The 57,671-nt window shown below is 54.0% G+C and carries 54 protein-coding genes (1 of these 54 only partly in view); 23 read left to right on the top strand and 31 right to left on the bottom strand.

Annotated elements, in window-relative coordinates:
* From uvrB to RUM_RS04865, 3 genes are all read left to right on the top strand, one after another.
* Positions 1 to 1,178: the 3' portion of an excinuclease ABC subunit UvrB gene (gene uvrB / locus RUM_RS04875; protein ID WP_015558086.1), read on the top strand. Its footprint begins 793 nt before the window's first position; 1,178 of the gene's 1,971 nt are visible here — the last part of the coding sequence; its start codon lies beyond the left edge, outside the window; the stop codon is at positions 1,176 to 1,178.
* A 73-nt stretch (positions 1,179 to 1,251) separates the two neighbouring features.
* On the top strand, positions 1,252 to 4,074 hold the full coding sequence (uvrA, locus tag RUM_RS04870) for an excinuclease ABC subunit UvrA (RefSeq protein WP_015558085.1): 2,823 nt from the start codon (positions 1,252 to 1,254) through the stop codon (positions 4,072 to 4,074).
* Between the two features lie 92 nt (positions 4,075 to 4,166).
* The gene (locus RUM_RS04865) at positions 4,167 to 5,501 is read left to right on the top strand and encodes a GH1 family beta-glucosidase (protein ID WP_015558084.1); all 1,335 of its coding nucleotides are present in this window, start codon (positions 4,167 to 4,169) and stop codon (positions 5,499 to 5,501) included.
* A 60-nt stretch (positions 5,502 to 5,561) separates the two neighbouring features.
* Here RUM_RS04865 and RUM_RS04860 read toward each other — a convergent pair whose 3' ends face one another.
* The 6 genes from RUM_RS04860 to RUM_RS04835 all read right to left on the bottom strand — a co-directional run bounded on the left by RUM_RS04860 (position 5,562) and on the right by RUM_RS04835 (position 9,898).
* Positions 5,562 to 5,807 carry an RNA-binding S4 domain-containing protein gene (locus tag RUM_RS04860; protein WP_015558083.1) on the bottom strand — a complete coding sequence of 82 codons (246 nt, stop codon included), beginning with the start codon at positions 5,805 to 5,807 and terminating at the stop codon, positions 5,562 to 5,564.
* 64 nt (positions 5,808 to 5,871) lie between these two features.
* On the bottom strand, positions 5,872 to 6,147 hold the full coding sequence (locus RUM_RS04855; protein ID WP_015558082.1) for an HU family DNA-binding protein: 276 nt from the start codon (positions 6,145 to 6,147) through the stop codon (positions 5,872 to 5,874).
* Positions 6,148 to 6,182: 35 nt separating this feature from the next.
* Positions 6,183 to 6,980 carry a nucleoside triphosphate pyrophosphohydrolase gene (mazG, locus tag RUM_RS04850; protein WP_015558081.1) on the bottom strand — a complete coding sequence of 266 codons (798 nt, stop codon included), beginning with the start codon at positions 6,978 to 6,980 and terminating at the stop codon, positions 6,183 to 6,185.
* Between the two features lie 159 nt (positions 6,981 to 7,139).
* The gene (trpS, locus tag RUM_RS04845; protein ID WP_022358116.1) at positions 7,140 to 8,141 is read right to left on the bottom strand and encodes a tryptophan--tRNA ligase; all 1,002 of its coding nucleotides are present in this window, start codon (positions 8,139 to 8,141) and stop codon (positions 7,140 to 7,142) included.
* Between the two features lie 16 nt (positions 8,142 to 8,157).
* A complete protein-coding gene (locus tag RUM_RS04840) occupies positions 8,158 to 8,682 on the bottom strand; it encodes a hypothetical protein (RefSeq protein ID WP_015558080.1) in 525 nt (174 codons plus the stop codon).
* A 19-nt stretch (positions 8,683 to 8,701) separates the two neighbouring features.
* Entirely contained in the window at positions 8,702 to 9,898 is a 1,197-nt protein-coding gene (locus RUM_RS04835) for an aminotransferase-like domain-containing protein (RefSeq protein WP_015558079.1), read from the bottom strand.
* Between the two features lie 171 nt (positions 9,899 to 10,069).
* On the opposite strand from RUM_RS04835, the gene RUM_RS04830 reads away from it, so the two are divergent.
* Positions 10,070 to 11,737 (top strand): oligosaccharide flippase family protein, encoded by a 1,668-nt coding sequence (locus RUM_RS04830; protein WP_081459985.1) that lies wholly within the window; start codon positions 10,070 to 10,072, stop codon positions 11,735 to 11,737.
* A 39-nt stretch (positions 11,738 to 11,776) separates the two neighbouring features.
* Here the strand turns inward: RUM_RS04830 and RUM_RS04825 are convergent, their stop codons facing one another.
* Both RUM_RS04825 and RUM_RS04820 read right to left on the bottom strand, forming a co-directional pair.
* Entirely contained in the window at positions 11,777 to 12,202 is a 426-nt protein-coding gene (locus RUM_RS04825) for a hypothetical protein (RefSeq protein WP_015558078.1), read from the bottom strand.
* 11 nt (positions 12,203 to 12,213) lie between these two features.
* Complete coding sequence (locus tag RUM_RS04820; RefSeq protein ID WP_041326274.1) at positions 12,214 to 12,858, bottom strand: potassium channel family protein; 645 nt, start codon at positions 12,856 to 12,858, stop codon at positions 12,214 to 12,216.
* A 117-nt stretch (positions 12,859 to 12,975) separates the two neighbouring features.
* Between RUM_RS04820 and RUM_RS04815 the strand changes: the two genes are divergently transcribed.
* A complete protein-coding gene (locus RUM_RS04815; protein WP_015558076.1) occupies positions 12,976 to 13,365 on the top strand; it encodes a putative ABC transporter permease in 390 nt (129 codons plus the stop codon).
* Here the strand turns inward: RUM_RS04815 and RUM_RS04810 are convergent.
* Positions 13,350 to 14,408 (bottom strand): SGNH/GDSL hydrolase family protein, encoded by a 1,059-nt coding sequence (locus RUM_RS04810; RefSeq protein WP_015558075.1) that lies wholly within the window; start codon positions 14,406 to 14,408, stop codon positions 13,350 to 13,352. The genes RUM_RS04815 and RUM_RS04810 overlap by 16 nt on opposite strands.
* A gap of 241 nt (positions 14,409 to 14,649) precedes the next feature.
* Between RUM_RS04810 and RUM_RS04805 the strand changes: the two genes are divergently transcribed.
* The 6 genes from RUM_RS04805 (at position 14,650) to mnmL (ending at position 21,501) form a co-directional block, all read left to right on the top strand.
* Positions 14,650 to 15,021, top strand: a complete 372-nt coding sequence (locus tag RUM_RS04805; protein WP_015558074.1) for a GntR family transcriptional regulator — start codon at positions 14,650 to 14,652, stop codon at positions 15,019 to 15,021.
* 20 nt (positions 15,022 to 15,041) lie between these two features.
* Positions 15,042 to 15,953 carry an ABC transporter ATP-binding protein gene (locus RUM_RS04800; protein WP_015558073.1) on the top strand — a complete coding sequence of 304 codons (912 nt, stop codon included), beginning with the start codon at positions 15,042 to 15,044 and terminating at the stop codon, positions 15,951 to 15,953.
* Positions 15,928 to 17,991 carry a hypothetical protein gene (locus RUM_RS04795; protein ID WP_015558072.1) on the top strand — a complete coding sequence of 688 codons (2,064 nt, stop codon included), beginning with the start codon at positions 15,928 to 15,930 and terminating at the stop codon, positions 17,989 to 17,991. Before RUM_RS04800 ends, RUM_RS04795 begins: the two co-directional genes overlap by 26 nt.
* Before the next feature lie 260 nt (positions 17,992 to 18,251).
* Positions 18,252 to 19,205 (top strand): TPM domain-containing protein, encoded by a 954-nt coding sequence (locus RUM_RS04790; protein ID WP_015558071.1) that lies wholly within the window; start codon positions 18,252 to 18,254, stop codon positions 19,203 to 19,205.
* Between the two features lie 112 nt (positions 19,206 to 19,317).
* Positions 19,318 to 20,181, top strand: a complete 864-nt coding sequence (gene fba, locus RUM_RS04785; protein ID WP_015558070.1) for a class II fructose-1,6-bisphosphate aldolase — start codon at positions 19,318 to 19,320, stop codon at positions 20,179 to 20,181.
* Between the two features lie 333 nt (positions 20,182 to 20,514).
* On the top strand, positions 20,515 to 21,501 hold the full coding sequence (mnmL, locus tag RUM_RS04780) for a tRNA modification radical SAM protein MnmL/YtqA (protein WP_049775565.1): 987 nt from the start codon (positions 20,515 to 20,517) through the stop codon (positions 21,499 to 21,501).
* 43 nt (positions 21,502 to 21,544) lie between these two features.
* Here mnmL and RUM_RS04775 read toward each other — a convergent pair whose 3' ends face one another.
* The 3 genes from RUM_RS04775 to murC form a co-directional block, all read right to left on the bottom strand.
* Positions 21,545 to 23,857, bottom strand: a complete 2,313-nt coding sequence (locus RUM_RS04775; RefSeq protein WP_015558067.1) for an AMP-binding protein — start codon at positions 23,855 to 23,857, stop codon at positions 21,545 to 21,547.
* Between the two features lie 317 nt (positions 23,858 to 24,174).
* Positions 24,175 to 24,726 carry a LexA family protein gene (locus RUM_RS12015; protein ID WP_015558066.1) on the bottom strand — a complete coding sequence of 184 codons (552 nt, stop codon included), beginning with the start codon at positions 24,724 to 24,726 and terminating at the stop codon, positions 24,175 to 24,177.
* A gap of 53 nt (positions 24,727 to 24,779) precedes the next feature.
* The gene (murC, locus tag RUM_RS04765; protein WP_015558065.1) at positions 24,780 to 26,195 is read right to left on the bottom strand and encodes a UDP-N-acetylmuramate--L-alanine ligase; all 1,416 of its coding nucleotides are present in this window, start codon (positions 26,193 to 26,195) and stop codon (positions 24,780 to 24,782) included.
* Between the two features lie 155 nt (positions 26,196 to 26,350).
* Here murC and spoVG point away from each other — a divergent pair, with 155 nt between their 5' ends.
* Positions 26,351 to 26,647 (top strand): septation regulator SpoVG, encoded by a 297-nt coding sequence (gene spoVG / locus RUM_RS04760; RefSeq protein ID WP_015558064.1) that lies wholly within the window; start codon positions 26,351 to 26,353, stop codon positions 26,645 to 26,647.
* A gap of 27 nt (positions 26,648 to 26,674) precedes the next feature.
* On the opposite strand, the gene RUM_RS04755 is transcribed toward spoVG, so the two are convergent.
* From RUM_RS04755 to RUM_RS04745, 3 genes are all read right to left on the bottom strand, one after another.
* Positions 26,675 to 27,229: an NUDIX domain-containing protein gene (locus RUM_RS04755; protein WP_015558063.1), complete on the bottom strand. Its 555-nt coding sequence runs from the start codon at positions 27,227 to 27,229 to the stop codon at positions 26,675 to 26,677.
* A complete protein-coding gene (locus RUM_RS04750; RefSeq protein ID WP_015558062.1) occupies positions 27,198 to 29,708 on the bottom strand; it encodes a YfhO family protein in 2,511 nt (836 codons plus the stop codon). Before RUM_RS04750 ends, RUM_RS04755 begins: the two co-directional genes overlap by 32 nt.
* Positions 29,709 to 29,839: 131 nt before the next feature.
* A complete protein-coding gene (locus tag RUM_RS04745) occupies positions 29,840 to 30,337 on the bottom strand; it encodes a metallophosphoesterase family protein (protein WP_015558061.1) in 498 nt (165 codons plus the stop codon).
* A 103-nt stretch (positions 30,338 to 30,440) separates the two neighbouring features.
* Here RUM_RS04745 and RUM_RS04740 point away from each other — a divergent pair, with 103 nt between their 5' ends.
* The 4 genes from RUM_RS04740 (at position 30,441) to RUM_RS04725 (ending at position 31,751) form a co-directional block, all read left to right on the top strand.
* Complete coding sequence (locus RUM_RS04740) at positions 30,441 to 30,695, top strand: hypothetical protein (protein ID WP_015558060.1); 255 nt, start codon at positions 30,441 to 30,443, stop codon at positions 30,693 to 30,695.
* Between the two features lie 75 nt (positions 30,696 to 30,770).
* Positions 30,771 to 31,136 carry a hypothetical protein gene (locus tag RUM_RS04735; RefSeq protein ID WP_015558059.1) on the top strand — a complete coding sequence of 122 codons (366 nt, stop codon included), beginning with the start codon at positions 30,771 to 30,773 and terminating at the stop codon, positions 31,134 to 31,136.
* A gap of 47 nt (positions 31,137 to 31,183) precedes the next feature.
* On the top strand, positions 31,184 to 31,483 hold the full coding sequence (locus RUM_RS04730) for a hypothetical protein (RefSeq protein ID WP_022358136.1): 300 nt from the start codon (positions 31,184 to 31,186) through the stop codon (positions 31,481 to 31,483).
* A 10-nt stretch (positions 31,484 to 31,493) separates the two neighbouring features.
* Positions 31,494 to 31,751 (top strand): pro-sigmaK processing inhibitor BofA family protein, encoded by a 258-nt coding sequence (locus RUM_RS04725; protein ID WP_015558058.1) that lies wholly within the window; start codon positions 31,494 to 31,496, stop codon positions 31,749 to 31,751.
* 60 nt (positions 31,752 to 31,811) lie between these two features.
* Here the strand turns inward: RUM_RS04725 and RUM_RS04720 are convergent, their stop codons facing one another.
* From RUM_RS04720 to RUM_RS04680, 9 genes are all read right to left on the bottom strand, one after another.
* Positions 31,812 to 33,002: a S41 family peptidase gene (locus RUM_RS04720; protein WP_015558057.1), complete on the bottom strand. Its 1,191-nt coding sequence runs from the start codon at positions 33,000 to 33,002 to the stop codon at positions 31,812 to 31,814.
* Between the two features lie 91 nt (positions 33,003 to 33,093).
* Positions 33,094 to 34,419, bottom strand: coding sequence for a murein hydrolase activator EnvC family protein (locus RUM_RS12010; protein WP_049775505.1), 1,326 nt, complete (start codon positions 34,417 to 34,419; stop codon positions 33,094 to 33,096).
* A 28-nt stretch (positions 34,420 to 34,447) separates the two neighbouring features.
* Entirely contained in the window at positions 34,448 to 35,353 is a 906-nt protein-coding gene (gene ftsX, locus RUM_RS04710) for a permease-like cell division protein FtsX (protein WP_015558055.1), read from the bottom strand.
* Positions 35,343 to 36,029: a cell division ATP-binding protein FtsE gene (gene ftsE, locus RUM_RS04705; RefSeq protein ID WP_041326598.1), complete on the bottom strand. Its 687-nt coding sequence runs from the start codon at positions 36,027 to 36,029 to the stop codon at positions 35,343 to 35,345. Before ftsE ends, ftsX begins: the two co-directional genes overlap by 11 nt.
* 150 nt (positions 36,030 to 36,179) lie before the next feature.
* Positions 36,180 to 37,265 carry a PucR family transcriptional regulator gene (locus tag RUM_RS04700; RefSeq protein ID WP_022358142.1) on the bottom strand — a complete coding sequence of 362 codons (1,086 nt, stop codon included), beginning with the start codon at positions 37,263 to 37,265 and terminating at the stop codon, positions 36,180 to 36,182.
* A gap of 224 nt (positions 37,266 to 37,489) precedes the next feature.
* Positions 37,490 to 39,178: an arginine--tRNA ligase gene (gene argS, locus RUM_RS04695; RefSeq protein ID WP_015558053.1), complete on the bottom strand. Its 1,689-nt coding sequence runs from the start codon at positions 39,176 to 39,178 to the stop codon at positions 37,490 to 37,492.
* A 44-nt stretch (positions 39,179 to 39,222) separates the two neighbouring features.
* On the bottom strand, positions 39,223 to 39,639 hold the full coding sequence (locus tag RUM_RS04690; RefSeq protein ID WP_015558052.1) for a YwiB family protein: 417 nt from the start codon (positions 39,637 to 39,639) through the stop codon (positions 39,223 to 39,225).
* A gap of 24 nt (positions 39,640 to 39,663) precedes the next feature.
* Complete coding sequence (gene murI, locus RUM_RS04685) at positions 39,664 to 40,482, bottom strand: glutamate racemase (protein ID WP_041326597.1); 819 nt, start codon at positions 40,480 to 40,482, stop codon at positions 39,664 to 39,666.
* Positions 40,483 to 40,546: 64 nt separating this feature from the next.
* Positions 40,547 to 41,620, bottom strand: coding sequence for a D-alanine--D-alanine ligase family protein (locus RUM_RS04680; RefSeq protein WP_015558051.1), 1,074 nt, complete (start codon positions 41,618 to 41,620; stop codon positions 40,547 to 40,549).
* 396 nt (positions 41,621 to 42,016) lie between these two features.
* Between RUM_RS04680 and rpmG the strand changes: the two genes are divergently transcribed.
* From rpmG to RUM_RS04650, 6 genes are all read left to right on the top strand, one after another.
* Positions 42,017 to 42,166, top strand: coding sequence for a 50S ribosomal protein L33 (gene rpmG, locus RUM_RS04675; RefSeq protein WP_015558050.1), 150 nt, complete (start codon positions 42,017 to 42,019; stop codon positions 42,164 to 42,166).
* Between the two features lie 13 nt (positions 42,167 to 42,179).
* Positions 42,180 to 42,422 carry a preprotein translocase subunit SecE gene (secE, locus tag RUM_RS04670; RefSeq protein ID WP_015558049.1) on the top strand — a complete coding sequence of 81 codons (243 nt, stop codon included), beginning with the start codon at positions 42,180 to 42,182 and terminating at the stop codon, positions 42,420 to 42,422.
* Between the two features lie 39 nt (positions 42,423 to 42,461).
* Positions 42,462 to 42,989, top strand: coding sequence for a transcription termination/antitermination protein NusG (gene nusG / locus RUM_RS04665; protein ID WP_015558048.1), 528 nt, complete (start codon positions 42,462 to 42,464; stop codon positions 42,987 to 42,989).
* Positions 42,990 to 43,090: 101 nt separating this feature from the next.
* Positions 43,091 to 43,516: a 50S ribosomal protein L11 gene (rplK, locus tag RUM_RS04660; protein ID WP_015558047.1), complete on the top strand. Its 426-nt coding sequence runs from the start codon at positions 43,091 to 43,093 to the stop codon at positions 43,514 to 43,516.
* A gap of 127 nt (positions 43,517 to 43,643) precedes the next feature.
* The gene (gene rplA, locus RUM_RS04655; protein ID WP_015558046.1) at positions 43,644 to 44,336 is read left to right on the top strand and encodes a 50S ribosomal protein L1; all 693 of its coding nucleotides are present in this window, start codon (positions 43,644 to 43,646) and stop codon (positions 44,334 to 44,336) included.
* Positions 44,337 to 44,462: 126 nt separating this feature from the next.
* The gene (locus tag RUM_RS04650; RefSeq protein WP_015558045.1) at positions 44,463 to 45,161 is read left to right on the top strand and encodes a metal ABC transporter ATP-binding protein; all 699 of its coding nucleotides are present in this window, start codon (positions 44,463 to 44,465) and stop codon (positions 45,159 to 45,161) included.
* Between the two features lie 28 nt (positions 45,162 to 45,189).
* On the opposite strand, the gene tadA is transcribed toward RUM_RS04650, so the two are convergent.
* Together tadA and RUM_RS04640 are read right to left on the bottom strand one after the other, a co-directional pair.
* A complete protein-coding gene (gene tadA, locus RUM_RS04645) occupies positions 45,190 to 45,645 on the bottom strand; it encodes a tRNA adenosine(34) deaminase TadA (RefSeq protein ID WP_015558044.1) in 456 nt (151 codons plus the stop codon).
* A gap of 10 nt (positions 45,646 to 45,655) precedes the next feature.
* Positions 45,656 to 46,801: a CPBP family glutamic-type intramembrane protease gene (locus RUM_RS04640; RefSeq protein WP_015558043.1), complete on the bottom strand. Its 1,146-nt coding sequence runs from the start codon at positions 46,799 to 46,801 to the stop codon at positions 45,656 to 45,658.
* Between the two features lie 199 nt (positions 46,802 to 47,000).
* Between RUM_RS04640 and RUM_RS04635 the strand changes: the two genes are divergently transcribed.
* Positions 47,001 to 47,336 (top strand): zinc-ribbon domain-containing protein, encoded by a 336-nt coding sequence (locus RUM_RS04635; protein WP_015558042.1) that lies wholly within the window; start codon positions 47,001 to 47,003, stop codon positions 47,334 to 47,336.
* A gap of 66 nt (positions 47,337 to 47,402) precedes the next feature.
* On the opposite strand, the gene RUM_RS04630 is transcribed toward RUM_RS04635, so the two are convergent.
* The 5 genes from RUM_RS04630 to RUM_RS04610 form a co-directional block, all read right to left on the bottom strand.
* Positions 47,403 to 51,857 carry a M26 family metallopeptidase gene (locus RUM_RS04630; RefSeq protein ID WP_015558041.1) on the bottom strand — a complete coding sequence of 1,485 codons (4,455 nt, stop codon included), beginning with the start codon at positions 51,855 to 51,857 and terminating at the stop codon, positions 47,403 to 47,405.
* Between the two features lie 325 nt (positions 51,858 to 52,182).
* Entirely contained in the window at positions 52,183 to 53,382 is a 1,200-nt protein-coding gene (locus RUM_RS04625; RefSeq protein ID WP_015558040.1) for a polysaccharide biosynthesis C-terminal domain-containing protein, read from the bottom strand.
* 100 nt (positions 53,383 to 53,482) lie between these two features.
* Positions 53,483 to 54,667 carry a nucleotide sugar dehydrogenase gene (locus RUM_RS04620; protein WP_015558039.1) on the bottom strand — a complete coding sequence of 395 codons (1,185 nt, stop codon included), beginning with the start codon at positions 54,665 to 54,667 and terminating at the stop codon, positions 53,483 to 53,485.
* 174 nt (positions 54,668 to 54,841) lie between these two features.
* The gene (locus tag RUM_RS04615; RefSeq protein WP_015558038.1) at positions 54,842 to 55,915 is read right to left on the bottom strand and encodes an NAD-dependent epimerase/dehydratase family protein; all 1,074 of its coding nucleotides are present in this window, start codon (positions 55,913 to 55,915) and stop codon (positions 54,842 to 54,844) included.
* Between the two features lie 50 nt (positions 55,916 to 55,965).
* Positions 55,966 to 57,474, bottom strand: coding sequence for a polysaccharide biosynthesis protein (locus tag RUM_RS04610; RefSeq protein WP_015558037.1), 1,509 nt, complete (start codon positions 57,472 to 57,474; stop codon positions 55,966 to 55,968).
* Positions 57,475 to 57,671 lie beyond the last annotated feature (197 nt).

The following is a 57,671-nucleotide window of genomic DNA, read 5'->3' as shown; positions in this document are numbered from 1 at the left end:
AAGCGGAAATGCAGGAACGGGTGGCATTCTTTGAAGCCAACCACCAGTTGATTGAAGCCCAGCGCATTGCCCAGCGCACCCGGTATGATATCGAAATGCTCCGGGAGATCGGCTTTTGCAGCGGCATCGAAAACTACTCACGGGTACTTTCCCGGCGTCCCCCGGGCAGCGTGCCCTATACCCTGCTGGATCACTTCCCCAAGGATTTTCTGCTGATCGTGGACGAGAGCCATGTGACCCTGCCCCAGGTGCGTGCCATGCAGGCGGGGGATCACGCCCGGAAGAAGACTCTGATCGACTATGGCTTCCGGCTGCCCAGTGCCTATGACAACCGGCCACTGAACTTTGCCGAGTTCAACGAGCACATCGGGCAGGCCATCTACGTCAGCGCTACGCCTGGCCCCCTGGAAAAGGAACGCTCCGGCAGGATCGTGGAACAGGTGATCCGTCCCACCGGTCTGCTGGATCCTCTGGTCACGGTCAAGCCCATCCAGGGGCAAATGGAGGATCTGCTGTCGGAGATCCACAAGCGCACCGACCGGCAGGAGCGTGTACTGGTCACCACGCTGACCAAGCGGATGGCGGAGGATCTGACGGATTACCTGGAGGGCATGGGTGTCCGGGTCCGGTATCTGCACCACGACATCGACACCATCAAGCGTATGGAGATCATCCGGGATCTGCGGATGGGAGAATTCGACGTGTTGGTGGGCATCAACCTGCTTCGGGAGGGTCTGGACATTCCGGAGGTTTCCCTGGTTGCCATTCTGGATGCGGACAAGGAGGGCTTCCTCCGGTCGGAAACCTCTCTGATCCAGACCATCGGCAGAGCCGCCCGGAATGCTCAGGGTGAGGTCATCATGTACGCCGACTGCGTCACCGGCTCCATGGAGCGTGCCATTACGGAAACAGAGCGGCGCCGGAGCATCCAGATGGCGTACAACGAAGCCCACGGCATCATTCCGAAAACCATTCACAAGGACGTGCGGGAGGTTCTGGAGATTTCCTCCAAGGAAACCGTAGAGCAGGAGACCCATGCCCCCAAGATGTCCAAGAAGGAGCGGCAGAAGCTGATCGCCACTCTGACGGATCAGATGAAGCAGTCTGCAAAAATGCTGGAATTCGAGCACGCCGCATACCTCCGGGACAAAATTGCCCAATTGCAGGCAGAGGACTGAACCAAGGCAGCACCCCGCAAAGCCGCCAGGCGGATTTTGTCCGGTGATGCTTTCAGAAAGGATACTATAGATTATGCAGGATAAAATCATCATCCGTGGTGCCAGAGAGCACAACCTGAAAAATGTGGATCTGGAGATCCCCCGGGATCAGCTGATCGTCATGACAGGGCTGTCCGGCTCCGGCAAGTCCTCCCTGGCGTTTGATACGATCTATGCGGACGGACAGCGCCGGTATATGGAGAGCCTGTCCTCCTACGCCCGACAGTTTTTAGGGCAGATGGAAAAACCGGACGTGGACAGCATCGATGGTCTGTCCCCTGCCATTTCCATCGACCAGAAAACCACCTCCAAGAACCCCCGCTCCACGGTGGGCACCGTTACGGAGATTTACGATTATCTGCGTTTGCTGTATGCCCGGATTGGTATCCCGCACTGTCCCGTCTGCGGCAGAGAAATCCAGCAGCAGACGGTGGATCAGATCGTGGATCAGGTGCTGAAGCTGCCGGAGGGTACCCGGTTCCAGCTGCTGGCACCCATCGTCCGGGGTAGAAAGGGCGAGTACGCCAAGGAACTGGAGGGAGCACGGCGCTCCGGCTATGTACGGGTCCGGGTGGACGGCAGCATGTATGAGCTGAGCGAAAAAATTCCCATGGACAAGAATAAAAAACACAACATCGAGATCGTGGTGGATCGTCTGGTGGTGAAGGAGGGGATCCGTTCCCGGCTGACGGACAGTCTGGAAACCGTGGTATCCCTGACGGAGGGGTTGATCCTCATTGACGTGATCGGCGGCGAGGAAAAGCTGTATTCCCTCAATTACGCCTGCCCGGAGCATGATATCAGCATCGGGGAGCTGACCCCCCGGATGTTCTCCTTCAACAATCCCTTCGGTGCCTGCGACACCTGCGGCGGTCTGGGTGCATATCGCCGGATCGATCCGGCGCTGGTCGTGCCCAACCGGGATCTGAGCATCCGGCAGGGGGCGATCAAGGCCATGGGCTGGAACTCCCTGGACAGCGGCTCCATCAGTATGATGTACTACAGTGCCATTTCCAAGGAATACGGCATCTCCCTGGACGTACCGGTAAAGGAGCTGACGGACAAGCAGCTAAACCTGTTCCTGTATGGCACCGGCAGGCATGTGCTGCATCTGGAGCGCACCACCGCCTACGGCAGCGGCAGCTATGACGCACCCTTTGAAGGGGTCATCCACAACCTGGAACGCCGGTACCGGGAATCCGGCAGCGAGGCGTCCCGGGAAAGCACGGAGGAACTCATGTCCGAGGTCAGCTGTCCGGATTGCCACGGCAGACGGCTCAAGCCGGAATCCCTTGCAGTCACCGTCGGGGGCATCAACATCAGCCAGCTATGCGATTACTCCGTGACCCAGGCCATTGACTTTTTCAAGCACTTGCAGCTTACGGATCGGGAGCAGATGATCGCCCGGCTGGTCATCAAAGAGATCAATTCCCGGCTGGGATTCCTCAGCAGCGTGGGACTGTCCTATCTGACCCTGTCCCGGGCAGCAGGCACATTGTCCGGCGGCGAAAGCCAGCGGATCCGGCTTGCCACCCAGATCGGCTCCTCCCTGATGGGGGTGCTGTATATTCTGGACGAGCCCAGCATCGGTCTGCACCAGCGGGACAATGACAAGCTGATTGCCACCCTGAAACGGCTGCGGGATCTGGGAAATACGGTGATCGTGGTGGAGCATGACGAGGACACCATGCGGGCGGCGGATTACATTGTGGACATCGGTCCCGGTGCCGGGGTCAACGGTGGACAGATCGTCTGTGCCGGTACCTACCAGGACATTGTGGCATGCAAGAACTCCGTCACCGGGCAGTACCTCAGCGGCGCAAAGCGGATCCCCCTGCCGGAAAGCCGACGGCCGGGCAACGGGAAATCCCTGTGTTTTTACGGGGCGGCAGAGCATAACCTGCGAGACATTGACGTGGAGATCCCCCTGGGCAAGTTTGTATGCGTCACCGGCGTATCCGGCTCCGGGAAATCCTCTCTGGTCAATTCCATCATCTACCGGCATCTGGCAGCCAAGCTGAACCGGGCAAAGCTGAAGCCGGGCGCTTTCCGGACATGCACCGGACTGGAGCATCTGGACAAGGTCATCAACATTGACCAGTCCCCCATCGGCAGAACTCCCCGTTCCAATCCTGCCACCTACACCGGGGTATTCACGGACATCCGGGAGCTGTTCGCCAGAACGGAGGACGCCAAGACTCGTGGCTATGATGCAGGCAGATTCTCCTTCAACATCAAGGGGGGACGATGCGAAGCATGCGAGGGAGACGGCATTCTGAAAATCGAGATGCATTTTCTGCCGGATGTATATGTGCCCTGCGAGGTATGCAAGGGACGGCGGTACAACCGGGAGACCTTGGAGGTACACTACAAGGGCAAATCCATTTACGATGTGCTGGAAATGACGGTGGACGAAGGAGTAGAATTCTTTGAAGCCATTCCCAAGATCGCCCGGAAGCTGAAAACCCTCCAGGAGGTGGGGCTTGGGTATGTGAAGATCGGACAGCCTGCCACCACCCTGTCCGGCGGAGAAGCCCAACGGGTAAAGCTGTCCACGGAGCTGTCCAAGCGCCCCACCGGCAAGACCATCTATATCCTGGACGAGCCCACCACCGGTCTGCATACGGCGGACGTACACAAGCTCATTGAGGTACTCAGCAAGCTGGTGGACACAGGCAACACGGTGCTGGTCATTGAGCACAACCTGGACGTAATCAAGGTGGCGGATCATATCATTGATCTGGGCCCCGAAGGGGGCGACGGGGGCGGAACCCTGGTGGCAGCAGGCACGCCGGAGGAAATTGCCGTCCATCCGGAATCTTATACCGGACGGTATCTGAAACCATATCTGAAATAATATTTCCAAGCCGACGAATTCACAATTTGTTCATTGCATTCGTGCAATGGGCGTGTTATAATGCACCCATCATTTGCGAAAGGAGCAAACATATGAGTTTTCAGAAGGACTTTTTATGGGGCGCTGCAGCTGCCTCTTATCAGGTAGAAGGTGCATACCAGGAGGACGGCAAGGGGTTGAATATCTGGGACGTATACACCCGGGAGCCGGGGCATGTGGCGTTCAACGAGAACGGGGATGTGGCATGCGACCACTATCACCGGTTCAAGGAGGATGTGGCGCTGATGAAGCAGATCGGTCTGAAGGCATACCGACTGTCCATCAGCTGGACACGGGTGATCCCCAACGGCACCGGAGAGGTAAATCCCGCCGGTATCGCCTTCTACAACGCACTGATCGATGAGCTGCTGGCAGCAGGCATCGAGCCATTGGTGACCATCTTCCACTGGGACTACCCCTATGCCCTCCACTGCCGGGGCGGCTGGCTCAATCCTGCATCCTCTGACTGGTTTGAAGCATACACCAGGGTGCTGGTAGACAGCTTCTCCGACCGGGTACGGTACTGGATGACCATCAACGAGCCCCAGGTATTCATCACAGACGGCTACAAGAACGGAAATTTTGCGCCCTTTATGAAGCATCCGGACGGGGATCTGATCCGGATGACCCACAATGTGCTGCTGGCACACGGCAAGGCTGTCCGCACCATCCGGGCACATGCAAAGCGCACGCCCATCGTAGGCTTTGCACCCACCGGTCCCTGCGTGGTTCCTGCAAGCAATGCGCCGGAGGATATAGAACGGGCACGGGCGGCATCCTTTGATTTCAACAGGAACAACTACACCTCCAGCAATGCCTGGTGGGGAGACCCCATTGTGCTGGGGCACTACAGCCCCAGGGCATATGAATTGTTCGGGGATCTGATGCCAAAGGAGAATCCGGAGGAAATGGCTCTGATCTCCCAGAAACTGGATTTCTACGGTGCAAACATCTACTGGAGCATGCAGGGGGGCGAACTGGGCACCACCCTCACCGGCTGCCCGAAAAGCAATCTGGCATGGCCTCTGACGCCGGATGTGATGTACTGGTCCATCCGGTTCCTGCATGAGCGCTACCAGCTGCCGCTGATGATTACCGAAAACGGCATGGCTGGTCACGACTGGGTGGCATTGGACGGCAAGGTGCATGACCCGGATCGGATCGACTATCTGACCCGGTATCTGCGTAGCTGCAAGCGTGCAGTGGAGGAAGGGCTGCCCCTGATCGGCTATATGCACTGGTCCATTATGGACAACTTTGAGTGGGCGCGGGGCTATGACCAGCGATTCGGCCTCATCCATGTGGATTACGGTACCCAGAAGCGTACTCTGAAGGATTCCGCCTACTGGTACGCATCCGTCATTGCGGAAAATGGCGAAAATCTCTGATTGTAAGACAATGCAAAGCCGCCGCTGCATGATGCAGCGGCGGCTGTTTTTGTCCATTCACTATCCTTCGATGATCTGGTACTGATCCGCAGCGGTTTCCTTGGTGGCATATTCGGAAACCTGCACTACCCGTACCTTCAGAGGGCGCTGCCCCATGGCAAGCTCGATCTCGTCCCCTACCTTCACATCGTAGGATGCCCGGGCAACCTTGCCGTTTACCAGGATTCTGCCTGCATCGCACGCCTCATTGGCAACGGTACGGCGCTTGATGAGCCGGGTGACCTTCAGATATTTATCCAATCTCATACTGACTCTCCTAACGAAAAAAGGGCAGCGACGCAGCTGCGCCCCTGCCCACATGCACTGTGGCTTACTTGTTGACTGCGTCCTTCAGAGCCTTGCCAGCTTTGAATACGGGAGCCTTCTTTGCCGGTGTGATCATTTCCTCGCCGGTGCGGGGGTTCTTGCACTTCTTTTCGCCTCTCTCGCGAACCTCGAAGGTGCCGAAGCCAACGATCTGAACCTTTTCGCCCTGTGCAACTGCGTCAGTGATGCAGTCGATCACGGTGTTGATCGCCATTTCTGCGTCCTTCTTCGGACAATTTGCCTTTTCGGAAACTGCCTTTACCAAATCTGCCTTTGTCATGTTCATATCCTCCAAATCATGTAATTATGAAATTGCTAACGTATCGCTTCTTTCGCCCGACGCCAATAAACGTCCAGCGCATCTATGCCCAGGGAATTCATTTCGATCCCTTCCTGCTTCAGCAGCTCCTCCGTTTTCTGAAAACGCCGGATAAACTTTTCCGTTGCCCGGGTCAGAGCCTCCTCTGCATCCACATGCAGATGCCGTGCTGTATTGACGCAGGAGAACAGCAGATCTCCCAGTTCTTCCTCAACCTGTTCCTGGGTGCCGCTTTGCATGGCTTCCTGCAGCTCCGCCGTTTCCTGGCTGATACAGGTAAATGCATCCTGCACATTGTCAAAATCCATGCCTGCCCGCATCGCTCGCTTGCCCACCTTCTGGGCACGCATCAGCGCCGGCAGCGCCTTGGATACGGCGGTCAGCGTGTCCGTATTGGACTGCTGCTTCTTTTCCTGCTTGATCTTGTCCCAGTTCTTGAGCACAGCCTCCGTATCCGACAGATTCAACTCCCCGAACACATGGGGGTGCCGCTCGATGAGCTTTTTGCATACCTCATCGCATACATCGTCAAAGGTAAAGCTGCCCTGCTCCCGTTCGATCTGGCAGTGAAACGCAACCTGGAGCAATACATCTCCAAGCTCCTCCCGCATCAGGGGAATGTCGTTTGTATCGATGGCTTCCACCGCTTCATAGGTTTCCTCAATGAACTCCATGCGGATGGACTGATGGGTCTGCTCCCTGTCCCAGGGACAGCCGCCCTCGCCCCGCAAAAGCCGCAGGATCTCCATCAGATCTTCGATCCGGTAACAATCCTTCCGGGTAAACGAAACCATGTATCTGCTCCTTTGTATCCCAAATCACGCGATACCCACGGTATATACTACCCTAAATCAGTTAAAATTGCAAGCCCTTCTGCAAAATTCAGCAAATTATGCAGACAAGCCCTGCATTTGACCCGCATTCTAGGCAGAACGCCGAGGATTCGCCAAAAATCAGCCCTTGTCTACAAAGCCCACCTTATGGTACGCCTTGGAAACGATCCGCTGTGAATACCGCAGCGCCTTTTCCGCACTGGCGGTGTAGCACTCCTTCAGATATGCCTTGTCTGCAATGATCCGGGCAAAATTGTCCCGGATGGGCTGTAGGTGATCCGCAACCGCCTCGCCGACGGCAACCTTGAAGTCCCCATAGCCGTGACCGGCAAATTCCGCTGTGATCTGGTCGTAGCTCTTGCCGGTAACGCTGGCGTAAATGGACATCAGATTGTTGATGCCGTCCTTGCCCTCCCGGTAGCACACCTCAGAATCCGAATCCGTCACTGCCCGCTTGAACTTGCGGATGATGGCGTCCTTATCGTCCAGGATCAGAATGCATGCGTTGGGATTGTCGTCAGACTTGGACATTTTCTTGGTGGGATCCTGTAAAGACATAACTCTTGCCCCCACATCCGGAATGTATGGCTCCGGCAGGGTGAACAGCTCCCCGTAGCGCTGATTGAAGCGCTGTGCCACGTTCCGTGCCAGCTCCAGGTGCTGCTTCTGATCTGCGCCCACCGGCACCAGATCTGCATTGTACGCCAGAATATCCGCCGCCATCAGGGACGGGTAGGTGAACAGACCTGCGTTCACATCGTCCGCATGCCGGGCGCTCTTGTCCTTGAACTGGGTCATGCGGGACAGCTCGCCGAACTGGGTATTGCAGCAAAGCAGCCAGTTCAGCTCCGCATGGGTACGCACATGGCTCTGGATAAACAGAATGGACTTTTCCAGATCAATGCCGCATGCCAGCAGCAGGGCGTATGCCTCCAGAGTATGCTGCCGCAGCTTCACCGGATCCTGCCGCACGGTAATGGCGTGCATATCCACCACGCAGTATACGCAGCGATACTGATCCTGCAAGGGCGCCCAGTTGCGGATGGCGCCGATATAGTTGCCCAGGGTAAAGGTACCCGTAGGCTGAATGCCGCTGAATATCAGCTTTTTTTCTTCTGCCACGAAAAATGCCCCCTAATTACTTACTGCCCTTCTGTGCAGCCTGGTCCTTCAGCTGTGCGTTACGCAGCTCGTTCATCACACGCTGGTACATTGCCATCAGTACCCGGCGCTTATCCCCCATGGGTACGCCTGCCGGCTCATATGCCAGCTTGTAGATGCCGCCCTTGGTCAGCAGATATACGAAATGGGTTCTGCCCCGGGGCAGGTCAAACTGGGTTGCCTTTTCCGCATCCTCCAGGTACTGTCCTGCGTTCAGGATAAAGGAACGGGCAGCCTGCACCACGCCGGGATGCCGCTGTGCCGCACCGGAGTAATCTCCGCCCAGATTGAAATACAGGTTTGCTGCACCGTTGATGTAGCATACCATGGTGGTCAGCAGTTGAGGCCCCATGGGCATATCAATGACTGCCCCGTATACGGTGTCATCCTTCAGATCCTTGCCGAAATGCTCTGCCGGGAAGGTCAGCGCCTTGCCCCGGGTCATGATATATTCCTTGCAGACTGGATAACGGTCCAGCACGATTCTTCTCTGAATTGCCATTTCATTCATCCTTTCAAATTTACTTATCCAGCAGTTCTCTTGTCATGTTCCCCAGGATCTCAATGCCCCGGACGATCTGCTCGTCGGTGGGGGTGGAGAAATTCAGCCGGAAGCTGTCGCTGGGATCGTTCTCCCGAATGGAGAATGCGGTACCGGGCACCACAGCGATCTTGTATTCGGACACGGCACGCTTGCAAAAGCCCATCATGTCGCTGCCCTGGGGCAGGGTCGCCCAGATAAACAAACCGCCCTCCGGCTTTGTCCAGGTGATCTTCCTGGAGAAGTGCTGCTCCATGCCCTCCAGCATCAGATTACACTTGTGCCGGTAGATCTTCTGAAGCCCTGCCAGATGCTGTTCAATATTCTGGGTCGCCAGGAACCGCTCGCACAGCACCTGTGCCCAGATGTTGGTATGCACATCGGCAACCTGCTTGCAGACGATGATCTTCTGGATAATAGGCTCTGCCGCAGACACATAGCCCACCCGGAGACCCGGCGCCAGGATCTTGGAGAAGGTGCCGGTGTAGATGACTCTCCCGTCCGTATCCAGGGTCTTGATGGCGGGAATATCCTCTCCGGCAAACCGCAGATCCCCGTAAGGGTTGTCCTCCAGGATCACGGCGTTGTACTTCTGTGCCAGGGCGTATACCGCCTTCCGTTTCTCCCAGGACATGGTTCTGCCGGTGGGATTCTGGAAGTTGGGAATCAGGTAAATGAGCTTTGCCTTTTTCGCATCCTTCAGCGCCTGCTCCAGCAGATCCAGCCGGATGCCGTCCTCCTCCATTTCCACGCCCACCAGATTGACATGATAGGAACGGAACGCATTCAGAGAGCCGATAAAGCTGGGAGATTCACAGATCAGCGTGTCCCCTTCGTTGCACAGCACCTTGCAGGCAAGCTCGTTGGCCTGCTGGGCACCAGAGGTGATGATCAGATCATCGGCACCAGCCTCAAAGCAGTGCCGGGAGCCCATCCAGCTTTTCAGCGCATCCCGCAGAGGGGTGTACCCCTCGGTGATGTTGTACTGGAGTGCCAGGATCGGATCGGTCTGCATCACACTGTCGGACAGCTCCGCCAGCACCTTGGTGGGGAATGCCTCCGGGGCAGGGTTTCCTGCCGCAAAGGAGATCACGTCCGGGAACGCACAGAACTTCAGGATCTCACGGATGGCGGAAGCCTGTAAGCCGCTTACCTTATCAGAGAAAACATAATTCATATCTATCCCTCGTTCAGTCAGTTTTCATAGGACACCGCTCAAAGCGATATCATATCAAGTATATCACATAATTTCCAAGACGGCAACATAAAATGTACAGAAAGTCCGGGTCAAGGGCGATTTTTTTGCAAATCGCACAGCTTTGACCGTCAAATTCTATACAATCCGCCCTTGACAAATGGGGTTTTCGGAGGTGATCGCACGAAAAAACAAAGCTTTCTGGGGGGATCCTGCGTTCTGCTGGCTTCGGCACTGGTGACCAAGATCATCGGCGCCCTGTTCAAGCTGCCTCTGACCAATCTGCTGGGGGGCGGCGGTATGGGCTACTTCAGCTGTGCCTACGGGCTGTTCCTGCCGGTGTATGCCCTATCCATTACCGGGCTGACCACGGCAGTGGCAAAGCTGACTGCGGAACGTGCTGCGCTGGAGGATCATGCCGCCCTCCGCCGGATCCTGAAGCTGTCTCTGTGGAGCTTCACTCTCATGGGGCTGCTGGGAACGGGGGCTATCCTGCTGCTGGCAAAGCCCTTCTGCCGCTATGTTGCGGAAAATCCGGACGCCTACCTGTCCGTACTGGTGCTGGCACCGGCGATCCTGCTGGGCTGCGTCAGTGCCGTATTCCGTGGCTATTATGAGGGACTGCGCACCATGTATCCAACCGGTCTGTCCCAACTGGCAGAAGCCCTGACGAAGCTGGTATGCGGTCTGGGGTTATGTCGGTATGCGCTGACCCATCCGGCAGTGGTGCTCCGGTACCTGCCGCCGGGCACCACACCCCTGGCAGCCGCCTCTGCCGCCGCCGTGCTGGGCGTGACCCTGTCCTGCGCTGCCGGCACTCTGTTTCTGATCCTGCGGCATGTATGCATCGGGGACGGAATCCCGGCGTTGCCCCGGCAAAAGCCCTCCCCTGTCTCTGACCGTGCCCTGTACCGGGCGCTGTTTGCAGTGCTGATCCCGGTAGCTGCCGGATCCCTCATCACCAATCTGACCAATCTGATCGACCTTGCCACCGGTATGCACTGTCTGAACACAGCGATCCGCAAGGCACCTGTCAGCTTTGCCGCCCGATTTGCCGATGACTCCGCCCCGGATCCGGCTGCTCTGGCAAATTTCATTTTCGGCTCCTTTTCCGGGCTGGCAGTGACCATCTTCAACCTGGTGCCCTCTCTGACCAACATGTTCGGCAAAGGTGCCATTCCTGCCATTGCCGCCGCCCATGCAGAACAGAACCGGAGTGCCATGCAGCAGGATTCCGCCGCCGCCATGCTTGCCACCGGCTTTCTGGCATTCCCCGCCGGATTGGGGATTTCCGTGCTGGCACAGCCCATTTTGCAGTTGCTGTATCCCCAGCGGGCTGCCGAGATCCTGGCAGCAGCTCCATCACTCCAGTGCCTGGGGCCCGGGGTGATCTTCCTGGCGCTGACCTTCCCCCTGTTCAGCATGCTCCAGGCTGTGGGGCATGCCCCCACAACAGTCCGGATCATGGGCGTTGGGGTATGCTGCAAGCTGGCAGGCAATCTGCTGCTGATTCCCCTGCCCCGGATCCACATTGCCGGTGCCGCCCTGTCCACCACCCTTTGTTATCTGGTGACCTTCCTGCTGGCGCTGTACACCTATCAGAAAAAAACCGGTGTCAAGCTGGGAATCATGCTGTTTCTCAAGCCTGCCTACGGGGGCATGCTCTGTGCCGCCGCAGCCGCCTTCAGCTATAGCCTGCTGCTGGGCAGACTGGGAAACAATCTGGCGCTGCCTGCCGCCATCTGTATGGGAGGCTGCGTGTATCTGTTTGCCATGTGGCTCATGGGCATCCGCCTCGCCGCCCTTCGGGGACGGACATAAAAAGACCTGCACCATGGTGCAGGCCTTTTCGATGCAGTTTTACTTCCACCGTTCCAGAGCATCGATCAGTCCCTCCAGATTCTGCGCCTGACCGGTCAGCCCGGACATATACACCTTTGGACTGACACGCAGATGCAGCTGCTCCGTGCCGGTGCCGGCGGCAAAGGTCAGCTTGATGGAGGTCAGAGAGCCGATCCCTCTGCCAACGGACAGGGACTGGAGATCCTGCAAGGCATAATACTGGCTGGACAATTTCATACCCAGCATATTGTACCGCACCACCACCAGGCAATTGCTTTCTGTGACCGCCGCATAGCCATACTGATTGGACAGGGACGAGCTAAACACAGACGGCCTGCCGAAGCTGACATACACCGGGCAGGAAAACCGATCCCCGGGCATCATGGCTTTTGCCAATGCCTGCTCCATGGCTTCGTTCGTCAGATGAAATAGATTCATTCCCATGGCACAGCCCCCTACTTCGTGATCGCCTGGACATCCTTCTGGTGTCCCATGATCATCAGCGTCTCATTCTGCTTGAACACATGATCCGGAGAGGGCAGCGGGTAAATATGTCCGTTTTCCTTTGTGGCAAGGATGCTGATCTGATACTTCTGCCGGATCGCCTTGCCTACGATGGTCTTCCCCACCCAGGATTCCGGCACAGAGATCTCATAAATGGCATAATCGTCCGCCAGCTTCATATAATCGAACACATGATTGGAGCCATGCTTGATGGCAAGCCGCTCCGCCAGTTCCCGCTCCGCATAGACTACCTCGTCCGCCCCGTTGCGCAGCAGAAATTTCTTGTGTACATCCCGGCTTGCCCGCGCCAGCACATACCGGGCACCGCATTCCTTCAGCAGAGAGGTCGCCTCCAGGGATGCCTGAAAATTATCCCCGATGGCAACCACGCACACATCAAAATTCCCCACCCCAAGGGAGGAAACAAACCGCTCGTTGGTGGCGTTGCCGATCTGTACGTTGGACACATACTGCATGGAATCGTTGACCCGGTGCTCATCAATGTCAATGGCAAGCACCTCGTTTTTCTGCTCCACCAAAGTTTTCGCCATATGCCTGCCAAAGCGCCCCAATCCAATAATCAAAAAAGATTTCATCATCTTCCCCTATCCGGGCAATACGCACAATCTTTGTGCAGTGCCGCCCTGCTTTCATGTATATTGCGCCGCCGGACGCAGATACTTGCTTTATGCAACATCGTAAGGAGGTGCAGTATGAAACCGCTCGGCGAACGCATGCTTATGTTTCTGCTCGGTTATTTTATATACAGCCTGATCGAGATTCTTGCACGGGGCTATACCCACTGGACCATGGCAGTAGTGGGAGGCACCGTACTGGTGTTCCTATATGATGTGAACCTGCGGCTGCAGGCACCCCTGTGGCAGCGCTGCCTGCTGGGGGCGCTGTTTATCACCGCCATGGAATTTACCGTAGGCGTCATCGACAATCTGGTGCTCCGTTGGGGCGTATGGGATTATACCACCGTACCGCTGAATCTGCTGGGGCAGATCTGCCTGCCTTTTTCCATACTGTGGTTTTTCCTGAGTATCCCTGCCTGCGGCATCTGTCGGCTGGTACAGCGGCGGCTTCACACCCAGATCTGATCCCCCAGGCTCAAAATAAACTGGGTCAGCTCGCTTGCCATTTCCGACTGCTCCGGCACCCGGGGATGCCCCGGAGTGCCCGTTCCCGTGCGGCGGAACCGATACCGCAGCACCCGGTCACTGCCCGCCGTTTCCTGTATCTCATCCAGCACCCGCTCAAAATCCGCATCGTGCTGCAGCACTGTCAGAGTCAGGATAAACACTGCCCGGGGGTATTTGTCCATCAGATCCCCCAGCAGCTCCAGGTACCGGTTTTTCCAGGCAATGCGCCGCTGACCGGTCAGAAGGATATTGTCCTGCTGCCCGATGTGATGATCGTTCTGACCGAACGCCAAAATCACCACCTGGGGTGTGTATGCTGCAAAGTCCCAGTCCGTCACCCCGGTATCCGTTTCGGGAATGTAACACAGCTTATTGTATACGGATTCCATACCGATCTGTCCGCCATGATAATACCCCGTATGATCCAGCAGGGCAATGCCACCCTGGGCAATGTTGTGGATCTGTGCTCCCAGAAGCCTGGCAGTCTGCATGGGAAACGCATACCAGGCGTTGTCCGCTGTACCATCACATTTTGCGGGAGGATCCGTCTGTCCCACTGCCTCATAAGCCTCGCAGACTGCTCCGGCACTGACGCTGTCTCCGTAGCATTCGATCCGCCGCTGGGGCAAGGGGGGGAGCTTGCAGGCACATCCCCCCTCTGCCAGTTCAAACCCCAATAGCCGAAAATAGTGGGTGGCATCCTGCCGCTTGAACAGGATCAGACGATGCAGAGGGCGGCACCGGGTCACCGGAATCTCCAGCAGTTGTGGCTCCGGCGTGTCGGACAGATCCAGCACCCCCTCCGCTCCGTCCAACCAGTAGCCAAGCTGGATCCGGTTGTAGAACCGGGTGTTCTGCACCCTGACCGCAAGCCGGTCTCCGGTAAAACCCAGACGCACCTGGGATCCGGCATAGTAAAAAGCAGGAGACGCCCCCTGTGACCGGTCGATCCTGCCCATGTACTGCAAAGCCGGGTCCGCCGGTGAAATCCATGTACCCATACGCAATCCTATCTCCATATCTGCGGCGGTCCTCCACAGGTGTTCTGCGCAGGATACCCTTATTTTATACATAGTATAGCACAGCACTCCCGTTCCGTCAACGGGTATTTGCACAGGAGCATTTCCTGTGCTTTTTCATTTTTGCAGAAAACCTCTTGACAAAGCCGAAAACCTGTGCTAAAGTATTAAGTGTAATATCAATAGTGGTACAGCTAATACGCCACGGAACAGGAGGTGCCTGATGTTTGATATTGACCTGCAAAGCCGTGTGCCCATCTACGAACAGCTTTACAAAAAGACAATCGAGCTGATCATCAAGGGCGTGCTGTCGGAAAATGACCAACTGCCCAGTGTGCGTGCCCTTGCAAAGGAGCTTGGCGTAAATCCCAACACCGTTGCCAAAGCATATCAGGAATTGGAGCGCAGCAAGGTCATTTACTCCCTTTCCGGACGAGGCAGCTTTATATCCCGCATCAGCGATATGGAAATCAAGGAGTATGCGCTGATCGATTTTGACGAATCTGTCCGGGAGGCTCTGAAGGCGGGCGTGACCCCGGATGAGCTGAAAAACCGGATCGATGCAGTGACAGAGAAAGAAAGGAGCGCTCCGTAACAGAGCGAGGGTACGGAACCATGATAGAACTCAATCAACTGGTAAAGAAATTCGACACCACCCCGGTGTTGGATGGGGTGGATCTGACCATTCCCACCGGCACCGCATTCGGACTGCTGGGTTCCAACGGCGCCGGAAAATCCACCATCCTGCGGCTGATCTCCGGCATCTACCGACCGGAGGGAGGCGAGCTGCTGGTGGACGGTCAGCCTGCCTATGACAATGTGCTGACCAAGCAGCGGATCTTTTTCATCAACGATGAAACCGTCCAGTTCACCAGCTACACCCTGGAGGAGCTGAAAAACTTCTACAAGCCCTATTACCCGAACTTTTCCGAGGAAGCCTTTGAAAAGCTCCGGGCAAACATCAAGCTGCCCCTGAAGAAAAAGCTCAGCACCTTTTCCAAGGGCATGAAGCGGCAGGCTATCGTCATCATTGCCCTGGCATGCCGCACGGATTACCTGCTGCTGGACGAAGCCTTTGACGGACTGGATCCCACCATGCGGATCATCGTCAAGCGCATGATCGTGGACGCTATGCTGGACCGGAATCTGACCACCATCATCTCCTCCCACAATCTGAAGGAGATCAATGAGGTCTGCGACACGGTGGCGCTGCTCCACCAGGGAAAGATCGTCTTTTCCCGGGAACTGGACAGCGTGAAAAGCAGCATCCACAAGCTGCAGGTGGTGCCAGGTGCCGGACAGCAACTGGACGCAGAACGGGCAAAGGCGCTTGGGGTGGAGGTCATGCATTTCGAGCAGTCCTCCAGCGTCTGCTACATCATCGCCAAGGGCACAGAGGAGGAGCTCCGGCAGTGTCTGGCGCCCCTTGACCCCGTTGTACTGGACGTGATCCCTCTGACACTGGAAGAAATCTTTATTTACGAACTGGAGGTGCTTGGCTATGACAGCAACGCCATCACAGAGTAAGCTGCGGCCGTTCTGGCTCAATGCCCGCACAAAGCTCATTGCCAACCGGAAGCCGCTAATCGTCTACGGTGTCCTGCAGCTGCTGGGACTGCCCCTGATCGTGCTGTCCACAGTGCTGACAAGCAGTGCACTCCTTCACTATGTCCCCTACAACTTGGATGGCAATCCCGTAGAGGAGCCCTACTGGGTGCGGTACGGAAGCATGTACGCAGGCTTGGGCATGATCTTTTTCTGCGTCTCCCTGCTGCTGGGCTTCCTGTTTGCCGTGGGCTCCTTTGACTATCTGTTCCGGAAGGCAAAGGTGGATATGACCTACGCCCTGCCGATCAACACCCGGCAGCGGTTCTTCAGCGATTTTCTCACCGGTGCTGCCATGTATCTGCTCCCCTTCCTGGCAGCCTGCGGTCTGTGCTACGCCATCTTTGAAACCGGATGCATCCTCCAGGACGGTCTGCGGGAAATGTTGGGCGAAATACCCTTTTCTCTGGAGCTTGCCGCCCTCAAATGCATCATCATCGTGGCACTGGGCATGCTGTTCCTGTACGCCTGCACCGTCTTTGCCATGACCTGCTGCGGCACCCAGGCTGAATCCCTCATCGCCACAATATGCGTCCTGTTCCTGGTGCCCATTACCGTTGTGGTATTCGGTCTGGTCTATCTCCAGGGCGGCATGTACGGCATCGACATTGAATCCACTCTGCTGAAGCTGTTGGAGTATACCGGGCCGGTTGGTGCCGGATCCGTATTCTTCTCCTTTCTGGAAAATGAAACCCAATACCCCGTCGGCAGTTGGGCAGCGGCCTATCTGGCAGAGATCCTGGTGCTGGTAGGCGTAACCTACCTGCTGTATCGGCACAGAAAGGCGGAGGACACCTCCAAGCCCTATGTATACCGGTTCATGTACTACTTCACCATGGGCGCTCTGATGACCTGTCTGTATGCCATTGCTGTCAGCGATGCGGATACCCTGATCCCGGTGCTGATCTTCTCGGCGGTGGTGTATCTGATCGCAGAGATCATCACCAACCGGGGCTTTAAGAAATTCTACAAGTCCCTGATCCGGTTTGCTGTGACCATGGCGGTCATTGCCGGATTCACCGCCCTGCTGGATGCCACCGACTACTTCGGTGTCGTGCAGCGTCTGCCGGAGGAATCCAACATCAGCAGCATCACCTTCTCCTGCAACGAAAACTACAACTCCATTTACTGGGACAGCGGCATGGAGGCCCAACCCAAGGTGGAGCTGACAGAGCCGGAACAGATTGAAGCAGTGTATGGGCTGCACAAGCGGCTGCTGAACGCCTATGATGCGAGAGACAATGACCACTATGGAAGCAGTCCAACCCAGATCCGCATTACCTACCACCTGAAGCTGGGAGCACAGTTCACCCGCCGGTACACCATTACAGCGGAGCAGTGGGCTGACCTGGTGGAGCCGGTTATGCGCAGCAATGCGTGGATGCAGGCGACCCTGGACGAACGGCTTGACAATTTCGGACCGGAGCTTCGGGTGGAGGACAGCAACCAAACAAACGCCACTTACTTTGCTCCCGACTCCTATCAGCAGTTTATCCGGGAGTTCAAGATCGCCTACATGCAGGACTGGATGAATATGTCCGACCAGGAATTCCTGGAGCCAAAGGAGATCTATTTGTATGCCAACGGCATCCCGGTACGCAGCAGCTTTACCAACACCATGGAAATGCTCAAGACATACAAATGCACACCGCCAGCTCCGGATTCCGACACGGAAGCCGCCGATTCCAGCGGAATCCTTTATTATCTGGGCACGGAGCACGACCGGGTGTACATCAACTTTCCGATCACGGATGCCGAAACCTCTGAAGAGATCCCCTCCGCCGGTTTTCTGCTGCCCTATGCGTCCAACTACGGCAGCACCACCGGGGACTATGTACTGCGCTATAACGGGGAATACTATTTTCTGTCCCCGGACTGCCCGTTCCTGATGGATCAATTGATCGGCGAGCCGCCGAAAAGCCCGGATACGCCAAAGATTGATACGGGTGCCATGCTGTAATCTGACACCTTTGGATGCATACCTTCGCAGCGAAGGCAGCCATCTGACCCCGGACGAGATCAAAGAAGCGCTGATGCTCTGGGGCATTGTCCATCCATAACCAATTGCTTTCCTCCTTGCCCGCAGTGTCTACGGATGCTGCGGGCTTCCTTATGCCTGTGCCCTTTTTCCGGTTGAAATCCCACCGCCGGCGTGCTATAATGGAAGCAGAACAACACGGTTGCCCATACGGACTGCCGGAACAGAAAGGAACCTTGTACATGAAACGATTTGCCATTGTATGCATTCTCTGCGCCATGCTGCTGGCTGGATTGCAGGGCTGCCGGAAGGTGGAAAACGAAGAAAGCAGTGCCCCTGCCGCATCCCAGGATGCGCCCCAGCAGGACACCGCCGGCGCAGAAACGCAGCCTCCCACGGAGGAGGCCACCCAGGAGCCGGTACAGACCCATGACTTAGGACAGGTAGATCCGGAAACGGAGCATATCCTGGATCCGGACAAGGTACTGGATACAGCCCTGCGCACCAGTCTGAACCAGTCTGCCGCCAAGATCGCAAGGCAGTATCATCTGAATCTGACCATTGACATTGTGCAGAAGCTGGGGGATCAGAAGCCTGCCGCCTACGCCCAGGCAGACTATGAAGCCCTGTACCCGGCGGACAGCAGCGGCGTGCTGTTTCTCATCAACAACGACACAGGAGAGGATTACCTGTATGTGTCCGGAGATTGCGGCAGATTTCTGACAGATTCTGTCCGCACGGAGCTGCTGATCCGGATCTCCCCCATGCTGGCTGTGTCGGATTATCAACAGGCGGTGCAGACTGTGCTGGATACCATTGCCGAAGTATGCCCTGCCCATGTATTCGACCAGGCAGGTGCCATGGATCCGGCGGATATCGCCGATCTGGAGGATACCGCAAAGCAGTTGTACACCAGCAAGAAGCTGACCGCTGTGGTATGCACCAGCGAGGACGCCAGCCAGGAGGCTGCGGACGCCCTGTTTGAAAAGCTGTACGGAACGGAAACGGACGGGATCCTGCTGATGCTGGACACCCAGGGGGAAATGATGTATGTAAGCCTGGGCGGCAAAATGCGAAGCAGCATTGGCGGCACCACCATCGGTGCCATGCTGGATCGGATCGATATGGAGCGCCGGGATGGGGCAGCTGCGGCAGCGAAAAAATTCTTCAGCGAGGCGGAAACCCTGGAGCGGTAGCATATGCAAACAAAAGACTTGCATTTTTTCGCAGAATCGTTTATAATAGAAGGAGCAAAGATTTCACAGCTCTGTCTGCACAGAGCCGAAAATGAATTTGGAGGTCACAAATATGTTGGTTTCAGCAAAGGAAATGCTCAACAAGGCAAGAGACGGCAAGTACGCTGTCGGTCAGTTCAACATCAATAATCTGGAGTGGACAAAGGCAATCCTGCTCACCGCTCAGGAGCAAAATTCCCCTGTCATCCTTGGTGTATCCGAGGGCGCAGGTAAGTATATGTGCGGCTACCGTACCGTTGTAGGCATGGTAAACGGCATGCTCAAGGAACTGAACATCACCGTTCCGGTTGCGCTGCACCTGGATCACGGCTCTTTTGAGGGCGCAAAGGCTTGCATCAACGCAGGCTTCTCCTCCATCATGTTCGATGGTTCTCACTACCCCATCGCTGAGAACATTGAAAAGACCACACAGCTGGTTCACACCTGCGACGTACTGGGTCTGTCCCTGGAAGCTGAGGTTGGCTCCATCGGCGGCGAAGAGGACGGCGTCATCGGCGCCGGCGAGTGCGCAGATCCGGATGAGTGCAAGGCAATCGCTGACCTGGGCGTTACCATGCTGGCTGCCGGCATCGGCAATATCCACGGCAAGTACCCTGCAAACTGGCCTGGTCTGAGCTTTGAGACCCTGGCTGCTGTAAAGGAAAAGGTTGGCGACATGCCTCTGGTACTCCACGGCGGCACCGGCATTCCGGCTGACATGATCAAGAAGGCAATCTCCCTGGGCGTTGCAAAGATCAACGTAAACACCGAGTGCCAGCTGGCATTCCAGGCTGCTACCAGAGAGTACATCGAAGCTGGCAAGGATCTGCAGGGCAAGGGCTTTGACCCGAGAAAGCTGCTGGCTCCCGGCTTTGAAGCAATCAAGGCAACCGTAAAGGAAAAGATGGAGCTGTTCGGTTCCATCGGCAAGGCTTAATCCGGTTTTGCATCCAAAGCGCCGCAGTGGAATGCTGCGGCGCTTTTTCATGTCCTGCATCGCCGGATTTTCATCCTGCTTTTATGGGGCTTTCGCACAGCTTTCACAAACTGCCGGTATACTAAGAGCATGAAATCAAGGCAAAGCGGTTTCCGCAATCTGTGCCGTGCAAAGCCGCCAGGCGAGTTTTACACGGTATGCCGAAGTGCTCTACTTCTTTCTAACCTTCACTGTTCCGGAGCGGATACGCCGGTACGGAACAGACTAACAACCCCATTGCATATGCAATGTTCCAGCCGTCCGCAGTCCACCCTCTCTGCGGACGGCATTTTGATGTCAAAGGAGCAAGCCATGAACCCCTTCCCCTATTCTGACGACAATAAGCGCTATCACACCCTTGCCCATCACAACCGACACACCTACGGCAGACGCATCTGGAAAGCTGTGCTGGACGGGGGCTTTTCCTGCCCGAATCTGGACGGCACCTGCGGCACAGGTGGCTGCGTATTCTGCGACGGCGGCAGCGGCTATTTCACCCATGCTGCCGCCATGCCTATCCCGGAGCAACTGGAAGCGGAGCTTGCCCGGATCCGGAAAAGGGATCCGGATCCACGGGTCATTGCCTATTTCCAGGTGCATACCAATACCTACGCCCCGGTGGAACGGCTCCGGCAGGTGTACGAACCTGCCCTTTCCCATCCGGCAGTGATGGGATTGGCCATCGGCACCCGTCCCGACTGCCTGCCCACAGATGTTCTGGCGTACCTGGAGGAGCTGTCCCACCGGACAAATCTGACGGTGGAACTGGGCTTGCAGACCTGTATGGACGATACCGCCCGGCGCATCAACCGGGGCTACCCCTTTTCCATCTTTGCGAATGCCATGGAGCAGTTGCACCAACGGCGGATCCGCACCTGTGTGCATCTCATTAACGGACTGCCGGGGGAAACTCCTGTGCAGATGGTAGAATCCGCCCGGCAGGTGGGGCTGCTGCATCCGGATGCAGTAAAGCTACAACTGCTGCATGTGATCCGGGGCACGGCTCTGGCGGACTGGTATAATGCCGGCAGGTTTTCCGTCATGTCCCAGGCGGAGTATGTGTCCGTGATCCTCCGGCAGCTGGAGGTGCTGCCCCCGGAGACCGTCATCGAACGTATTACCGGGGACGGTGATCGGAATAAGCTGATCGCCCCACTGTGGAGCATGCGGAAAATTGCGGTACTGTCCGCCATCGACAAGGCGCAGGCACAGGCAGACAGCTGGCAGGGCAAAGCCCTTGGGGCAGCACTGCACAATGCATGCCAGGTGGCTTTGCCCTGAATAAAAAAAGCGGAGCACATGCTCCGCTTTCTTATTACCCGTATTATTTCTGCTTTTCGCTGCTTTCCCGCAGTGCTACACGGCGGATCTTGCCGCTGATGGTCTTGGGCAGCTCCTCCATAAATTCTACGATTCTCGGATACTTGTAGGGAGCGGTATGCTCCTTGACGTAGTTCTGGATCTCCTTCTTCAAAGCCTCAGAAGCCTCCGTACCCTTGGTCAGAACGATGGACGCCTTTACCACCTGGCCACGGATCTCGTCCGGCGCAGCAGTGATGGCACACTCCAGCACATAGGGCAGTTCCATGATAACGCTTTCGATCTCGAAGGGTCCGATCCGGTAGCCGGAGGATTTGATCAGATCGTCTACACGACCCACATACCAGAAGTAGCCGTCCTCATCCCGCCATGCAGTATCGCCGGTGTGATAAGCACCATCGTGCCATGCTTCCTTGGTCTTTTCCTCGTTGTTGTAATAGCCCAGATACAAGCCGCAGGGAACCTTCTTGTCGGTGCGGATCACGATCTCACCAGTCTCACCGGGCTTTGCAGGTGTGCCGTCCGGCAGCACGATATCGATGTCGTACAGGGGGCTGGGTCTGCCCATGGAGCCGACCTTATTGGAATCCCCTACGAAGTTGGCAATGGACAGGGTGGTTTCAGTCTGACCAAAGCCCTCCATCAGCTTGATGCCCGTAGCCTCCAGGAACCGGTTGTATACCTCCGGGTTCAGTGCCTCACCGGCAACCACCGCATACTTCAGAGAAGACAGATCAAACTTGGACAGATCCTCCTTGATGAAGAAACGGAACATGGTGGGCGGTGCGCAGAAGGTGGTGATGTGGTATTTTGCGAACATGGGCAGGATCTTGTTTGCGTCGAACCGGTCAAAGTCATAGGTGAATACCGGTGCTTCATTCATCCACTGACCGTACAGCTTACCCCAGAGTGCCTTGCCCCAACCGGTGTCGGAAATGGTGAAGTGGAGACCATTGGGATCTACATTCTGCCAGTACTTTGCAGTCAGGAAGTGCCCCAGACCATACTTGTGGCTGTGGGTTGCAATCTTCGGGTAGCCGGTGGTGCCGGAAGTGAAGAACATCAGAATCGGGTCATCACCACAGGAGGTATCCTCCGTCCGCTCGAACTTGTCGCTGTATGCAGGAAGCTCTCCGTCGAAATCATGCCAGCCCGGACGAGGTCCGCCGGTGCAGATCAGGGTCTTAACGGACTTGCACTGCTTGACAGCGCCCTCAACGTGGGTGGTTACATCCCCGTCACCGGTGCAGACAATGGCGCTGACGCCTGCTGCATCAAACCGATATACATAATCGTGCTCCAGCAGCTGGTTGGTTGCCGGGATTGCGATAGCACCCAGCTTGTGCAGAGCTACGATAGAGAACCAGAACTGATAGTGCCGCTTGAGTACCAGCATCACCCGGTCGCCCTTCTTGATGCCCAGGGAGCGGAAGTAGTTGGCGGTCATATTGGAATAGTGCTTCATATCCGCAAAGGTAAAGCGGCGCTCTGTAAAGTCATTGGACACATGGAGCATTGCCAGCTTGTCCGGAGTCTTTTCCGCAACCTTGTCCACGATGTCAAAGCCAAAGTTGAAGGTGTCGGTGTTGTGGTATTCAATACCGGTCAGATGCCCGAATTCATCCGTAGTGGTGGACACAAACTTTTCTGCAACCGGATGCACCAGCCCAGCCTTGTCCACGTTGGTGAGCACACGGGTCTGCACATGCTCCTTATACTCCGGCACGCCTCCCTGACCGTTGGGGTTCATAACGATGGCGTAGATCTCGCAGTCCTCACCGCCGATGGCAACCTCATCGTGGGGCGTGGAGCTGTCGTAGTAGATGCTGTCGCCGGGGTGGAGAATCTCGCTGTGGTCGCCGATATAGATCTTCATGCAGCCCTTGACCACGATATCAAATTCCTGTCCCTCGTGGGATGCCATATGCAAAGGCTTGTCCATTGCTTCTTCGGAATAGGGGATCTTTACAAAGAAGGGCTCACTGATTTTGTGACGGAACTGGGGTGCCAGACGGTAATAGGCAAAGCCCTCACGCCGCACGATGGGCAGCCCCTTGCCGGCTCTTGTCACAGTGTAGCTGGTTACCTTGGGGCTTTCGCCTTCCATCACATCCGTGATCTCCACGCCGCATGCCTTGGCGCATTTGTAAATAAACGTAAAGCTGAAGTCACTCTGTCCTGCCTCCAGCGCCTTGTACTCCTCAACGGATACATCCGTGCGCTTCGCCATTTCCTCTACGGAAAGCCCCACGTCCTCCCGCACAGCCCGAATACGCTCTGCAACCTCTTTGATTGCGTGATCCATGTTTGCTCCCATTGCGTTTCATCCTTTCTATGCATTTGATTGTTCACCTTTGAGACAAATAAAAAACTCGTCTCAAAGATCATGTTCTTTGAGACGAGATATGTTCCCGCGGTACCACTCAAATTGCGCATTGCGCCCCTCATCGGCTCCAACAAGCCTATTGCCTTCACGCAGCAAAAACGGAAACGCCTACTTGGTTTACACCGTTCAGGTTTCAGCTCGGAAGGGATCAGCAATCGGTATATTTTCACCGGCTTACACCAGCCGCCGGCTCTCTGCGCAAAATGATATCCGATGCAGTCTTCGTCATCGCCATTGACATGAGTATATCACGTTCTCTCGGCTTTGTCAAGGGGTTCTGAAAAAAAATTTTGTGCCGGAAGCATACTGCGCCATACTGCCGCCACAAAGCCCACACAGTCCCCTGTGGTGTCCCGTGTCAGCACCGGTTCTCCCTCTGCCGCACACACCAAGAGCATGTCCGGCGCCGGAGGTGTCCCCAGACCGATCACCAGCAGATCCCCTGGCTGTATGCCGTATGCCAAGCCGGTCTCATCCGGCATCCGCCATGCCACATATCGGGTGTCACCCTGGGGCAGCGGATAAAAGGCAACATAGCTTTCTGCCTGCTCCGGGGTACCATCCAGCCGGGATACCACCGGGATCCGCAAAGGCCGACCTCCGGCGAGCCGGATTCCCCGGTTTTGATTCCCTGATTTCTCCAGGTATCCATCCGCCACCAACAAATTGATGTAACGGTGTGCGGTGGAAGTGGATTTCATCCCAAGTGCGGCGCAGATCTCCCGCACGGACGGCGGAATGTCTGTTTCGGTACGCAGTCTGATATAGTCATAGACTGCACGTGCCTGATCGTTCAGCATGATTCATCACTGATTTTCCGCATATGCAGGAAAATCCGCTCCTCTCCTCGTTATCAGCCCTGTGGCAGTTCCTTTGCAAGCCGCCGGGAGATCTTGTATACATCTCCGCAGCCCAGGGTAATCACCAGATCCCCCGGCTGTGCGTGCTTGCAGATATAGTCGCAAACCTGGTCAAAATTGTGGTACTTCCGGGTATCGTTCGGCTCCTCGGTTTCATCCTGGGGGAACCAGACGCAGCCCGGAATCTTCTCCGCCAGATTCCGCGTGAAAATGTGGTAGGTATTCTTCTCACGGGAACCCATAATATCCGTCAGCACCGCCGTATCCGCAATGGACAGAGCCTTTGCAAAGTCATCCAGCAGCATAGCTGTCCGGGAGAAGGTAAAGGGCTGGAACACCGCCCACACATGGCGGTAGCCCATTTCCTTTGCCGCATTCAGCGTCACCGTCAGCTCCGCCGGATGGTGTGCATAATCGTCCACCACCGTAATGCCCCCAACCTGGGCAACCTTTTCAAAGCGTCTGCCTGCGCCCCGGAATTCACACAGCCCCTTCTGAATTGCATCAAAGGGAACCCCTGCGTGATCCGCCGCCGCAATGGCTGCCATGGCGTTCAGTACGTTGTGAATCCCTGCTACATGCAGCACGATCTCTCCCATGGGCTTGTCATGATGCATAGCGATGAAGTGCGTCTCCATGCCGCTGACATGCTGCACCTGTGCCGCATAGTAATCGCAGTCCGGCGTATTGCCGAAGGTAATCATCTCCTTGCCGGAGATGCCCTCCACTGCCTTCCGGGTGTTGGAGTCATTGCCGTTGTAGATCACTGTCCGGCTTGCCTTTTCGGCAAACTTATGGAAGGACTTGATCACATTCTCCAGAGTGCCGAAGTAGTCCAGATGGTCCGCATCCACGTTCAGGATCACTGCCACGTCCGGATACAGCTTCAGAAAGGTGTCCACAAATTCACAGGACTCACATACCATGATATCACTTTTGCCGGCTCTGCCGCTGCCCCCGATACAGGGCAGCTTGCCTCCGATGAAGGCGGACAGATCCACCCCGGCGGTAAACAGAATCTGCGCCGCCATGGAGGTGGTGGTAGTCTTTCCGTGGGTGCCGCAGATGCAGATGGCATTGTCATACTTGGAGGTGACGATGCCCAGCAGTTCGCTGCGCTCCAGCACCGGTACGCCGCTGGCTTTGGCAGCGATCAACTCCGGATTGTCCGCCATAATGGCTGCGGTGTGGACGATCAGATCCGCCCCCGCAATATTCTCTGCCCGCTGTCCAAGCATCACCGGGATCCCCAGCTTCCGGACAGCCTCCAGGGTCTCGGTTTCGTTGTTGTCCGACCCGGTGAGATAATAGCCCCAGCTGTGGAGAATCTGCGCCAGGGGATACATACCGGAGCCCCCGATCCCAATAAAGTGAATATGTTTTTTCCCATTTAAAATATTCAGATTCATAATAACCATCTCGTTCCTTTGTAGTTTATTCACAAAGCGATGCTTTGATTGTTCATAAAAATGGTGTATAATACAGAATACAAGGGAGCATCGTATACACACCACATTGTAACACCATGCTAGACATATCCGTACAACATAAGGAGGTAGCACACATGGAAATTACAGACATCAAAATCCGAAAGATCATTACAGAAGGCAGGCTGCGTGCGGTAGTATCCGTTACGCTGGACAACATGCTTGCCGTACACGACATCAAGGTCGTCCAGGGGGATGAGCGATTGTTCGTCGCCATGCCCAGCAGAAAGGACGAAAGCGGCGTGTTCCGGGATATTGTACATCCCATTTCCCCTGCCGCCCGACAGATGTTTGAGCAGCAGATTCTGGAGGCTTACTCCCAGCATCTAGCACTGCTTGAAGCAGAAGAATCCGCCCACGATGCCCTTGTATAATCCATTCTGAATTTCAGCAGGGAATGTTTACATTCCCTGCTTTTTTTGTTGCTCCAGCAGATAGGTCTTCATCAATGCGATCTGGGTCTTGGCGTCCTGGATCTCGTTCCGCAAAACCATATTTACCGCCTCACGCAGATCGATCCGCTCCACGTCCACGAACTCGTCCGGATCCAGCTTCTGGCTGCCTCCCACCTGCAAGCCCTTTGCAAGATACATATGAATCACTTCCGTGTCATATGCAGGCGTGGGAAACAGGGAACCCAGATATTCCATAGATTCCGCCCTGGTACCGGTTTCCTCCCATAGCTCCCGGATGCCGCAGGTCAGAGGCTCCTCCCCCTGCTCCAGCTTTCCTGCGGGCACCTCCAGGGTCACACAGTGGTGCGGATAGCGGAACTGCCGCACCATCAGCACCTGCCCCTGCTCCGTCAGGGGCACCACGCATACGCCCCCGTTGTGGTGGATCACATCCCGGATGGCTTCTCTGCCATTTTCCAGCTTTGCCACGTCCCGGGTCACATAGAGGATCTTCCCCTCAAATACGGTTTCACTTTTGATTGTCTCTTCGTTCAGATGCATCTTCTGACTTCTCCCCTTCCTCGTTCCATCTCCCGGCGTACCGGGACAAATATGCCGCATACTGCATAGCGGCAGGCACATCCTGCTGCAAGTCATATCCATACCAGCAGGTGTGGAAGCACTCCTGCTTTGCCTCCTGCTTCCGGCACTTCCTGGTCAGCAGCAGATACAGCACCAGCAGCAATGCCCCAGCCCCGGTAAGCCATGCGCCGATCCGCAGACCCGGTGTCTCATAGGTAAAGACAATCACATTGTCCCCCGCCTGGGCTTCCACTGCCATAAAGCCGTAGCTGACCCGTTCCACATCCACCGGCTGCCCGTTGACCGTGGCGCTCCATCCTGCCTCATAGGGCACGCTGAAGAACACCAGATTGGGCTGCTCCATGGTGATGGTGCCGGTAAAGCCGCTGGAATCATACCGAAAGCTGTCGCAGGCATGCTCCGCCCGTTCCCGGCAGGCTTCCAGATATCGTTCCTCCGTCAACCCATAGGCATTGTTCTGAAGCACTGGCTTCATCAGGCTGCCGTACTTTTGAATCTGCTCCTGGTTCAGCACAATGGAGTTGATCAGCACCTTTTCACAGCTCATGCCGGATCTGCCCTCCACATCCTCCTGGGACACATAGCTGTCATAGGTAAAGCCCATGGGGATGTGGTACTGATTCTCGTATACATAGAATTCGTTCTGTATCCCCACATATTCAAACCCGGGCAGGCCGCAGTCGAAGGAATATTCATCCTTCTTGGAGTTATTCACCTTGTCAAAGTAATACCGGACGGAGAACAGCCCCCGAAGGGTGTAGTGCTCAATGGAGGCACGGGATGCCACATCCCGGGTGACCCCGACCTGGTCGTAAAATTCCATAATAGAAACCGGCACTACGCTCTGAAAGGCACGCATATTGGAACAGCCCCAGAACATGGGGTAGTTGTCGTAATCCTCCGAAATGTCGATCCGGTAAAACTGCTCCCGGGGATCCGGCAGAGAAATCTTCTCGCCGCCCTCGATGCCGATCCGGGCGTAGGTACGGGGGATGGGACCTAAGGAAACCCCGAAGTACACCACGGAGGCGGTGCAGAGCACGCACGCCCCGATGGTCAGCGCCATAGCCCGGCGCAGCACCGGCTCTCCCCGCCTCCGGCATACCGCAAGCCAGACCACCCCGCACAGATTCAGCACACACAGCGCCAGGATCAGCACAAAGTAGATGGGGTAATTTGCAAAGTCAAACCATTTAATGTCCTCCCCGTCCTTGATGGGGATAAAACATGCCGCCAGGCAGAACAGCAGCACGCCGCCGCTGATCCAGATGCCCTGCTTCAGAGAAATCTGTACATCGTCCAGGGCAATGGCAGTCATCATTGCCATGATCAGGATGGGCATATAGAACCATCTTGCATAGTAGGAGCCATTAAAGGCATAGAAGGCGGAATTGAAAATGGGAATGAAGGCGCAGAACGTGCAGAACAGAGTGATCCGGGTAGCCCAGTGCTTTTTCCGGGTACCCAGAAAGCCGATGACGCCGGTCATGCCGAACAGGGGCAGATAGCCGCCAATGGACGCCCACTTGGCGCTGTCCGTGCTGAACAGATTGGGTCGTGCCGGTACATCCGGGATCATAAAGAAGCTCTGGATAATCCGGATGATCCGGGTACGGTCGGAGTATGCCACCATGTTCATGCCGTACAGCCGCTCTGTCACCCGGTTATTCTCCAGAATGGTCAGACAGGAGGGCAGCAGCAGCACTGCCGACAGCAACACGCCAATGATAGACTCCAGGGCGATGCTGAAGAACTTTCGCCGGGTGATGTGAAAATCCTTACAGGTGCAGCGAAACAGAAAGTAGACCAGCACGAATACGACCTGGCCGGCAAAGAAGAAGTAATTGAGCATTGCCATCAGTGCCACCGCAAGAGCAAATACCCCCCGGCGGTTGTTGTTCACCCGTTCCTCCAGGGCAATCAGCAGCAACGGGAAAAAAGCGGTCACATCCTGGAAGTGGTTGAAGAAAATGTTGTATGCCTGGAAGCCGGAAAAGGCGTAGAGCATGGCACCGATGGCGGCGGCACGGGGACTGCGCACAAAGCGGCGGATATAGGCATACCCGGTCATAGTCGCCATGCCGTGCTTGAGGCAGAGCAGCCAGGGTATCAGATAGGGTACTGCGCCGCTGGGGAAGGGTATGGTCAGCCAGAAGAAGGGACTGCCCAGCAGGTAGAAGGAGTAGGAGCCGATAAAGTTTGCCCCCAGATCCGTCTGCCAGTTCCAGCCCAGCTGACCGCTGCGCACTGCGTCATGGGCGAGGTGATAAAACGGGATCTGCTGGGAATTGAAATCCCCGTAGTAGATGAAATACCCCTTGTTGAAGATCACAATGGGCAGCAGTACCACAAGCAAGGTGAAAAAGCCCAGCAGAAACATCCGCAGATACTGTCGTTTGCCGTCCTCCTGGATCAGAAGCAGGTTCTTTTTGACCATAAGTTCCTCCAATGATGATTATACCACGAATTGCCTCATAATGGAAGAGCCAATTCCAAAATATTTTTGGTGATTTCGCATAAAGTTTGATCGGACGCAGCACCCGGCGCCCCTTTGCCGCATAGGATGCACTAGGGGCGAGGGGTTACCGGCACAATGTTGGTGAGAATCCCCTGTTCGGTCACGTCCACGATGCCATAGGAGGGGGGCATGCCGTCCCGGGGACAGCTGACGCTGCCGGGATTGAGCAGATACAACCCATCCTCATACCGGGCGCAGCGGACATGCGTATGTCCGAACAGTGCCAGATCCGCATCGTTCTGACGTGCCAGTGCCTTGAGATGCTCCAGGGAGCTGTTGACGCCGTAATTGTGCCCGTGGGTGGCTACCAGCCGATGGCTGTGCTCCAGCCCCAGGGTCAGCACCGGCAGGCTCATGCTGTCGTAATCGCAGTTCCCTTTTACATGCCAGGTTCGGGCGGACAGATCCGGGAACTGGGTCAGCAGCAGATCCAGTTCCTCCTCCCCATCCCCCAGGTGGATGAACAGATCTGCATCCATATGGCGGCAAAAAACCCGACGCAGGGCATCATAGTTCCGGTGTGAATCCGACAGTACAATCAAGCGCATGATGGAACCTCCCACTTCTATTTGTTTCGATTATAGCATATCTATGCTATAAATACAAGTAATTCCGGCAAATCCACTTGGTTGGAAGAAAGGAAGCGTGTACATGGATATCAAGGATAAACTCCAGTCCTCCAATGCAGAGCCTCTGCTCAAAGCAGTCAGCAGCAAGCTGGGGATCCCCCCGGAGGAGCTGCGGGCACAGCTGGAGGCAGGGAAATTTGACAGTGCCATTCAGCGCATGAATCCGGGCGAGGCTGCCAAATTCCAGCAGGCCATGCAGAACCCGAAGCTGATCGAAAAGCTCATGTCCTCTGCCCAGGCGCAGGCACTGTATAAAAAACTGACCGGCGGAAAATAAGACAACACCCCACAAAGCCTGTGGGGCATTGCCCTTGGATGCTGTCAAAAAGGAGGCTCTGTACGGAGGGACGCCATGGATGATCTGATGAAAAAAATGCAGGAGGTACTCTCCGACGAGCAAAGCATGCAGCAGCTCAACGAGCTTGCCGCCATGTTCCGCAGTGAAATGAACGGGGCACCCGAGCATACCCCCGGGGACAGTCCTCCTCCGGCAGAGGATGGGCAGGAAGCAGCCGGCTTTGACTTTAGCAAGCTGCTGCAATTGCAGGGTCTGTTCAGCAGTCAGCAGGAGGACAAAAACGCCGCCCTGCTGCTGGCGCTGCGGCCCCATGTGAGCCAGGAGCGACAACAGCGCATCGACCGGGCAGTCAAGCTGCTGCGGCTGTATACCATGTGGAGCATTCTGAAGGAAAGCGGACTGCTCCAGGATCTGATCTAAGGCAGCGCTTGTGAAATGCGGCCATGAAATAAAAGGGGGAAGCACATGTGGCAGGGCTCAGCAATACAGAACGCAATATGATGCGGCAGGATGCCATGCGCCGGGCACAGGAAATGCGGCGGCAGGGACCTCAGACAACAACCGGCGGGGTACAAGCACCACCCCCTCCGAAGCCTGCACCCCCTCCCCCAACCGCAAAAAGCATACAGAACCCTATACAGCCCTTACAGGATCTGCTGGGAACACTGAACCCGGAACGGGCGCTGATCCTGGGACTGCTGTTCCTGCTAGCAAAAGAGGGCGCCGACATCAAACTGCTGGCGGCGCTGGGATATGTATTGATGTAAGGAGACGACTATGTTGAAAACGGAATGGATCTTCTGCGGCATCTGGCTCATCGCCGGACTTGGGATGCTCCGGTGCTATCTGAGCCGAAAGCGCCCCCTGCGCTCCGCCCTGCTGGGCATGCTCACCGGTGCGGCAGCCCTGACTCTGATGCATCTGTACGGCGGACGCTTCGGGGTGGAGATGCCCTTGAACTGCTTTACGGGGGGCATCTCCCTGCTGCTGGGCGTGCCGGGGGTAACGCTGCTGACGGTGCTGCTGTTGATATAAGGCAGGCAGATACGCCAAACGCAGGATATCCCACCAGGAATACCCTGCGTCAAATCATGCTTATGCACCGCCCTGCAGCGCCGTCAGTGCCTTTTGCAGCTGAGGATCCGCATCATGGCTCCGTTCATCCAGAGCAGGTGCATCCTCCGGCAGCTCCACGGTTTCATCCGGAATCAGGCCGATCCCCTGGTAGCATGCAGAACGGGCAGTCCGATAGGTAGCCACTGTAATGGTCAATCCGCCCCCATCGTCCAGAGAAATGGTGTTCTGCATGACCCCCTTGCCATAGGTGGTAACCCCGTACAGCTTTGCCTTTTCAAAATCCCGCAAAGCAGAGGCGAACAGCTCCGCCGCACTGGCAGTATCTCCGTCCACCAGCACTGCCATGGGTAGGTTCAATTCCTTTGCATCTGAACGGATCAGTACTTCCTCCCTGCCGTCCCGGTAGGTGGCAAATGCCACATCTCCCTCCGGTAACAAGGGATCCAGGCACTCTCCGACGGAGGTCACCAATCCCCCGTGATTGCCCCGCACGTCAAAGGCCAGAGCAACCGCCCCATCGTTCAGCAGGTTTTGCAGCGCCTCGTTGAACTGCTCCACCGTGGATTCCTTAAAGCCGGAAATACGGATATAGCCGATCTTACCCTCCAGCATCTCTCCGTAGGCGGTCTTGACCTGGATGGTTCTGCGTACCAGCTCATAATCCTGATCCACGCCTCCCCGGCGCACTGTCAGCTTTAAGGTGGTACCCTCCTTGCCCTTGATCTGCTCCACTGCCTGCTCATAGCCAAGCTCCAGCACATCCGTGCCGTTGATGGCAACAATGATATCTCCGGCCGCAAGCTCCGACTGGGCAGCCGGGGTATCGGCCGTGACGGAATCGATGAAAATATACCCGCTTTCGTCCTTGGTGACGGTAACGCCGATGCCCACCAGGACACCCTTGTCATTTTCCTGAGAGGTCTCCAGCTCCTTGGCGGTCATGTACCGGGAGTAGGGATCGTTCAGACCGCTGACATAGCCCTTCAGAATGCCATCGGACAAGCTCTCCTCATCGATCTCCTTGTAGTAGTTCTCCCGCACCAGACCATCCAGCTCACTGAGCCGGTTATAGGTATCCGCCATATTTTCCACACTGGAAACCTTCTGGTTAAAATGGTGCAGATTATAGGCAGAGGTCAGGATAAAGGTCAATGCACAGGCCAGCGCCACCAGACTGATGGTCAGTCCCAGGCTGATCTTTTTGTTCATAGCATAGTCGGATGCACCGCATCCTGCTCCTTTCCAAACATTGCATAAATGCACGGAACAACCCTGTTACAGATTGCCCCGTGCAGATAGATTATATACCGAGATAGGGTGCCGGATTCACAAAGGAACCGTTCTTCATCACACCGAAGTGCAGGTGGAACCCGGTGGACCAGCCGGTGGATCCCACCGTACCCAGCACAGTGCCGGTGGAAACTGTCTGTCCGTAGGATACGCTGACGGATGCCAGATGTGCATACAGGGTGGAGTAGCCGTCTGCGTGGGTCACTACTACATAGTTGCCGTAGCCACCGTTGCAGCCGCAGCTTCTGGTCTTTTTGTAGTTATGGGTACAGCCAGTTTTGACCAGCGTCACAGTACCGCTGGCTACTGCCACTGTTGCAGCGCCGCTGATACTGGAGCCGCCGCTGGCAATGTCAATACCCTGGTGCATTTTCCCCCAACGATTACCATAAGGACTGGAGATAAAGTAGTGTCCCGGCACCGGCCATGCAAAGCGCCCACCGGAATAGGTGGTGTCCGGCTTGGTCACGGTGGTGGTCTGGGAATTGTTCTGCTTGGTCTCCAGAGCCTGCTGCCGCTTGATCTCCGCCATGATCTGATCCTGCTCCTTTTCCTTGGAAGCATTCTCAGCCTTATAGGCGTTGATGTCCTTGTTTGCAGCGTCCGCTTCTTCCTGTAATTCTGCCTGTGCAGCCTTGGTCTGCTGCACCTTCGTATTCAGCTCCTGGATGGAATCGCTGTAATCCGCACGGATCTTTTCCTGCTCCACCTTCTGCAGCTCCTGCTCATTCTGCTTGGAAACCAGCTGCTCCTTACTGCTCTTCAGCTGCTCCATCTGGTCCATCAGACCTGTTACCAGCTTGTCATCGTGATCTGCCACCCTGGCGATCAGATCCATCTTGGACAGCATATCGTAAAAGTCCGTGGATCCTACCAATGCGGATGCCAGACTGTCATTGCCGGTCACATACATGGCACGCAGCCGCTTCTTGAAGCTGTCCAGCCCCTGGTCAATGTCAATCTGCTGCTGGGCAATGTCCTCCTCCAGGGTGTCGATCTCCCCCTGGGTATCCTCGATCTGCTGATTGATGGTAGTCAGCTGCACATCCACCAGGGAGATCTTCTCGTTGATGGTCTGGATCTGCTCCTGGAGGGCAACCTCAGCCTCCTGCTGCTTGTTCATGTCCTGTTTCAGAGCATCCAGCTTTTGCTGCTGCTCCTGGATCTTCTGGTTGTTTTCCTTGATTTCCTGCTCCAGCTGGGAAATGGTCTTTGCGCTTGCAGGCATATCCCCGAACTGCTGTGTACAGGTCAATACGCCAAATGCAACCGCCCCGCAGACGGTCAGTGCCTTGAGCCGCTTGACCCAATCATGCTTCTTCTTGCTCTTTTGCATATGTGTGTCCCGAACGGACATTCCCTCCTTATACCTTCAGATGTTTTCTTGTGGAAATTACACTGCCGATGGCGCCTACCAGTGCGCCAGCCCCCAGATATGCCAGGGTCACAGGCAATGCCACGTCGTTGTAGGTGATGATGCTGCCTACGCCAATGATGCTCAGAATATCCGTATCTGCCTTCAGCAGATCCACTAGGGAATCATATGAAAACCAGGTGATAATGGTTGCCACCGCCCCTGCCATCAGACCGGTGAGCATGCCCTCTACAAAGAAGGGAAGCCGGATGAAGGCATTGGTTGCGCCAACGTATTTCATAATGCTGATCTCCCGCCGGCGGGCAAACACGCTGGCACGAGTAGTGTTGGAGATGATGACCATGGACACGATCACCAGGGCTACCACAACCGCAAGCGCCACAACGGAAACGATCCGCCGCAGACCGGTCAGCACATTGACAAAGTCATAGGGAGCACGGATCCGATCCACATCCTGCATGCTGTTCAGGGTGCTCAGGGTATCGGAAAGCCGGGAAATATCCGTCACCCGGATCCGGTAAGCATCCGGCAGGGGGTTGTCATCTCCCAGAGATTCAAACAGCACTTCATACTCCATCATATCCGACTTCAGATCCGCATAGGCGTCCTCCTTGGAGTAGAAGGACACGCTGGACACATTGTCCATCTGTTCCAGTTTCTTGCCCATCTCCTGGATCTGCTGATCGGAGGTATTGTCTTTGATGTAAATGATCACTTCGTTTTTATCTTCAATTCCACCGATAATGGAATTTAAATTCAAAAAGAACAGGCAGGAGATGCCTACCAGCAGCAGGGATACCAGCAGCACACAAAAGGAAGCAAACGCCATGACCCGGTTCTTCCAGACGTTGTCCACGCCCTGCTTGATCAGATATCTTACGCCGCTAAGCTTCATAATTGCCTCCTACCACCTCATCGAAGATGATGGAGCCGGAATTGATGTTGATGATACGGCCGCCGAAATGCCGCACCAGCTCGTGGGCGTGGGTGACCATCAGAACTGTCGTGCCGCATTCGTTGATCCCCTGCAGCAGCTCCACCATTTCATAAGACAGTTCCGGATCAATGTTGCCCGTAGGCTCGTCCGCAATAATAAGCGCCGGGTCATTTACCAGCGCCCGAGCAAGTGCAACACGCTGCTGCTCGCCGCCGGACAGCTCCCTGGGATAGGAGGACGCCTTGTCCTGAAGTCCTACCAGGCTGATCACATAGGGTACACGCTTGCGTATGTACTTTCTGGGGGCATCAATGACCCGCAGCACAAAGGCAATGTTTTCATACACAGTCATGGTTTCAATGAGGCGGAAATCCTGGAATACCACCCCGATGGTACGGCGAAATTCCGGCACACGCCGGCGCTTGAGATTGGTCAGATTATAGCCGTTGACGGTGACCACGCCGCTTGTGGCGTTGATCTCCTTCAGAAGCAGCTTGATGAGCGTACTTTTTCCGGCACCGGAGGAACCGACCACGAACGCAAATTCGCCGTCGTTGACCTTCAGACTGATATTGTTGAGCGCCTGAATACCTGTCGTTTGATAGGTAACGGAAACATTCTTCAACTCTACCACAAATACACCTTCCTTATTCTTTCGGCAGCCGGCTTGTCCTTCCCGCAGGATGCGGAGAACAAAGAATCCCTGCAAGCAGCCCTGCACAGGTTCTGTGCGATGCTATCCTAAGAAAATTGCCCAACACGAATGCGTCGGGCAAATAGAGCTTTAGAATTTAACGGGATTTGCCGACAAATATTTCTTGACCATCAGGGCGATCTTGAAGATGATCGCATGGTCAAATTCACGAAGATCCAGACCTGTCAGTTTCTTGATCTTCTCCAGCCGGTACACCAGGGTATTCCGGTGTACGAACAGCTTTCTTGAGGTTTCGGACACGTTCAGATTGTTTTCAAAGAACCGCTGGATGGTAAACAGTGTCTCATGATCCAGAGATTCAATGCTGCCCCGCTTGAACACCTCGTGCAGGAATGTTTCGCACAAAGTGGTGGGCAAATGATAAATCAGACGGGCAATGCCCAGATTGTCGTAGCTTACAATGACTCTGTCCGTGTCAAATACCTTGCCCACTTCCAGCGCCATCTGGGCTTCCTTAAAGGAACGAGCCAGATCCTTTACGCCCACAACCACGGTACCGATGCCCACATTCACACGGGTGTAGAACTCGCTGCTGAGGGTATCCGCAATGGAACGGGCGAGCTTTTCCAGATCCTTGGAGTCCACCGTATTCTTGATTTCCTTGACCAGCACGATGTCGGTTTCGGTAATGTTGAATACAAAGTCCTTGCTCTTGTCCGGAAACAGATTCTGGATGACATCATAAGCGGAAATGTCATTGGCGGAAACGATGCGGATCAACAGCACTACCCGGCTGATCTCGGAATTGAAATGCAGCTCCCGTGCCTTGATCACAATATCTCCCGGCAGCACATTGTCCAGCACCACGTTCTTGATGAAGTTGTTCCGGTCGTACTTTTCGTCGTAATACTGCTTGATGTTGGAAAGGGTGATTGCCATGATGCTTGCATACTTGGCAGCGTTTTCGTCCACGCCCTCCACGAATACGGCGTAATCCGGCGTCACCCGGGAGCCAAAGGGCTTGTAGGTGTAGCCGTCCCGGATGAAGATCTCGTGGGAGTCGCTCAAATCCAGCGAAACAAACTCATTTGTGGTGCCGATCTTCGTCAGGTCGCTGCAGGCGATGATGGTTGCAGTATCATCCACAACGCCAATCACAGCGTCAATGGTATCGCGCATCTGGTGAACCAGCCCTTGAAATAACCTGTTCGACATAATTTTGAAACCCTTTCTTTTTCATAAATTTCGCACATGCCGGTTTGCTTCACTCGAATATATTACAGATTGTAACACATTTTCGAGCCGTATTTGTTAACAAATTGTGAACTTTCCGCTGACATGTTACGATTCGCATTCAAAAACGGCGTTTTTTCGCCATAATTCCCCGTTTTTCCTGATACTTTTTTGTAACCAATCTGCAATAAATTGACTGCAAACTGTCACATTTTCTCCGGGCAGGTAATTTTCAGCATGGTCAGTGCATTGGCAAGTGCCTGCCGGGTAGCTGCACAAAGGGCAAGCCGTGCTGCCCGCAACTGAGGCTCCGCATTCTTTACGGTGCATGCATCGTAGAACTTGTGGAACAGGGTCGCCAGCTCCACGGTATACTTGGTGATCCTGGAAGGATCGTAGTGCTTTGCTGCCGTGTCGATCTCCTGGGGCAGCATGGCAATGTACCGGATCAGCTCGATCTCCTGGGGCTGTGTAAACTGCTGCATCAGCTCCCCGGTCAGTTCTGTCGGCTGAATCCCCTCCTCTGCCAGATTCCGCAGCAGACTGCAAATCCGGGCGTGGGCATACTGTACATAATAAACCGGGTTCTGGGAGGATTTCTCCACTGCCAGATCCAGATCAAACTCAAAGTGGGAATTCGCCTCCCGCAGATTGAAGAAGAAACGGGCTGCATCAATGGGAATCTCCTCCAGCAAGGTCACCAGGGTAATGGCCTTGCCGCTGCGCTTGGACAGCTTTGCCACCTGGCCGTTCCGCATCACGAATACCATCTGCATCAGCACCACGTCCAGCTTGGAAGCGTCCACCCCAAGGGCGGTCAGCGCCGCCTTCAGACGGGGCACATAACCGTGATGATCCGCACCCAGCACGTCAATGGCCTTGTCGAAGCCCCGGGTCACCAGCTTGTTGTAGTGGTAGGCAATATCGGGAACCACATAAGTAGGAATGCCGTTGGAACGCACCAGCACGAAGTCCTTGTCTGCCCCGAATTCCGTTGCCTTGAACCAGGTGGCTCCGTCCTGCTCATAAGTATAACCGCTGTCCCGCAGCTTCCGGACAATCTCCATCACGCTGCCGTCTGCATGCAGAGTGCTTTCCCGGAACCAGGTGTCATACTGGATCCGGTACTTGCCCAGATCCCGCTTCAGCCCTTCAATATTCTTAGGCAGGGCATACGCCACCAGGGCATCCCGACGTGTCTTGGCATCAGCATCCACATACCGGTCGCCGTTTTCCGCCGCAAACGCCTTTGCATGCTCCACAATGTCCATGCCCTGATAAGCGTCCTCCGGCAGCTCCACCCCATCCCGGTACAGCTGCAAATAGCGCACCTCCAGGGATGTGGCAAACTTTTCGATCTGATTGCCGGCGTCGTTGATGTAGAACTCCCGCTCTACCTGATAGCCAGCCCAGTCCAGCAGGCTTGCCAGGCAGTCCCCGATGGCGCCGCCTCTTGCGTTGCCCACATGCATGGGACCGGTGGGGTTTGCGGAAACGAACTCCACCAGCACCCGCTTGCCCTCTCCGGTATCGGTTCTGCCGTAGGTGCCGGTTTCCTCCAGCACCGTGTTCACCACCTGGGCAAACCACCGGGGGCTCAGAAAGAAGTTGATGAAGCCGGGACCAGCGATCTCCGCCCGGTCGAAGTAGGTACCCTCCAGCACCAGTTCTCCCAGGATCTTCTCCGCAATGGCACGGGGCGCCATCCGGAAGGGCTTGGCGCAAACCATCGCCGCATTGGTCGCAAAATCCCCGTGGGACTTGTCCGCCGGAATCTCGATCTTGAAGTCACTTACCGGCTCCGGAGGCACCGCTCCGGATGCCACCAGTCTGCCCATGGATCCCAGCAGGATCTCCCGCAGCTGATCCGATGCCTGTTTAATCAGATTTGCCATTGTTTCAACGCTCCTTTTATCTTCCACAGCCCGCAGGCGCTGCCTTATGCCTTCCGCACGGAAAGCCTGATCTCATTGTCCGACAGGTAACTGCCGTTCATATCAATGGTATACCGCAGGAACAGCTCTCCCCCCTCCGGGGTCAACCGGTTCCGGATTGCGTGGGTGTATACCCCGATCACCATTTCCCCAAATGGCATGGCATAGTGACAATAGTGCTTTTTATTGGTTTCAATGACCAGATTGGAGGTGGCAGTGCCGCTGCGCCGGATGGACGCAAGCCGCTCTCCTTGCACCTCCACCTCCGTGACGGAGCCCTCAAAGCCCGTGGCTTCAGAATCCTCATAGCTGATGTGGACGGTATCCCCCTCCATCCGGTAGACACCCTCTGTCACAAGCTCTGTCACCGTGCGATCCTCGTTGACGATCTGCACGCTGGTCATATCGATCATAACATCCATAGTTTTCTCACAATCTTTGTGCCGTTACGACGGCGTATCATCCAGGGAGGCAAACAGCACCTTGCCATCCACGCCTTCCTTCAGAAAATGCTTTGCGTTTTCCTCAAACAATGCCACGCTGTCGCTGACGTAGAAGGTGCAGGTACCGAGGGTTTCCCGATCCGTCAGCAGGTCATGCTCCAACAGGCAGAGATTTGCAAACTTTGCAGCCTCCTCCCCGGAGGAGATCAGCGTCACGTCCGGCCCCATAATATCCGCAATCAGATCCCGGATCACCGGATAATGGGTACAGCCCAGAATCAGAGTATCCACCCCTTCTTGCTTGATGGGGGTCAGATATTCCTCCGCCACCATCCGGGTCACCGGGTTATCCCGATCCGTGTAGCCGTTTTCCACCAGATGCACAAACAGGGGGCAGGCATTGCCCACCACAAAGGCATGGGGGTTGATGGTCTTGATGGCCTTGGCGTAACTGCCGCTGCGAATGGTGGCAGGGGTGCCGATGACGCCGATGCGCCCGTTCCGGGTGGCGCCGCAGGCAGCCTGCACCGAGGGCAGCAGCACCCCGGTAAAGGGCATATCCGTCACAGGAGACTTGGTGCCCAGAATGGTGCTGACCGTGCCGCAGGCGGCAATGATCATCTTAATGGGGAATTTCCGCAAAAATGCAATATCCTCATTTGCGTATTTCAATACGGTTTCCCGGCTCCGGCTGCCGTAAGGGATCCGGGCAGTGTCGCCGAAATAGATAATGTTCTCGTTGGGCATCAGTGCCCGCAGGGCTTTGACAGCCGTCAGACCGCCGATGCCTGAGTCGAATACGCCGATTGCGTCGTTGTTCATGTTCCAATCACCGGCTGCATCCACAGATCACAGCCGCTCTCCTTCCAGATTTAATGGAACGGGATCAATAGGTACGATCCGCATTCTCAATGGCCTGCTCCAGCAGCTTGTCGATCAGATAGCTGTAGCTCATGCCCAGATTCTCCATCAGCTTGGGGTACATGCTGATGGGTGTAAAGCCCGGCATGGTGTTGATCTCGTTGAGGATCACCGTGCCGTCCTGCTTGAGGAAGAAGTCCACCCGGGACAGCCCCTTGCAGCCCAGCGCCTTGTATGCAGCCACTGCGGTTTCCCGGATCTCCTTTTCGCTGTCTGCGTCGATCCGGGCAGGAATGTACAGCTTGGAGGTGCCCAGAATATACTTTGCCTCATAATCGTAAAAGTCGTTGCAGGGCTCGATCTCTCCCACAAAGGATGCAAAGGGGTTGTCGTAGCCGAATACCGCAACCTCCAGCTCCTTGCCCTGGATAAACTCCTCGATGACCACCTTATTGTCATGACTGAAGGCGATCTTGACCGCATCCTTCAGAGTTTCCGCATCCGTTGCCTTGTTGATGCCGATGGAACTGCCGCAGTTGGCGGGCTTTACGAACAGAGGGTAGCCCAGTTCTTCTCCGATCTGTGCACAGCAGGCATCCAGCCGGTTCAGGTCACGCTGCCCGATCATGCGCCACCGTGCAGTCCGGATCTTGTTGTAATCCAGCACCGTGTGGGTGTGCACCTTATCCATACAGGAGGCGGACGCCAGCAAACCGCAGCCCACATAAGGGATCCGTGCCAGATCCATCAGCCCCTGGATGGTGCCGTCCTCCCCGTTCTTGCCGTGCAGCACCGGGAATACCACGTCCACCTTCCGGACGGTAGCCTCACCGTTTTCGATCAGCAGGAAACCGCCGTGAAGGGGATCCGGAGAGAGCACTGCGGAAATACAGTCGGGATCCCGCTCCCACTCGCCGGAGGCAATGGCGGCGGTATCGCCGGGATAGTACAGCCAGCGTCCCTTTTTGGTGATGCCGATGCACATAACCTCGTATTTATCCTGTGGAATATTTTCAATGACGTTTGTCGCCGAAACCAGTGAAACATCATGTTCGCTGGACACGCCGCCGAAAACGACTGCTACTCTGATTTTAGACATAACCTACTCCTTTGTTCGTCAAACTGCCCGCTCCGTCTCGCCGGGCTTGACAGTTTTTATTTTATGTGACATAATATTATAGCATACTTCACAAAACAGCGCAAGTATTTTTTTGCATTTTCACAGAAAAAAGCGCAAAGTTCCTCTGCCGGATGGGAGCATGCCTTCAGTGTGCCTATAATATATATAGTATTCCCCGGCAGAAAATAGAACCTGTCCGGGAAATTTCAAAAAACCCTTGACTTTGGACAAGGAAATATGGTATACTTGTATTACCTCTTTCAGAGGTTTTATTTTTGTGCCCGGAAACGGATCACGCCGCCCGGCAGCCGCTCTGAACTGAGGGAGGCAAACACGTCTTCCCCACGGAAGACAGTAATAATAGGAGGTGCCGATATGAGAGTTAAGGTGACTTTGGCTTGCACCGAGTGCAAGCAGCGCAACTACGTTTCCAAGAAGAACAAGAAGAACGATCCGGAACGTATTGAGATGAACAAACACTGCAAGTTCTGCAAGAAGCATACCTTGCACAGAGAAACAAAGTAACGGAGGGTACGGCATGGCAAAGGAAGAAAAGGAAAAGAAGGCCTCCGGCGACGGTCGGTTCAAGCGCTTCTTTAAAGGCATTGCCAAGTGGTTCCGTGACCTGAAAAGCGAATTCAAAAAGGTTTCCTGGCCCACCCGGAAAACCGTATTCGACAACACCGTTGTGGTTCTCGTGACCATGCTTCTGACGGCGCTGTTCGTGGGCGGTCTGGACGCAGGGCTGCTGAAGCTGTTTGAACTGGCTTTGCATGGCTGACCCGACTGAACTGGAACTGAAATTTAAGGAGGATGCAAAATGGCAGAGGCTGCAAAGTGGTATGTGATCCACACCTACTCCGGCTATGAAAACAAAGTAGCACAGGATATCGAAAAGGTCGTGGAAAACAGAAAGCTGCATGATCTGATCCTTGAGGTGAAGGTTCCGACCGAAAAGGTAACTGAGATTACCGACGGTAAAACCAAGGAAGTAGAGCGCAAGACCTATCCGGGCTACGTTCTGCTGAAGATGGTTTACACAGACGATTCCTGGTACGTTGTCCGCAACACCAGAGGCGTGACCGGCTTTGTCGGCCCCGCATCCGAGCCTACGCCCCTGACGGAAAAGGAAGTGGCTGCCCTTGGGGTAGAGACCGGCTCCACCGTACAGGTCAACTTTGCTGTAGGAGACAGCGTCAAGGTCTCCGGCACCGCAATGGACGGCTTCGTAGGCATCGTACAGAGCATCAACCTGGAGGATCAGACTGTAGACGTGATGATCTCCATGTTCGGGCGGGAAACCCCCGCTACTCTGGCACTCAACCAGGTAATCAAGCTGGATGACTGAGCATTGCTCACAAGATGAAACAAATGGCGACAAGCCAAAAGTGGGAGAGATGAAATCAAGCTCATCTCGCATTCACCACAATTTATGGAGGTGCGTTAAGCATGGCACAAAAGGTTACTGGCTACATCAAATTGCAGATCCCCGCAGGTAAGGCAACACCTGCTCCGCCGGTTGGTCCTGCTCTGGGTCAGCACGGTGTAAACATTATGTCCTTCACCAAGGAATTCAACGAGCGTACAAAGAACGATATCGGCATGATCATCCCGGTTGTGATCACCGTTTATGCAGACCGTTCTTTCTCCTTCATCACAAAGACTCCGCCGGCTGCTGTTCTGATCAAGAAGGCATGCGGCATTGAAACTGCTTCCGGCGTTCCCAACAAGACAAAGGTTGCAAACATCACCAAGGAACAGATTCAGAAGATTGCTGAAACCAAGATGGCTGACCTGAACGCAGGCTCCCTGGAGGCTGCTATGAGCATGATCGCAGGCACCGCTCGTTCCATGGGTATCGTTGTTGTTGACTAAGACCAGAGGCATGATGCAGTGCTGCGTGCGCTGATTCCTGACTTCTGAACGGTGGGAGGAAATCTTTCCGCTAACCGGACACGCTATAAGCATCCGGTATCACCACTATTATTAGGAGGAAAATAGAATGAAACACGGCAAGAAATATATCGACAGCAAAAAGGCGATCGATACATCCAAGCAGTACGAGTCCGCTGAGGCACTGGCTCTGGTATGTGCGAACGCAAAGGCAAAGTTTGATGAGACCATCGAGATCCATGTACGTCTCGGCGTAGACTCCCGTCACGCTGATCAGCAGGTTCGTGGCGCAGTTGTTCTGCCCAACGGTACCGGTAAGAAGGTACGTGTATGCGTATTCTGCAAGGAAGACAAGTATGAGGCTGCAAAGGCAGCAGGCGCTGAATTCGTTGGCGGTCAGGATCTGGTTGACAAGATTACCAAGGAAAACTGGATGGACTTCGATGTTGTCATCGCTTCTCCCGACATGATGGGTCTGGTAGGCCGTCTCGGTAAGGTGCTCGGTCCCCGTGGCCTGATGCCGAACCCGAAGGCTGGTACTGTTACACCGGACGTTGCCAAGGCAATCACCGAAGCAAAGGCTGGTAAGATCGAGTACCGTCTGGACAAGACCAACATCATCCACTGCCCCATCGGCAAGGCTTCCTTCGGTGCTGATAAGCTCAACGAGAACTTCAACACTCTGATGGACGCAATTGCAAAGGCTAAACCGGCTGCAACCAAGGGTACCTACGTAAAGTCCTGCACCCTGTCCTCTACCATGGGCGTTGGTGTTCCGGTTTCTACTGCAAAGTACGCTTAAATCAAGCAAATATCACCAGGAGCGGATATTTCATCCGCTCCTTTTTTGTTGCCCCTCCCTTGACAAGCCTGCAAAATATGTGTATACTAGAAATGAAAATCATTTTCAGTTTGGAGGAAGCCTATCATGCACCTGCTCAGCTGTGAGCATATCACCATGCAGTATGACGGCAGGAATGTCGTCAACGATATCTCCTTTTTTGTGGATCCCGGGGACTACCTTTGCATTGTCGGGGAAAATGGCTCCGGCAAAAGCACTCTGATGCGGGGACTTCTGGGACTCAAACCCCTGGCTGGGGGAAACGTAATTTTCGGGGATGGACTCCGCCGGCAAGAGATCGGCTATCTGCCCCAGCAAACCGCTGTACAGCGGGAATTCCCCACCAGCGTGGAGGAGGTGGTGCGCTCCGGATTGCTGAATCGGTGCGGCATGCTCCCCTTTTACAATGCAGCGGCACGAAAACGGGCGGATGGGATCATGGAACGCCTGGAGCTTACGGAGTTGCGCCGCCGCAGCTTCCGTGCCCTGTCCGGCGGGCAGCAGCAGCGTGTGCTGTTGGCAAGAGCCCTGTGCGCAACGGGAAAACTGCTGTTGCTGGACGAACCGGTATCCGCCCTGGATCCGGTGGCAACGGCGGATTTCTATGCGCTGATCCGGAAGCTGAATCGGGAGGACCACATTGCGGTCATCATGATCTCCCACGACATCCAGGCAGCCGTCAAGCAAGCCAACCGGATCCTACATCTGGACAGCACCCTGCGTTTCTTCGGCACCACAGCGGAATATCTGCAATCTGACGTGGGACATGCCTTCTGCGAAGCATAAACAAAGCCGTATGCTTTTAAGCATACGGCTATTTTTCACGCAGTCCGGAGAAAAACCTCTGAAGCTGTTCCTTGCAGGCATCCTCCAGCAGTCCACCGGTCACTGCCGGCTTATGATTATAGGGCAGGGCAAACAGGTTGATCACCGAGTCCGCCGAACCAGCCTTGCTGTCATAGGCGCCAAACACCACCCGGCGCACCCGGGCGTTGATGATGGTGCCACAGCACATGGGACACGGCTCCAGGGTCACATACAGGGTGCATCCGGACAGCCGCCAGCTGCCGATCGCCAAAGCCGCCTGCCGGATGGCAAGCACCTCTGCGTGGGCAGTGGGATCATGATCCACCTCCCGACGGTTGTATCCCCTGCCCAGGACCTCCCCTGTGGCATCCTGCACCACCAGCGCCCCCACCGGGATTTCCCCCAGTGCAGCAGCCTGCTCCGCCAGCTCCATGGCTTGGCGCATATACGCAAAATCGTCCATATATCCCCCCCTACCCCTGAAAGATCTGAAGCATGCCCAACAGGATCATCACTGCCACCCAGGGCAGCATGGTAGTACTGGAAAAAAACGCAGCCAATTTATCCTGGGTGGACAGGTACAGACATTGATTGCATATATATGCCTTGGATTTCCGCTGCTTACGGATCAAGGTCATCACCACAAAGGACACCAGCGCCACCAGGGTTATCAGCACATAGATCCGATGGATCGTATGCCGATCCACCTGGTTGGAATCCAGCGCCAACTGCCCGAAGGTGGTCAGCACATAGGCGATCCGGATCAGATAACAGCAAAATAAGGAACCGGTTCGGAGCATAAAATAGCCGCAAAGCAATCCCAGCAGCGCTTCTCCGATCCGATAGGGCAAAGAATTGGGCTGCAAAAAGGCGATCAGCACAATGACGGAAACTGCGAATTTATCCCCGAACTGCCGCAATACCGGCAAAAGCATGCCCCGGTACAGCATTTCGATCAGCATGGAGGCAAAGGTGATCTCGTACATAACGTAGACCAGCACCGCCTTGCCGTTTGTATAGGAATACAACAGCTGTTGGGACAGCTGGGAGGTGCCCGTCAGATCACTCAGCACACATACCACCGTGCCCACCAACAGCGCCAGAGCGGATCCTTGCAGCACATCAGAGGAGGCGGTAGGACGATAGGAGGCACACACGGAAAAGGGCAGCCGGAAGCAGCATTGCAGCACCAGTGCCGTCAAAGCATACCGGAGGAAAATATCGATCATTTTCACAAATACGATTCCCCACTGGCTGCCATACATCTGGGTAGAAAACAGACTGCCGGACACATGAAAACCCAGCCGCTGAAAGATCCACACCAGCAGGGCACTGCCCCCCAGGTCGCACAGCAGATACACCAGCAACGCAATGCCGATGACCTTGCCCACCCGGCGAAGCGCTGTTCGTGTAGCCTCCGCGGCGCCGCTGTTCAAGAAGCCGGTACCCTCCACATACACCCGCTCTTTTTTGTTCTTCATAAACCGGAATGCATAGTGGGATTTGGAAAACCGCCGCCAATCCTGATAATCCCGGTTGTATCGGTCACTGGAGGAGTTAAACCGGAAGTCCCGTACAACATCCAGAATATCTTCTCCCTGCGTCTCTTCCTCCGGCATCTTCTCTCCCCCCTCCCTGCGTATTTATTCTGCATTTATATTTAATTATACCGGATGTGGAACACGGAAAGCAGTGAAATCATGTAAAAAAAACAAAGATATTTTGTGAATTGCATCTAATCTAAAACATGTTTCCACCCGCTTGACTTTCACGACATAACATGCTATAATGAAAGCGTTAAAACAGATGGAGGTTTATATGATTTATTGTCAAAACTGCGGCAACCAATGTGCCGACCATACCCGATTCTGTCCTGTTTGCGGTGCACCGCTGCAAACCAGTACTTTCCAGCAGCCAAACGGTGTCTACTACTATCAGCAGCCAGTACAGGAGGACAAACCAGAAACCGCCCTGTGTGTGCTGAGCTTTTTCTTCTGGATTGTGGGCGTAGTGCTCTACGCAGTGAACGTGTCCACAAAGCCAATCGCCGCCAGGGCTTATCTGAAATGGGGACTGATCTCCGTGGCAGTGAACGTAGGTCTGAGTCTGCTGGTGATGTTGATTCCCCTGTTGCTTACTGTTTCCTCTGCATAAGCAACCCCTCCCTGCACATTCCATACAAAACAAAAGGCGGTTCATAGGAACCGCCTTTTTGCTGTTTTAGGACATTTGCGACATACGATAGTACAAATAAAGCGCTGTCACAAGCTGCTTCAGATTCTCCGGAGCAGCTTCACTTTCCAGCACTGCACGCACATAGCATACGGGCTGATACTTCAGGGTGTAATCGCCGATCACACAGTCTGCCACGGTCACGCCGAAGCCCGCCGCAAGATCCATGTAGTAGTAATTGCCCTTGTTGCCGGTAAAGCCGTATGCGGAAACATCCGTGCCTTCTGCAACTTTGAAATAATGTCTGAGTACAACGTCGGACTCCAGCAGCAACGTGGAGCCGTAGTAGGAAATGCCCTCCGGCAATTCGCCGTCCGCTACAGGCACTGCATTCGCCAGAGTGTCTGCTGTCACCCGGCTCATTTCCTCTGTTGCGCCCAGGGTCTCCCCCGCAAAGTATGCATCCGCATAGGAGCCATACTGCATCAAAGCCTGAACCAGACCGACTGTGTAGCCGTTGTATGCGTCACTGTTGTCCAGGATCTCGTTTGCGTAATCCTCCACGGTAAAGCTGTAAACCGTGCTCTTTACGGTATCCGTAATGATCTGCGCCTTGATCTTGGAGGTCATCTCCTTGGCGGACACCTGACAGGTGAATACATAGTACTGCTCGCCGTCTACCTCGTCCTGGGCAGCGCCCCGCACAGACATTACCTTGGTTGTCCCGTCGGGCAAAGTAAACTGCATGTATGCACTGTCATCTGCAACGATCCGGGGATCCAGCATCATATAGAAGTTTACGCCGATGCTGCCGTTCAGCGTCAGGGAATGACCCGCCAGATGCGTTCCCACATTGTTTCTGAAATAACCGCAGTTTTTGCAAACGCCGTTTACATAGGAATGCGCCGGTATAATATCTTCATTGACGTTTCTGTATACCTGCGTGGGGGTATCGGATGCATCACAGGACAGGTGATAATTGCACTGGTAAACCTTCGGTTCGCCCACAGACGGGTACTGCGCCGATACTGTGCTGCTCAGATCCTGTCCCCAGACACCGCCCAACCGATAAGCTGCTTCGCCGCTGGCAAATGCCCCTGCGGACAGCTTACTAGCCTGGTAGTAGGTGGAAGCGGAATCCTCCAAAGCGTAACAGTTTGTAATGGTAATGTAAGAGGACACTGCGCAAATGGCTTGCCCAGTTACGGTACCCATGTTGTAGCAGTTTACAATGCTCCCATATCCGAAGCCGCAGATACCGGCAACGTTTTTGACACCGCCGACCCAGCCTCTGTTGGCACAGTTGCTGATCTTGCCGTAATACTGTCTGCCGCAAATACCGCCGGCATACTCTTCTGTGCCGTTGATGGTAGCAGTGCTGTAGCAGTTTTCAATGGTACCGTAGTGGCTGTATCCGCAGACAGCCGCCACCTCAACCTTTGCCTGGAAGAAGGAATCGATCACGCCCAGATTGCGAATAGTGGTGTTATCAATTTTTCCGAACAGTCCGACGCTGGTTTGAGCATCATTAAAATACAAGCCGCTGATGGTGTGGTTCTGTCCGTCAAAGGTGCCAGTGTAATAGGAGTCCCCAGAGATGGGTGCCCATTTCCTCAGGCTGCTGGGATCGCTGATGAGATTTCTATCAGCATCCAGAACGGTTTCATTGACTACAATGTCCGCTGTCAGAATGCCGTTGGCACCCATATTCTGATCCACGTCCGCAAGGGTGCCATTGACCAGAGCTGCAAACCAGTACAGCTGTCCGGCGTTGGAAATCTCATACGCTCCGTCTGCATTCAGTATCGCTGCCTCATACGCATCGCACCGCTCACAGAAGCCGTTGTCATTGTAGCTGTGACCAAGCATCTCGCCGCTTGCAAACAGATCCGCTTCATCGGTGCTGATCGCATCACAGCGTGCGCAGGACTTATGATATTGTGCAGCGTGTGTGCAGTCCGCAGGGGTATACAGAGTTGCATCCGAAACGGTTTCTACAGTGAAATCATGTCCCAGAGGGTCCCCGTCTTCAAACAGATCCGCTGTGTTCGTGCTGATGGCTGAGCAACGAGAACAGCGCTTATAGTACCGTGCGGCATGTGTGCAGTCCGCCGGCGCATAAAATGCAGGGTCGGAAACGTTTTTCTCGGAGAAATCATGCCCCAGAGGATCGCCGCTTGTAAACAGGTCATCCTCGCTGGTGCTGATGATACCGCATGCGGAACAGCTCTTATAATACTCTGCGGCGTGTGTGCAGTCCGCAGGGGTATACAGGGCTTCGTCGGAAACGGTTTCTGTGGTGAAATCATGTTCCAGCGCATCCCCGTGTTCAAACAGGTCATCCTCGCTGGTGCTGATGGCATCGCACCGGGAACAGCTTTTATAGTACGTTGCCGGATTGTTGCAATCCGCAGGAGTATGCAGGGCTGCGTCGGAAACGGTTTCTACAGTAAAGCTATGTCCCGGAGAAGCACCCACTTCAAACAGATCCGCTTCGTTCGTGCTGGGGGTACCGCATACGGCACAGCTCTTGTAATACCGTATCGGGTGGGTGCAGTCTGCCGGTGCATACAGAGCTTCGTCAGAGATCAGCTTTGCGGTAAAGGCGTGTGCATCTTCCGCACCGCAGTCAGCACACTTGTGGGTCTCCTGATCGTTTGCCACATAGTAATGTACCTTTTCGCCGATCTTTCCATCGTTGTTATAGGTCACGCAGCCGGTGGTCTGATATACCTTCTTGCCGCCCGGTACCGGAGAAGTATCCGTACCAATGGTCTGTCCCCAGGGATCTCCCAGCAGGTATGCAACCTCGCCACTGGCAAACTGGGCTGCGGTTTTACCGCCCTGACCATCGTCCGTATCGGACAGATAGTAGCAGTTTACGTTGTCCTTGTCATACACTCTCCCGGCAATGCCGCCCTGGTACTCGCCGCCCCGGATGGATGCCATGCTGTAGCAATTGGAGATGGTATCACTGTTCAGACCGCAGATACCGCCAATGTATGCGTTTGCAATGATTGAACCCTTGAAATAACAATTGGTAATGGTGCCCTTCAACATATAGCCGCTGATACCGCCAACGAATTCAAACCCATTGATGTAGGAATCGATCACGCCTACGTTCTGGACGGTGCCCCCGTTGATGTAGCCAAACAGACCAATCATTTTCCCGGTAGAGTCAGGGTTATCGTAATACAAGCCGCTGATGGTATGATTGTTGCCGTCAAAGGTTCTGTAGAACCGGGCAGACTCCTTACCAATGGGTGTCCAGCTGCGGAAAGTGCCTTCGTTCAGAGTACCGTCCGCCTTCAGCACATTCTGGTTCACCACAATGTCCGCTATCAGCATGGCACTTGCATAAGAATCCTGTGCCGTGCCGTCTGTAAGGGTGCCGCTGATCAGTCCTGCGAACCAGTACAGCTGACCTGCGTTGAAAATCTCATACACACCGTCAGCATCCTTCTGTGCCGGCTGATATGCATCACAGCCCCTGCAGAAGCCGTTTTCGTAACCTACATGTTCACCGAATACGTCCTGCTCGGTATTGCTGTAAGAAACGGACAAGACCTCTGTGTTCTTATTGCAGCCTGCATAGGTCTTGTTCTGGTATACCTTCGGATCACCCGGACAGGGATACATAAGATTATCTTCCAGGTTCTGACCCCAGACCTGGTCGTCCTGATCTCCTTGCAGCAGGAAGGCAACCTCACCGCTTATAAACTCCGCCCTTGTTTTTGCGGTTGCATTGCCATCTGCCGCCAAGCCTTCCTGGTAATAGCAGTTTGCTATGGTTCCGGCTACGCTCATTCCGCAGATGCTTTTTTTGCCGCTGACATCGCCGACACTACAGCAGTTGTATATTTTACCTTCATAGCTATAGCCACAGATACCGCCTACGTTATTCGCACCCCAAACATAGTTATTGCTGAAGCAATTTGAGACCACGCCGTGGTCGCTCTGACCGCAGATCGCCCCCACATAATCGTTCCCCTTGAAGTAGGAATAGTGAATACCCAGATTCGTAATGCTGCCGTGATCCAGAGTTCCGACAAATCCTACATTATTAGAAGAACCATTTACATAAAGACCCCAGATGTTGTGCTTGTTGCCGTTAAAGGAGCCCTTAAAATTACTGAGGGGCGTCCAGGTCACATGCTCCCCCTCGTTCAGATTTCCGCTGGTGTCCCCCAGATTCTCATTGATCACAAGATCCGTCATCAGGATCGCATTGGCGGACATGTTCTGGGCAGTGCCGTCCTCCAGAGTGCCATTGACCAGCCCTGCAAACCAGTACAGCTCCCCCACCGAGGTGATCTCATAGGGACTTTCCTGAGAGCCATCCCCTGCCTGTGGCTTGGACGGTGTAGTATCCGGCGTATAGGCTTGGGCTGTCAGCCCAAAGTCCATCCCCGCAAATGTGCCGCTGGGAAAATACAGCAGCGTGGATAGAATCATAAGCAGCGACAAAAAAGCTGCACATGATTTTTTCAGTGTTTTCGCCATTTCAAATTCCTCCTGTTCATTTTGTAAGCTGCAAAGCAGCAGACAATGCTTCTCCCTCTGCAGTCCTCACGGACTATTCGCTGTCACCATCCCCTTTCCAGAAACCTACGATTAGATTTCGCTCTAATTATACCACATTTGTTCTTAAAATGCAAGTGTTTTTACAAATTGTACAAAGAGTATTTGCCGATACCACGTGTAGAATGCAACATCCGACTACAATAAAACAGACGGCTCCGAAGAACCGTCTGTTGGGTGAATCCAAGTATAGAATCTGGTGCGAATGAAACACAACATTACACAGATGAGATTTCCATGACTTTGCCTATACGATTTCTCCGAATGTATCGGGATGGTCAGGATCAAACCGTTCGTTTGCCCACATGACGGTGACAAGATCCTCAGTATCGGAGAGATTGATAATGTTGTGGGTATAACCGGGAAGCATATGCACGGCTTCTATTTTTTCACCGCTTACTTCAAAGCGAAGCACCTCGTCCGTGCCAATCTTGCGTTCCTCAATCAGTCCATGTCCAGACACGACAATGAAGAATTCCCACTTGGAATTGTGCCAGTGTTGACCTTTGGTGATGCCGGGCTTTGAAATGTTTACACTGACCTGACCACATTTTTCGGTTTTGAGCAGTTCCGTGAAGCTGCCGCGTGCGTCAACATTCATTTTTAAAGGGAACGATACCTTTTCTTTCGGCAAATAGGAAAGATACATGGAATACAGCTTCTTTTCAAAGCTGCCATCCGGTATCTCGGGAATCACAAGCGTTTTCGGTTGATCGTGGAACTGGTGCAGACACTCGACAATATAGCCGAGCGTTGCCTTGTGCGTCACCGGGGCAGCGCAATATCTGCCGCTTTCGGTGAGAATGGTGTTCACGCCCTCAAATTCGCAGTGGTGTTCTTTGCCCTCCAAAGCATCCAACATTTCTTCCAACAAGTCGTCGATGAAAAGCATTTCCAGCTCCACGCTTGGGTCATTGACCGTAATCGGCAGGTCATTGGCAATATTGTTGCAGAATGTGCCAACCGCACTGTTGTAGTTGGGCTTTACCCATTTACCGACAAGGTTCGGAAAGCGATAAACAAGCACTTTTGCGCCCGTTTCTTCAGCATACGTGAAGAACAGATCTTCTCCGGCTCTCTTGGAAAGTCCGTATTCCGATGTGCCGAAACGTCCGGCAAGTGTTGCCTGAATGGAGGACGAGAGCATGACTGGGCAGAGGTTATGATGTTTTTTCAGCATATCCAGCAATGTCGAAGCAAAGCCAAAATTGCATGCCCTGAATTCGGCTGGATCTTTCGGGCGATTGACACCGGCAAGATTAAATACAAAATCTGCTTTTTTGCAGTATTCATTTAATTCCACTGCGGTGTTTTCGACATCGTATTCATAAATTTCATCTATACGCATGTGCGGACGTGTGCGATTTTTGCCATCACGGATATTTTTCAGGTTCTCCGTGAGATTCCGCCCGACAAAGCCGCGTGCGCCTGTAATAAGTACCCTCATGTGTCGTTCTCCTTATATACTGTACTTAAAAAAATTATATAAATAAATTTCTGCTTGGGAAATGATTAATCCGTAGGTATCTTGACCAGACAAATCAATTTTAATCTCTGAAATACAAATCCCTTGTATAGACCTTGTCAAGTACATCGGCAATATCTTCGTTATATCGGTTGGCAAGAATGACATCGCTTATCTCTTTGAATTCGTCAAGATTGCGGATAACCCGGCTGTTGAAGAAGCTGTCCTCTTTCATGGTCGGCTCGTAGATGACGACCTCTATGCCTTTTGCTTTGATGCGTTTCATAACGCCCTGAATAGAGGACTGGCGAAAGTTATCGCTGCCGGCTTTCATGGTAAGACGGTATACACCAACAATCCTGGGATTCTTTGCAATAATCTGATCGGCAATGAAATCCTTTCGAGTGCCATTCGCTGCAACAATGGCTGAAATAATATTCTGCGGTACATGGTTGTAGTTGGCAAGCAACTGCTTGGTGTCCTTTGGCAGACAATAACCGCCGTATCCGAAAGACGGGTTGTTGTAGTGATTCCCGATGCGCGGATCAAGGCAGACGCCCTCAATGATGGATTTGGTATCAAGTCCTCTGACCTGGGCATAGGTATCGAGTTCGTTAAAATACGAAACCCGTAACGCAAGATATGTGTTGGCAAAGAGCTTGACTGCCTCTGCCTCAGTCGGGTTCATGAAGCGCACTTCGATGTTTTCCTTGATCGCACCCTCCTTCAGACAATTGGCAAAGGTCTCAGCGGCCTTGTGCAGCCTTGCATTCTTGACCGGAACGCCGACAATGATACGGCTGGGATAAAGGTTATCGTACAGTGCACGTCCCTCCCGTAAAAATTCGGGACTGAACAGAATGTTGTCGCAGCAATATTCTTCCCTTGCCCCCTCGGTAAAGCCAACGGGAACAGTGGATTTCACGATCATGACCGCATCGGGATTGACGTTTATAACCTGTTTTATCACGCTCTCGACCGAGCTTGTATCGAAATAGTTTTTGGAGGGATCATAGTTTGTAGGCGTTGAAATGACCACAAGGTCTGCATCACGGTAGGCGCTGTCACCGTCTGTAGTTGCTTCAAGGTCCAGGTCCTTATTTTCCAGGTACTCCTCAATTTCCTTATCGACAATAGGTGACTTCTTATTGTTTATCATCTCCACCTTTTCGGGAATGATATCGACAGCCTTGACAGTATTGTGTTGTGCCAAAAGTATCGCCATGGAAAGGCCGACATAGCCGGTGCCTGCTACTGCTATTTTCATATTCGCTTGCTCCTTTATTGTTTTTTGAAAAGGGAATCGCTTTTTCAAATAGTCCCAATGAGTATTTCCCGGTGGTAACGTACGAAAAGATCCGTTTGTTTAAGGCAACACTGCACAGAGCTTGTGTGGCAGATGTTGCGCAAAGCCGTCAGGCAGGCTTTGTGCGGTGTTGTCTTAAATGTTGTAGAATTTCTTATACCATTCGGCAAACTTACAAAGTCCGGTGCGAAGCGGCGTATTGGGTTTGAATCCCGTATCCTGTTCAAGTGCCGACGTATCCGCATAAGTCACGGGCACATCACCCGGCTGCATGGGTACAAGCTTCTTATGCGATTCAAAGTCGTAATCGGACGGCAGGACATCGGCACGTATGAGTTCCTCCTGCAGGACAGTGACGAAATCCAGCAGATTTTCCGGGGTACTGTTGCCGATGTTGTATATGCGGTACGGAGGAAGCGGAAGCCCGTCATCGCCGTTCTTTTTCTCGGGTGCACGCTCCATAACCCGCTTAATACCCTCGACGATATCATCCACATAGGTAAAATCGCGTTTGCAATTGCCGAAGTTGAATATCTGTATGGTTTCGCCCTTCAAGAGCTTGTTCGTAAAACTGAAATATGCCATATCCGGTCTTCCGGCCGGTCCATAGACCGTAAAAAATCTGAGTCCCGTGGATGGAATGTTGTACAGCTTGGAATAGGCATGGGCAAGGAGTTCGTTGGATTTCTTGGTTGCAGCATACAGTGATACCGGATTGTCCACTTTATCATCTGTCGAATACGGAACTTTTTTATTCGAGCCGTAAACCGAGGAGGACGATGCATAAACAAGATGCTCCACCGGATGATTGCGACAGGCTTCCAAAATATTGTAGAAGCCAACAAGGTTGGATTCGACATATACATCCGGATTGGTGATACTGTACCGGACACCGGCTTGTGCCGCCAGGTTGACGACCATTTCCGGCTTAGATTCGGTAAAGATCTTCTCAATGAGTGCCTTGTCGGCGAGGTTGCCTTTTATGAAAGTCCATGTGCAGTCCGGCTTTGCAGCTGCAAGCTTACGAATTTCCGAAAGTCTGTATTCCTTAATGGAAACATCATAATAGTCGTTTATATTGTCAAGACCGACAAGTTTTATGTCTTTTACAGTATTCAAAAGCGCAGTCACAAGGTTTGCACCGATAAAACCGGCAGCGCCTGTAACAAGAATCGTTTTGCTTTCAAGATTTATATTCGGCGTTAGCATTTTGTAATCCCCTTATCCTCTTTTGTATGCATATGCAACCTTCTGCTGCCTTAAATTTTGTGTCGCATCTTTTTGACAGCATCAGAAACTTCCCGCTTATACAGAAAAGCATTAACCGCAATGTTTGAAAGCAATGCAGCACATCCGACTTTCACAGCCAGGATGATCCATGCGGCATAGCTGATCTGCCCCATCGTAAAAAACGCCGAAAACAGCTTCACCAATCCAAACAGCAGAACCACGCAAATAGTATCAGTCAAAATATGCTTCAGAAAATGTTTTAAAGGGCGATAAAGAATACTGCGTGACAGATACCACGCCAGATAAATCGTGCGGTATGCCATCGCTGCCAAAGTACCGATTGCCACGCCGATCAATCCAAAATTGAAAACGAGCACCACAGAGACCACAATATTAATAGTCGCTTCAATAATTGCGCTCCACTGTGTCTGTTTATAATGACCGGCGGCAAGAACCATGATATTATAAGGAAGCCGCAAACAATACGAGGCCTGCGCAATGGTAATCAGGTATGCAAAAGCGGGAACGATATAGTTTGCATCTGAGATATTTGTTGTATAAACACGCACAAACGGCACTATCAGAACTGCCGCAACCGAAAAGACAAGGGTAACCAAAGTATGCAGAAACCATTCGATATGAGAAAAAGAACGATTTAATTCGTCCGTTTCATTTTTTGCGAGCATGTTTCCGAGCATTGCCTGCATCCCATTTGTCATGGATACAACAATTTGCTTTACCCCATTGACAACAAGGTGATACACTGCATAGATCGACACATTTTCAAGTGTGGACAGAAATGTCAATACGACCGTATCTGTATTACCGAGAACAACTGTTGCGATATGTTGCGCAAGACCATTCCATTTTTGCTTTATCGGTTCTTCGGCATACTGTATTTTGTGGTCGATCTTATATTTTCTCTTTGCAATAGCCGCAAGAAGCAACGGCTGAATAAGAAAAATAAGCGAAGTAGTCAGTTTGACAATCTGAATTGACGTACCTGCCTTCATAAGCAATATGCAGCTTACCGTATTCAAAATCAATGCTGCAGAATGAATGCTATACTGAATAAAACCCAGCTGATCCGCATTCAGAAGCAGCCGATAAGTCATGCCCAGATAATACTGAACAAAACTGCTGATAGATATGACAAATATAAGAACCAGTGTAAAAAAATAGTCAAATGACTTCAATGTAATCAGCGGATAAAATACCATAAGAATTGCGATATATGCTAAGAGAATATACGCAATTCTTTTGAAAAAACGATCCGCAGATTTCATGATTTTGCTTACTTCCTGCATATCATTGTTTGCCAGAGGCTTATACAGTGCCGATTGCACTACCGCTCCGACACCGCACTCAGCAAGTGAAATGAATCCCAGGAACTGCGTGATTGACGATATCAAACCGTTTACTGCCGACCCGTAAAAAGATAGAAAAAACCGCGGAAGTATAAATCCACATACGATTGTGATCATCTGATATATTAAGGACGATGCCGAATTCAGCATCAGTTTTGTTTTACGCGTCATTATCATTCTCCCGCAAAAAACGTATGCCGTCACAAAGCATTTGTAGTGCTTTCACGCATACATATTCCATTCAATCAATCTTAGCCGGATCAATCATCCGTTGTCCGCCGCACGCCACGTGGAGGCTTTGATTTTGTGCGGCTACCCCACCCTGGAATGGGGTGGGGTTTTTGCTTGGGTTAGTTTTCTGTCACAAG

Source organism: Ruminococcus champanellensis 18P13 = JCM 17042 (assembly GCF_000210095.1).
Taxonomy (GTDB): Bacteria; Bacillota; Clostridia; order Oscillospirales; family Ruminococcaceae; genus Ruminococcus_F; species Ruminococcus_F champanellensis.
The sequence above is the reverse complement of the archived record's forward strand: the minus strand, read 5'-3'. Positions and strand labels throughout refer to the sequence as shown.

Bases quoted from the DNA above. Each gene is read 5' to 3' on its own strand.
- uvrA (WP_015558085.1), top strand. From the start codon at position 1,252: ATGCAGGATAAAATCATCATCCGTGGTGCCAGAGAGCACAACCTGAAA.
- RUM_RS04865 (WP_015558084.1), top strand. From the start codon at position 4,167: ATGAGTTTTCAGAAGGACTTTTTATGGGGCGCTGCAGCTGCCTCTTAT.
- RUM_RS04860 (WP_015558083.1), bottom strand. From the start codon at position 5,807: ATGAGATTGGATAAATATCTGAAGGTCACCCGGCTCATCAAGCGCCGT.
- RUM_RS04855 (WP_015558082.1), bottom strand. From the start codon at position 6,147: ATGACAAAGGCAGATTTGGTAAAGGCAGTTTCCGAAAAGGCAAATTGT.
- mazG (WP_015558081.1), bottom strand. From the start codon at position 6,980: ATGGTTTCGTTTACCCGGAAGGATTGTTACCGGATCGAAGATCTGATG.
- RUM_RS04840 (WP_015558080.1), bottom strand. From the start codon at position 8,682: ATGGCAATTCAGAGAAGAATCGTGCTGGACCGTTATCCAGTCTGCAAG.
- RUM_RS04835 (WP_015558079.1), bottom strand. From the start codon at position 9,898: ATGAATTATGTTTTCTCTGATAAGGTAAGCGGCTTACAGGCTTCCGCC.
- RUM_RS04825 (WP_015558078.1), bottom strand. From the start codon at position 12,202: ATGGGAATGAATCTATTTCATCTGACGAACGAAGCCATGGAGCAGGCA.
- RUM_RS04820 (WP_041326274.1), bottom strand. From the start codon at position 12,858: ATGAAATCTTTTTTGATTATTGGATTGGGGCGCTTTGGCAGGCATATG.
- RUM_RS04815 (WP_015558076.1), top strand. From the start codon at position 12,976: ATGAAACCGCTCGGCGAACGCATGCTTATGTTTCTGCTCGGTTATTTT.
- RUM_RS04810 (WP_015558075.1), bottom strand. From the start codon at position 14,408: ATGGGTACATGGATTTCACCGGCGGACCCGGCTTTGCAGTACATGGGC.
- RUM_RS04805 (WP_015558074.1), top strand. From the start codon at position 14,650: ATGTTTGATATTGACCTGCAAAGCCGTGTGCCCATCTACGAACAGCTT.
- RUM_RS04800 (WP_015558073.1), top strand. From the start codon at position 15,042: ATGATAGAACTCAATCAACTGGTAAAGAAATTCGACACCACCCCGGTG.
- RUM_RS04795 (WP_015558072.1), top strand. From the start codon at position 15,928: ATGACAGCAACGCCATCACAGAGTAAGCTGCGGCCGTTCTGGCTCAAT.
- RUM_RS04790 (WP_015558071.1), top strand. From the start codon at position 18,252: ATGAAACGATTTGCCATTGTATGCATTCTCTGCGCCATGCTGCTGGCT.
- fba (WP_015558070.1), top strand. From the start codon at position 19,318: ATGTTGGTTTCAGCAAAGGAAATGCTCAACAAGGCAAGAGACGGCAAG.
- mnmL (WP_049775565.1), top strand. From the start codon at position 20,515: ATGTCAAAGGAGCAAGCCATGAACCCCTTCCCCTATTCTGACGACAAT.
- RUM_RS04775 (WP_015558067.1), bottom strand. From the start codon at position 23,857: ATGGGAGCAAACATGGATCACGCAATCAAAGAGGTTGCAGAGCGTATT.
- RUM_RS12015 (WP_015558066.1), bottom strand. From the start codon at position 24,726: ATGCTGAACGATCAGGCACGTGCAGTCTATGACTATATCAGACTGCGT.
- murC (WP_015558065.1), bottom strand. From the start codon at position 26,195: ATGAATCTGAATATTTTAAATGGGAAAAAACATATTCACTTTATTGGG.
- spoVG (WP_015558064.1), top strand. From the start codon at position 26,351: ATGGAAATTACAGACATCAAAATCCGAAAGATCATTACAGAAGGCAGG.
- RUM_RS04755 (WP_015558063.1), bottom strand. From the start codon at position 27,229: ATGCATCTGAACGAAGAGACAATCAAAAGTGAAACCGTATTTGAGGGG.
- RUM_RS04750 (WP_015558062.1), bottom strand. From the start codon at position 29,708: ATGGTCAAAAAGAACCTGCTTCTGATCCAGGAGGACGGCAAACGACAG.
- RUM_RS04745 (WP_015558061.1), bottom strand. From the start codon at position 30,337: ATGCGCTTGATTGTACTGTCGGATTCACACCGGAACTATGATGCCCTG.
- RUM_RS04740 (WP_015558060.1), top strand. From the start codon at position 30,441: ATGGATATCAAGGATAAACTCCAGTCCTCCAATGCAGAGCCTCTGCTC.
- RUM_RS04735 (WP_015558059.1), top strand. From the start codon at position 30,771: ATGGATGATCTGATGAAAAAAATGCAGGAGGTACTCTCCGACGAGCAA.
- RUM_RS04725 (WP_015558058.1), top strand. From the start codon at position 31,494: ATGTTGAAAACGGAATGGATCTTCTGCGGCATCTGGCTCATCGCCGGA.
- RUM_RS04720 (WP_015558057.1), bottom strand. From the start codon at position 33,002: ATGAACAAAAAGATCAGCCTGGGACTGACCATCAGTCTGGTGGCGCTG.
- RUM_RS12010 (WP_049775505.1), bottom strand. From the start codon at position 34,419: ATGCAAAAGAGCAAGAAGAAGCATGATTGGGTCAAGCGGCTCAAGGCA.
- ftsX (WP_015558055.1), bottom strand. From the start codon at position 35,353: ATGAAGCTTAGCGGCGTAAGATATCTGATCAAGCAGGGCGTGGACAAC.
- RUM_RS04700 (WP_022358142.1), bottom strand. From the start codon at position 37,265: ATGTCGAACAGGTTATTTCAAGGGCTGGTTCACCAGATGCGCGATACC.
- argS (WP_015558053.1), bottom strand. From the start codon at position 39,178: ATGGCAAATCTGATTAAACAGGCATCGGATCAGCTGCGGGAGATCCTG.
- RUM_RS04690 (WP_015558052.1), bottom strand. From the start codon at position 39,639: ATGGATGTTATGATCGATATGACCAGCGTGCAGATCGTCAACGAGGAT.
- murI (WP_041326597.1), bottom strand. From the start codon at position 40,482: ATGAACAACGACGCAATCGGCGTATTCGACTCAGGCATCGGCGGTCTG.
- RUM_RS04680 (WP_015558051.1), bottom strand. From the start codon at position 41,620: ATGTCTAAAATCAGAGTAGCAGTCGTTTTCGGCGGCGTGTCCAGCGAA.
- rpmG (WP_015558050.1), top strand. From the start codon at position 42,017: ATGAGAGTTAAGGTGACTTTGGCTTGCACCGAGTGCAAGCAGCGCAAC.
- secE (WP_015558049.1), top strand. From the start codon at position 42,180: ATGGCAAAGGAAGAAAAGGAAAAGAAGGCCTCCGGCGACGGTCGGTTC.
- nusG (WP_015558048.1), top strand. From the start codon at position 42,462: ATGGCAGAGGCTGCAAAGTGGTATGTGATCCACACCTACTCCGGCTAT.
- rplK (WP_015558047.1), top strand. From the start codon at position 43,091: ATGGCACAAAAGGTTACTGGCTACATCAAATTGCAGATCCCCGCAGGT.
- rplA (WP_015558046.1), top strand. From the start codon at position 43,644: ATGAAACACGGCAAGAAATATATCGACAGCAAAAAGGCGATCGATACA.
- RUM_RS04650 (WP_015558045.1), top strand. From the start codon at position 44,463: ATGCACCTGCTCAGCTGTGAGCATATCACCATGCAGTATGACGGCAGG.
- tadA (WP_015558044.1), bottom strand. From the start codon at position 45,645: ATGGACGATTTTGCGTATATGCGCCAAGCCATGGAGCTGGCGGAGCAG.
- RUM_RS04640 (WP_015558043.1), bottom strand. From the start codon at position 46,801: ATGCCGGAGGAAGAGACGCAGGGAGAAGATATTCTGGATGTTGTACGG.
- RUM_RS04635 (WP_015558042.1), top strand. From the start codon at position 47,001: ATGATTTATTGTCAAAACTGCGGCAACCAATGTGCCGACCATACCCGA.
- RUM_RS04630 (WP_015558041.1), bottom strand. From the start codon at position 51,857: ATGGCGAAAACACTGAAAAAATCATGTGCAGCTTTTTTGTCGCTGCTT.
- RUM_RS04625 (WP_015558040.1), bottom strand. From the start codon at position 53,382: ATGAGGGTACTTATTACAGGCGCACGCGGCTTTGTCGGGCGGAATCTC.
- RUM_RS04620 (WP_015558039.1), bottom strand. From the start codon at position 54,667: ATGAAAATAGCAGTAGCAGGCACCGGCTATGTCGGCCTTTCCATGGCG.
- RUM_RS04615 (WP_015558038.1), bottom strand. From the start codon at position 55,915: ATGCTAACGCCGAATATAAATCTTGAAAGCAAAACGATTCTTGTTACA.
- RUM_RS04610 (WP_015558037.1), bottom strand. From the start codon at position 57,474: ATGACGCGTAAAACAAAACTGATGCTGAATTCGGCATCGTCCTTAATA.